The 57,311-nt window shown below is 74.9% G+C and carries 52 protein-coding genes (1 of these 52 running past the window's edge); 33 read left to right on the plus strand and 19 right to left on the minus strand.

Annotated features, from left to right (window positions below; all coding sequences use genetic code 11):
* Positions 1–281: 281 nt before the first annotated feature.
* The 9 genes from ACI79W_RS17370 to ACI79W_RS17410 all read left to right on the plus strand — a co-directional run bounded on the left by ACI79W_RS17370 (position 282) and on the right by ACI79W_RS17410 (position 8,589).
* Positions 282–2,723: a chemotaxis protein CheW gene (locus ACI79W_RS17370; RefSeq protein ID WP_456563341.1), complete on the plus strand. Its 2,442-nt coding sequence runs from the start codon at positions 282–284 to the stop codon at positions 2,721–2,723.
* Between the two features lies 1 nt (position 2,724).
* Positions 2,725–3,177, plus strand: coding sequence for a chemotaxis protein CheW (locus tag ACI79W_RS17375; protein WP_091935819.1), 453 nt, complete (start codon positions 2,725–2,727; stop codon positions 3,175–3,177).
* Between the two features lie 286 nt (positions 3,178–3,463).
* Positions 3,464–4,351 (plus strand): hypothetical protein, encoded by an 888-nt coding sequence (locus ACI79W_RS17380; protein ID WP_456563342.1) that lies wholly within the window; start codon positions 3,464–3,466, stop codon positions 4,349–4,351.
* Between the two features lie 532 nt (positions 4,352–4,883).
* A complete protein-coding gene (locus ACI79W_RS17385) occupies positions 4,884–5,993 on the plus strand; it encodes a protein-glutamate methylesterase/protein-glutamine glutaminase (protein ID WP_456563343.1) in 1,110 nt (369 codons plus the stop codon).
* On the plus strand, positions 5,990–6,814 hold the full coding sequence (locus ACI79W_RS17390; protein WP_456563344.1) for a CheR family methyltransferase: 825 nt from the start codon (positions 5,990–5,992) through the stop codon (positions 6,812–6,814). The genes ACI79W_RS17385 and ACI79W_RS17390 overlap by 4 nt, the downstream gene beginning before the upstream one ends.
* Before the next feature lies 1 nt (position 6,815).
* Positions 6,816–7,199: a response regulator gene (locus tag ACI79W_RS17395; protein WP_456563345.1), complete on the plus strand. Its 384-nt coding sequence runs from the start codon at positions 6,816–6,818 to the stop codon at positions 7,197–7,199.
* Positions 7,196–7,735, plus strand: a complete 540-nt coding sequence (locus tag ACI79W_RS17400; RefSeq protein WP_456563346.1) for a chemotaxis protein CheX — start codon at positions 7,196–7,198, stop codon at positions 7,733–7,735. Before ACI79W_RS17395 ends, ACI79W_RS17400 begins: the two co-directional genes overlap by 4 nt.
* Positions 7,736–8,098, plus strand: coding sequence for a response regulator (locus ACI79W_RS17405; RefSeq protein WP_456563347.1), 363 nt, complete (start codon positions 7,736–7,738; stop codon positions 8,096–8,098).
* Positions 8,095–8,589, plus strand: a complete 495-nt coding sequence (locus ACI79W_RS17410; RefSeq protein WP_456563348.1) for a hypothetical protein — start codon at positions 8,095–8,097, stop codon at positions 8,587–8,589. The genes ACI79W_RS17405 and ACI79W_RS17410 overlap by 4 nt, the downstream gene beginning before the upstream one ends.
* A 70-nt stretch (positions 8,590–8,659) precedes the next feature.
* On the opposite strand, the gene ACI79W_RS17415 is transcribed toward ACI79W_RS17410, so the two are convergent.
* The gene (locus ACI79W_RS17415) at positions 8,660–9,115 is read right to left on the minus strand and encodes an ATP-binding protein (RefSeq protein WP_456563349.1); all 456 of its coding nucleotides are present in this window, start codon (positions 9,113–9,115) and stop codon (positions 8,660–8,662) included.
* 212 nt (positions 9,116–9,327) lie between these two features.
* Here ACI79W_RS17415 and ACI79W_RS17420 point away from each other — a divergent pair, with 212 nt between their 5' ends.
* A complete protein-coding gene (locus ACI79W_RS17420; RefSeq protein ID WP_456563350.1) occupies positions 9,328–11,091 on the plus strand; it encodes a SpoIIE family protein phosphatase in 1,764 nt (587 codons plus the stop codon).
* 302 nt (positions 11,092–11,393) lie between these two features.
* Here the strand turns inward: ACI79W_RS17420 and ACI79W_RS17425 are convergent, their stop codons facing one another.
* Positions 11,394–12,587 (minus strand): AAA family ATPase, encoded by a 1,194-nt coding sequence (locus ACI79W_RS17425; RefSeq protein ID WP_456563351.1) that lies wholly within the window; start codon positions 12,585–12,587, stop codon positions 11,394–11,396.
* 203 nt (positions 12,588–12,790) lie between these two features.
* Between ACI79W_RS17425 and ACI79W_RS17430 the strand changes: the two genes are divergently transcribed.
* The 4 genes from ACI79W_RS17430 to ACI79W_RS17445 all read left to right on the plus strand — a co-directional run bounded on the left by ACI79W_RS17430 (position 12,791) and on the right by ACI79W_RS17445 (position 21,669).
* The gene (locus ACI79W_RS17430; RefSeq protein ID WP_456563352.1) at positions 12,791–13,162 is read left to right on the plus strand and encodes a phage holin family protein; all 372 of its coding nucleotides are present in this window, start codon (positions 12,791–12,793) and stop codon (positions 13,160–13,162) included.
* A gap of 71 nt (positions 13,163–13,233) precedes the next feature.
* A complete protein-coding gene (locus ACI79W_RS17435) occupies positions 13,234–18,255 on the plus strand; it encodes an NAD-glutamate dehydrogenase (protein WP_456563353.1) in 5,022 nt (1,673 codons plus the stop codon).
* A 154-nt stretch (positions 18,256–18,409) separates the two neighbouring features.
* Complete coding sequence (locus ACI79W_RS17440) at positions 18,410–20,269, plus strand: glycoside hydrolase family 15 protein (protein WP_456563354.1); 1,860 nt, start codon at positions 18,410–18,412, stop codon at positions 20,267–20,269.
* Positions 20,266–21,669 carry a glucose-6-phosphate dehydrogenase gene (locus tag ACI79W_RS17445; protein WP_456563355.1) on the plus strand — a complete coding sequence of 468 codons (1,404 nt, stop codon included), beginning with the start codon at positions 20,266–20,268 and terminating at the stop codon, positions 21,667–21,669. The genes ACI79W_RS17440 and ACI79W_RS17445 overlap by 4 nt, the downstream gene beginning before the upstream one ends.
* 6 nt (positions 21,670–21,675) lie before the next feature.
* Here the strand turns inward: ACI79W_RS17445 and ACI79W_RS17450 are convergent, their stop codons facing one another.
* Entirely contained in the window at positions 21,676–23,094 is a 1,419-nt protein-coding gene (locus ACI79W_RS17450; protein WP_456563356.1) for an amidase, read from the minus strand.
* A 63-nt stretch (positions 23,095–23,157) separates the two neighbouring features.
* Here ACI79W_RS17450 and ACI79W_RS17455 point away from each other — a divergent pair, with 63 nt between their 5' ends.
* Complete coding sequence (locus ACI79W_RS17455; protein WP_456563357.1) at positions 23,158–24,870, plus strand: DEAD/DEAH box helicase; 1,713 nt, start codon at positions 23,158–23,160, stop codon at positions 24,868–24,870.
* Between the two features lie 11 nt (positions 24,871–24,881).
* On the opposite strand, the gene ACI79W_RS17460 is transcribed toward ACI79W_RS17455, so the two are convergent.
* The 3 genes from ACI79W_RS17460 to ACI79W_RS17470 all read right to left on the minus strand — a co-directional run bounded on the left by ACI79W_RS17460 (position 24,882) and on the right by ACI79W_RS17470 (position 29,189).
* Positions 24,882–27,479, minus strand: coding sequence for a SpoIIE family protein phosphatase (locus ACI79W_RS17460; protein ID WP_456563358.1), 2,598 nt, complete (start codon positions 27,477–27,479; stop codon positions 24,882–24,884).
* Positions 27,480–27,620: 141 nt separating this feature from the next.
* Positions 27,621–28,367 carry a peroxide stress protein YaaA gene (gene yaaA, locus ACI79W_RS17465; protein WP_456563359.1) on the minus strand — a complete coding sequence of 249 codons (747 nt, stop codon included), beginning with the start codon at positions 28,365–28,367 and terminating at the stop codon, positions 27,621–27,623.
* A gap of 30 nt (positions 28,368–28,397) precedes the next feature.
* Positions 28,398–29,189 (minus strand): exodeoxyribonuclease III, encoded by a 792-nt coding sequence (locus tag ACI79W_RS17470; RefSeq protein WP_456563360.1) that lies wholly within the window; start codon positions 29,187–29,189, stop codon positions 28,398–28,400.
* A 158-nt stretch (positions 29,190–29,347) separates the two neighbouring features.
* On the opposite strand from ACI79W_RS17470, the gene ACI79W_RS17475 reads away from it, so the two are divergent.
* Together ACI79W_RS17475 and ACI79W_RS17480 are read left to right on the plus strand one after the other, a co-directional pair.
* Positions 29,348–30,895, plus strand: coding sequence for an LCP family protein (locus ACI79W_RS17475; protein WP_456563361.1), 1,548 nt, complete (start codon positions 29,348–29,350; stop codon positions 30,893–30,895).
* A 44-nt stretch (positions 30,896–30,939) separates the two neighbouring features.
* The gene (locus ACI79W_RS17480) at positions 30,940–31,458 is read left to right on the plus strand and encodes an N-acetyltransferase family protein (protein ID WP_456563362.1); all 519 of its coding nucleotides are present in this window, start codon (positions 30,940–30,942) and stop codon (positions 31,456–31,458) included.
* Positions 31,459–31,464: 6 nt separating this feature from the next.
* On the opposite strand, the gene ACI79W_RS17485 is transcribed toward ACI79W_RS17480, so the two are convergent.
* Positions 31,465–32,415 carry an acyl-ACP desaturase gene (locus tag ACI79W_RS17485; RefSeq protein ID WP_456563363.1) on the minus strand — a complete coding sequence of 317 codons (951 nt, stop codon included), beginning with the start codon at positions 32,413–32,415 and terminating at the stop codon, positions 31,465–31,467.
* Positions 32,416–32,536: 121 nt separating this feature from the next.
* On the opposite strand from ACI79W_RS17485, the gene ACI79W_RS17490 reads away from it, so the two are divergent.
* The gene (locus tag ACI79W_RS17490) at positions 32,537–32,752 is read left to right on the plus strand and encodes a hypothetical protein (RefSeq protein ID WP_456563364.1); all 216 of its coding nucleotides are present in this window, start codon (positions 32,537–32,539) and stop codon (positions 32,750–32,752) included.
* A gap of 72 nt (positions 32,753–32,824) precedes the next feature.
* Entirely contained in the window at positions 32,825–33,025 is a 201-nt protein-coding gene (locus ACI79W_RS17495; protein WP_456563365.1) for a hypothetical protein, read from the plus strand.
* 46 nt (positions 33,026–33,071) lie between these two features.
* Here the strand turns inward: ACI79W_RS17495 and ACI79W_RS17500 are convergent, their stop codons facing one another.
* The 5 genes from ACI79W_RS17500 to ACI79W_RS17520 form a co-directional block, all read right to left on the minus strand.
* The gene (locus tag ACI79W_RS17500; RefSeq protein WP_456563366.1) at positions 33,072–34,283 is read right to left on the minus strand and encodes an acyl-CoA dehydrogenase family protein; all 1,212 of its coding nucleotides are present in this window, start codon (positions 34,281–34,283) and stop codon (positions 33,072–33,074) included.
* A 166-nt stretch (positions 34,284–34,449) separates the two neighbouring features.
* Positions 34,450–34,854, minus strand: coding sequence for a DUF4383 domain-containing protein (locus ACI79W_RS17505; protein WP_456563367.1), 405 nt, complete (start codon positions 34,852–34,854; stop codon positions 34,450–34,452).
* A 184-nt stretch (positions 34,855–35,038) separates the two neighbouring features.
* Positions 35,039–36,694, minus strand: a complete 1,656-nt coding sequence (locus ACI79W_RS17510; RefSeq protein WP_456563368.1) for a carbamoyltransferase family protein — start codon at positions 36,692–36,694, stop codon at positions 35,039–35,041.
* 114 nt (positions 36,695–36,808) lie between these two features.
* Positions 36,809–38,521: a RecQ family ATP-dependent DNA helicase gene (locus ACI79W_RS17515; RefSeq protein ID WP_456563369.1), complete on the minus strand. Its 1,713-nt coding sequence runs from the start codon at positions 38,519–38,521 to the stop codon at positions 36,809–36,811.
* A gap of 102 nt (positions 38,522–38,623) precedes the next feature.
* Positions 38,624–39,850 (minus strand): DUF2786 domain-containing protein, encoded by a 1,227-nt coding sequence (locus ACI79W_RS17520; protein ID WP_456563370.1) that lies wholly within the window; start codon positions 39,848–39,850, stop codon positions 38,624–38,626.
* 88 nt (positions 39,851–39,938) lie between these two features.
* Between ACI79W_RS17520 and ACI79W_RS17525 the strand changes: the two genes are divergently transcribed.
* The 6 genes from ACI79W_RS17525 to ACI79W_RS17550 all read left to right on the plus strand — a co-directional run bounded on the left by ACI79W_RS17525 (position 39,939) and on the right by ACI79W_RS17550 (position 44,047).
* The gene (locus tag ACI79W_RS17525; protein WP_456563371.1) at positions 39,939–40,331 is read left to right on the plus strand and encodes a TOBE domain-containing protein; all 393 of its coding nucleotides are present in this window, start codon (positions 39,939–39,941) and stop codon (positions 40,329–40,331) included.
* 94 nt (positions 40,332–40,425) lie between these two features.
* The gene (gene modA / locus ACI79W_RS17530; protein WP_456563372.1) at positions 40,426–41,202 is read left to right on the plus strand and encodes a molybdate ABC transporter substrate-binding protein; all 777 of its coding nucleotides are present in this window, start codon (positions 40,426–40,428) and stop codon (positions 41,200–41,202) included.
* 23 nt (positions 41,203–41,225) lie between these two features.
* Positions 41,226–42,005, plus strand: a complete 780-nt coding sequence (locus tag ACI79W_RS17535; RefSeq protein ID WP_456563373.1) for an ABC transporter permease — start codon at positions 41,226–41,228, stop codon at positions 42,003–42,005.
* Positions 42,002–43,048 (plus strand): ABC transporter ATP-binding protein, encoded by a 1,047-nt coding sequence (locus ACI79W_RS17540; protein ID WP_456563374.1) that lies wholly within the window; start codon positions 42,002–42,004, stop codon positions 43,046–43,048. Before ACI79W_RS17535 ends, ACI79W_RS17540 begins: the two co-directional genes overlap by 4 nt.
* 13 nt (positions 43,049–43,061) lie before the next feature.
* Positions 43,062–43,640: a nucleotidyltransferase family protein gene (locus ACI79W_RS17545; RefSeq protein WP_456563375.1), complete on the plus strand. Its 579-nt coding sequence runs from the start codon at positions 43,062–43,064 to the stop codon at positions 43,638–43,640.
* A complete protein-coding gene (locus ACI79W_RS17550; protein WP_456563376.1) occupies positions 43,637–44,047 on the plus strand; it encodes a molybdenum cofactor biosynthesis protein MoaE in 411 nt (136 codons plus the stop codon). The genes ACI79W_RS17545 and ACI79W_RS17550 overlap by 4 nt, the downstream gene beginning before the upstream one ends.
* Positions 44,048–44,056: 9 nt before the next feature.
* Here the strand turns inward: ACI79W_RS17550 and ACI79W_RS17555 are convergent, their stop codons facing one another.
* The 5 genes from ACI79W_RS17555 to moaA are packed head-to-tail and all read right to left on the minus strand — an operon-like array spanning position 44,057 to position 47,028.
* Positions 44,057–44,896, minus strand: coding sequence for an SMP-30/gluconolactonase/LRE family protein (locus ACI79W_RS17555; RefSeq protein WP_456563377.1), 840 nt, complete (start codon positions 44,894–44,896; stop codon positions 44,057–44,059).
* Between the two features lie 4 nt (positions 44,897–44,900).
* Positions 44,901–45,410, minus strand: coding sequence for a GAF domain-containing protein (locus ACI79W_RS17560; RefSeq protein WP_456563378.1), 510 nt, complete (start codon positions 45,408–45,410; stop codon positions 44,901–44,903).
* 50 nt (positions 45,411–45,460) lie between these two features.
* Positions 45,461–45,655: a hypothetical protein gene (locus tag ACI79W_RS17565; protein ID WP_456563379.1), complete on the minus strand. Its 195-nt coding sequence runs from the start codon at positions 45,653–45,655 to the stop codon at positions 45,461–45,463.
* A gap of 43 nt (positions 45,656–45,698) precedes the next feature.
* Positions 45,699–45,971: a MoaD/ThiS family protein gene (locus ACI79W_RS17570; protein WP_456563380.1), complete on the minus strand. Its 273-nt coding sequence runs from the start codon at positions 45,969–45,971 to the stop codon at positions 45,699–45,701.
* Between the two features lies 1 nt (position 45,972).
* Positions 45,973–47,028 carry a GTP 3',8-cyclase MoaA gene (gene moaA, locus ACI79W_RS17575; protein ID WP_456563381.1) on the minus strand — a complete coding sequence of 352 codons (1,056 nt, stop codon included), beginning with the start codon at positions 47,026–47,028 and terminating at the stop codon, positions 45,973–45,975.
* 148 nt (positions 47,029–47,176) lie between these two features.
* Between moaA and ACI79W_RS17580 the strand changes: the two genes are divergently transcribed.
* Positions 47,177–48,415, plus strand: a complete 1,239-nt coding sequence (locus ACI79W_RS17580; protein ID WP_456563382.1) for an MFS transporter — start codon at positions 47,177–47,179, stop codon at positions 48,413–48,415.
* A gap of 73 nt (positions 48,416–48,488) precedes the next feature.
* Complete coding sequence (locus ACI79W_RS17585) at positions 48,489–49,343, plus strand: aldo/keto reductase (protein WP_456563383.1); 855 nt, start codon at positions 48,489–48,491, stop codon at positions 49,341–49,343.
* Positions 49,344–49,453: 110 nt separating this feature from the next.
* Here ACI79W_RS17585 and ACI79W_RS17590 read toward each other — a convergent pair whose 3' ends face one another.
* A complete protein-coding gene (locus tag ACI79W_RS17590; RefSeq protein ID WP_456563384.1) occupies positions 49,454–50,263 on the minus strand; it encodes a DUF3097 domain-containing protein in 810 nt (269 codons plus the stop codon).
* Positions 50,264–50,610: 347 nt separating this feature from the next.
* On the opposite strand from ACI79W_RS17590, the gene ACI79W_RS17595 reads away from it, so the two are divergent.
* Positions 50,611–51,480: a DUF2382 domain-containing protein gene (locus tag ACI79W_RS17595; RefSeq protein WP_456563385.1), complete on the plus strand. Its 870-nt coding sequence runs from the start codon at positions 50,611–50,613 to the stop codon at positions 51,478–51,480.
* Positions 51,481–51,569: 89 nt separating this feature from the next.
* Here the strand turns inward: ACI79W_RS17595 and ACI79W_RS17600 are convergent, their stop codons facing one another.
* Complete coding sequence (locus ACI79W_RS17600; RefSeq protein ID WP_456563386.1) at positions 51,570–52,856, minus strand: M18 family aminopeptidase; 1,287 nt, start codon at positions 52,854–52,856, stop codon at positions 51,570–51,572.
* 72 nt (positions 52,857–52,928) lie between these two features.
* On the opposite strand from ACI79W_RS17600, the gene ACI79W_RS17605 reads away from it, so the two are divergent.
* The 5 genes from ACI79W_RS17605 to ACI79W_RS17625 form a co-directional block, all read left to right on the plus strand.
* Positions 52,929–53,816, plus strand: a complete 888-nt coding sequence (locus ACI79W_RS17605) for an AAA family ATPase (RefSeq protein WP_456563387.1) — start codon at positions 52,929–52,931, stop codon at positions 53,814–53,816.
* On the plus strand, positions 53,809–54,918 hold the full coding sequence (locus tag ACI79W_RS17610) for a vWA domain-containing protein (RefSeq protein WP_456563388.1): 1,110 nt from the start codon (positions 53,809–53,811) through the stop codon (positions 54,916–54,918). The genes ACI79W_RS17605 and ACI79W_RS17610 overlap by 8 nt, the downstream gene beginning before the upstream one ends.
* A complete protein-coding gene (locus ACI79W_RS17615; RefSeq protein WP_456563389.1) occupies positions 54,911–56,032 on the plus strand; it encodes an XdhC family protein in 1,122 nt (373 codons plus the stop codon). Before ACI79W_RS17610 ends, ACI79W_RS17615 begins: the two co-directional genes overlap by 8 nt.
* Positions 56,033–56,052: 20 nt before the next feature.
* A complete protein-coding gene (locus tag ACI79W_RS17620; protein ID WP_456563390.1) occupies positions 56,053–56,598 on the plus strand; it encodes an MOSC domain-containing protein in 546 nt (181 codons plus the stop codon).
* Positions 56,599–56,696: 98 nt separating this feature from the next.
* Positions 56,697–57,311 carry the 5' portion of a hypothetical protein gene (locus ACI79W_RS17625; protein ID WP_456563391.1) on the plus strand. It continues 105 nt past the right edge of the window, so only the first 615 of its 720 coding nucleotides appear in the window; the start codon lies at positions 56,697–56,699; the stop codon falls past the right edge of the window.

Consider the following 57,311-nt stretch of genomic DNA (forward strand, 5'->3'; position numbering starts at 1 on the left):
CCCCCCCCCCCCCCCCCCCCCCCCCCCCCCCCCCCCCCCCCCCCCCCCCCCCCCCCCCCCCCCCCCCCCCCCCCCCCCCCCCCCCCCCCCCCCCCCACGCCTCGGCCCCGTCCGGAGGCCTCACCCGAGCGTGCGAGGGATGGGAGGGGGCGGGGTTCTCCCAGGACTGCCGATAACACGGCCGACGGGCGTCCGTGCGGATTCACCTTGACTCCGGCGACCACCCGCCGATGACCCAGCGGGGCCACCTGTGCCCCGTCGCGATGAGAGAGAAGGCAGCAGTGGACGGTCTGGACGACATCGTCGAGGAGTTCCTCGTGGAGAGCCACGAGAACCTCGACCAGCTCGACACCGACCTGGTCGCGCTCGAGCAGGAGCCCAACTCCCGCGAGCGGCTGTCCAGCATCTTCCGGACCATCCACACCATCAAGGGCACCAGCGGCTTCCTGGCGTTCAACCGCCTGGAGGAGGTCACGCACGTCGGCGAGAACATGCTGTCCCGCCTGCGCGACGGTGAGCTCGCCCTGACGCCGCACCGCACCAGCGTGCTGCTGCGGATGGTCGACACGGTCCGCTCGCTGCTCGCCTCGATCGAGGCCTCCGGCGGCGAGGGGTCGGTCGACGTCTCCGCCGTCGTCGCAGCGATCAGCGCCGCGATGGAGGACGGGGCGGCCCCCGTCGCCGAGGCTCCCGCGGCCCAAGGTTCCGCTGCCGAGGAGACCACCGCGGCGGCGCCCGTGGCGGAGGCGCCCGCGGAGAAGGCCCCCGCGAAGAAGGCCACGGCGAAGCGGGCTCCCGCCAAGCGGGCGCCCCGCGCACGGGCCGTCCCCGCTCCCGCCGTGGAGGGGCTGCCCGAGACCCCGCAGGACGACCTGCGGGCCGACCTGCCCGAGGAGCCGGCCGCGCCGGCCCCCGTCGCCGAGGAGCACCCGGTGCCCGAGCCCGCTGCCGACCACCCCGAGGGGGAGGTCGCCCCCGCCGCCGACGCCGCCGGCGGCCAGGCCCGCCGCGCCGTCGCCGACAGCACGATCCGCGTGGACGTCGACCTGCTCGACGAGCTGATGCTCCTGGTCGGCGAGCTGGTCCTCACCCGCAACCAGATCGTGCAGAACGTCGCCCGCCAGACCGACACGGACCTCATCCGCGCCTCGCAGCGGCTGAACCTGATCGCCAGCGAGCTGCAGGAGGGCGTCATGAAGACGCGCATGCAGCCGATCGACCACATCTGGTCCAAGCTGCCGCGCGTCGTCCGCGACCTCGGCCTGCAGCTCAAGAAGTCGATCCGCCTCGACATGGAGGGTCGCGACACCGAGCTGGACAAGACCCTGCTCGAGGCGGTCAAGGACCCGCTGACCCACCTGGTCCGCAACTCCGTCGACCACGGCATCGAGGCTCCCGAGGCCCGCAGGAAGGCCGGCAAGCCGGCCGAGGGCGTCCTGACCCTCCGCGCCCGCCACGAGAGCGGGCAGGTCGTGGTCGAGGTCGCCGACGACGGCGCCGGGATCGATCCGGCGAAGCTCGGCGCCAAGGCGGTCCAGCGCGGACTGCTCACGCAGGAGGCGCTGAACCGGATGAGCCCGGCGGACGTCCTGCAACTGATCTTCCTGCCCGGCTTCTCCACCGCCGCCGCCGTCACCAACGTCTCCGGTCGGGGCGTCGGCATGGACGTGGTCAAGACCAACATCGAGTCGATCGGCGGCACCATCGAGGTCGAGTCCGACCCCGGTGTGGGCACCGTCTGCCGGCTCCGCATCCCGCTGACCCTGGCGATCGTGCCGGCCCTGACCGTCGAGTGCGCCTCCGACCGGTACGCGATCCCGCAGATCAGCCTGCAGGAGCTGGTCAGCCTCGACGCCGAGAAGGCGGTGAACGCGGTCGAGGAGGTCGGCGGGGCGCAGGTCTACCGACTCCGCGGCGAGCTGCTCCCGCTGGTCCGGCTCACCGACGTCCTGGGCCTCACCTCCGAGCGGCACGACGGCCACGTCGTCATCGCCGTCCTGCGGTCGGAGGGCCGGCGCTTCGGCCTGGTGGTCGACCGGGTGATCAACACCGAGGAGATCGTCGTCAAGGCGGTCGGCGGCCAGTTGAAGGCGATCGGCCTCTACTCGGGGGCCACCGTCCTGGGCGACGGCACCGTCGCGCTCATCCTCGACGTGCAGGCGCTCGCCCGCCGGGCCCTGCGCACCGAGACGACCGACCGCCAGGAGGCCCGCGCCGGCTCGCTGCAGACCGTGGCCGTCGAGACCGACCGGCAGCGCATGCTGCTGGCTGCCATCGGCGGTGGCCGCCGGGTCGCCATCCCGTTGGACACCGTCACCCGGCTCGAGCAGGTGCGCACCGAGGCGGTCGAGAAGGTCGGCAACCGGGAGGTCGTGCAGTACCGCGGCGCGATCCTGCCGATGGTCCGGCTCGACCGGCACCTGGGCGCCTACGGCGAGAGCGAGCGCGAGGTGCTGGAGGTCATCGTCTACAGCGACCACGGCCGCAGCGTCGCCATCGTGGTCGAGGAGATCCTGGACATCGTCGACGGCGAGGCCGCCGTGCGCAGCGACATCGACGACATGGGCCTGCTCGGCTCCGCCGTCCTCGGCGACAAGGTGACCGAGCTGCTCGACGTCCGGGCCGCGATCCTCGCCGCCGACCCGCAGTTCTACTCGGGCCACCCCACCGCCCTCTCCTCCTCGACGCCGTCCGGCATCCCCGACTCCCTGCTGGAGGTCTGACGTGACCGCTCCGACCCGCACGCTCGCCCCCGCGACCAGCGGCCAGCTGGCCACCTTCCGCCTGGACGGTGACCTGTACGGCATCGAGGTCGAGCACGTGCAGGAGGTGCTGCGCAGCCAGCAGCTCACCCGCGTGCCGCTCGCCCCGACGGCCGTCGCCGGGCTGATCAACCTCCGCGGTCAGGTGGTCACCGCCATCGAGCTGCGCGAGCGGCTCGGCCGGCCGGCCCGCCCCGAGGGCACCGACCCCGTCGTCATCGTCGTCCGGCTGCACGGCGAGGCCGTGAGCATGCTCGTCGACTCCATCGCCGACGTGGTCGACGTCGACGCCGGCGACTTCGAGGCCCCGCCGGACACCCTGGAGGGCCAGGCCCGCGACCTCATCCGCGGCGCCTACAAGCTGGACGGGAAGTTGCTCCTGGCCCTCGACGTCCAGAAGGCCGTCAGCGCCTAGCACTCCGGGGTCCTCGGGGCCCACCCGCTCGGCGCGACCGGGGCGAGCACAGACCGGGGGCGGCGGGGAGGACCACCTCCCCGCCGCTCTGGCGTTCGCACCCGCGGTAGCGAACGGTGACGCTCAGTGACCTATCGCTGACCGCGCACCACGCGACACGCGCTGTAGAGGTACAGCCGCTCCTGCGATGGGGTGACGAGCGCATGGTGCTGCCCCGCACGGGCAGCCAGCATGGGTTCGTCCCGATATCCCGGAGCCCTGGAGGCGCGCCGTGCCCTACTCCCTCGTGAGTGCCGCCACCCTCGGCTTCGACCTGGTCCGCCTGCCCGCCGGCCGGCAGGTCGCCGAGGTGCTGCTCGCCGGCCTGGGGGCCGACGAGCCGGCGTTCACCCGCCTCGCCGGCGTCCACCCCGCCCGCGGGCTGGACCGCGAGCAGCGCGGGGTGCGGGCCGTCCGGAACCGCCGGGCGCGGGAGATGGCGGCCGCCGTGCCGCACGTGCGGACCGCGGCCGGCGCCGCCGAGGGCGCCGGTGACCGCACCGCCCTGCTCGTGCGCCAACTGGAGCTCGGCACCATCGGCGACGCCCCGACGCTGGAGCGGCTGCTGCGGGAGGACGTCCTGGGACACGAGCACGCGCTCGCCGGGCGGCTGCACGCCGACGCGTGGGAGCAGGCCGCCGATGTGCTCGCCGACGCGGCCGTCGGCTTCTGGGCCGCGGGCGTGCTGCCGCCGCTGGTGCGCCGCGAGCTGACCGCGGCCTTCGACCGCGCCCTGGACCCCGGCCCGCTGGCCGGGCCCGCCGGCTGGGGGCTGGAGCACGACGAGGAGCTGGCCGGCTTCCTCGCCGCCGTGCGCGACCTGGACGACGCCGGCCGGTCGCGCTGGCGCCTCGCCGTCGACGAGGGCCGCGCCGCCCAACGCCCCTGGGCCACCGCGATGCACGAGGCCTCCTGGGGGGCGCACGTCTCCGGGCGCACCCGCGCGCTGGCCGCGGCGCAGCTGCTGGCCGTCCAAGCCTTCCTCGACGGCGGCTTCGACCTGCACGACGGTGCGGCCGGCGTCTGGAACGCCGTGGCCGGCTGCGTCCAGGCGATCGTGCTGGACGACCTGCTCGGCACCGAGAGCGCTGCGGTGCTGCGCGCACCGGGGCGGCGGGTCGCCGCTCTCTCCTGAGCGGCCCGCGCCCGTCCGCGGCACAGGGGGGCCTCCCGCCCCGGTCGGTGATCATTCCGGACCGCGGCCGGTGATCATTCCCGACCGCGGTCGGTCACCGTTTCCGGGGCATTTGTCGACAATGGTCGCCGAGGCCGTCGCCGCCTCCTTTGCCGACCCGTATCGACGGCGGGCATCGCGTCACGCATTTCGCGTGTCGGCTCAACCCGGCCCCCTCCGCGGCCGAGAATGCCAGGCAGCACCAGCCTCCCCCGCCGTGATCCCGCGCGCCCGGGCGTCGCTGGGGCGTCCTGGTGAGCGCAGCACGTCCGCACCCGAGATCGCCTCCGACCATTCTGCGACATGCAGGTCGTGGCCTCCGGGTGGGTGTCGCCGTGCCCTTCCGGCGCCGTGCCGCGGAATTCCGTCGTCGACCACCCCGGTGATTCCGGGGACGTCGGGTCCGCACCGCCGAACGGCTCAAGCCGGACGCGGAGATGCCGATACAGACAACGAGCCCGCCGGTCGGCGCGGGCAGGGGCCAGGAGGACGTGTGAACCCGATCCGGGTGATGGTGGTCGACGACTCGGTCGTCGTCCGCAAGATCGTCACCGACGTGCTCTCGGCCGACCCGGGGATCGAGGTCGTCGGTACGGCCGTCAACGGCAAGGTGGCCCTCGGCAAGCTGTCCCAGCTCAAGCCCGACCTGGTGACGATGGACATCGAGATGCCGGAGATGAACGGCATCGAGGCGGTCCGGGCGATCCGTGGGACGCGCAACCGCGTGCCGATCATCATGTTCAGCACGCTCACCGAGCGCGGCGCCACCGCGACCCTCGACGCCCTGTCGGCGGGGGCGAACGACTACGTCACCAAGCCGGCCAACGTCGGCAGCGTGGCGCAGTCGATGGAGAGCGTGCGCGAGCAGTTGATCCCCAAGATCAAGGCGCTCACCGGCCGCCCGGTCAGCCCGGTGCGCGCTGCAGCGCCGGTGGCCCCGCCGCCGCGCCCGGCGGCGCCCCGCACCGCCCCCGGCAAGAAGCCCGCCGTGCTGGTCATCGGCTCCTCCACCGGTGGGCCGGAGGCGCTGGCCCGTGTGCTGCCCGCCCTCCCGGCGAACCTCCCGGTCCCGGTCCTGCTGGTCCAGCACATGCCCCCGGTCTTCACCCGCCAGTTCGCCCAGCGGCTCGACCGGCTCTCCCCGTTGCGCGTCGTCGAGGCGGTCGACGGCACGCCGCTGGTCCCCGGCACCGTGCACCTGGCGCCCGGCGACCACCACCTGGTCGTCCGCGCGAACGGCCGCGCCGCCTTCTCCACGGCGCTGGACCAGAACCCGCCCGAGAACTTCTGCCGGCCCGCCGTCGACCCGCTCTTCCGCTCGGCGGTCGCCGCCTACGACGGCGCCGTGCTCGGTGTCGTGCTGACCGGCATGGGCGCCGACGGGCGGAACGGCTGCGGCGAGATCCGCGACGCCGGCGGCACCGTCGTCGTGCAGGACCAGGCGACCTCGGTCGTCTGGGGGATGCCCGGCGCCGTCGCCCAGGCCGGCTACGCCGACGAGGTCCTGCCGCTCGACCGGATCGCCGAGGCGATCCAGCGCCACCTCGCCGGTGCCGCGCTCCTGAACACCGGAACACCTATGGCCGTGGGAGGTCGTCGATGAGTCTGACCGCGACCAGTTTCGACTGGGTCCGTGACCTCGTCCGCAAGGAGAGCGCCATCGTGCTCCAGCCGGGCAAGGAGTACCTGGTGGAGGCCCGCCTCCTGCCGATCGCCCGGCAGATGGGGCTGACCGACGTCACCCGGCTGGTCGAGAGCGTGCGCGTCCGGCCGGACGCCGACCGCACACGGCGGATCGTCGAGGCGCTCACGACGAACGAGACCTCGTGGTTCCGCGACGGCGACCCGTTCACCGCGCTGACCTCGACGGTGCTGCCGTCGCTGCTCGCGGCCCGCGGCGCCAACGAGCGGTTGCAGATCTGGTCGGCGGCCTGCTCCAGCGGGCAGGAGCCGTACACGATCGCCATGCTCCTGGACGACGCCCTGCCCAACGCCGCTTCCCGGGTGTCGATCACCGCGACCGACCTCTCCCGCGAGATGGTGCAGCGGACCCGCGCCGGCCGGTTCAGCCAGCTCGAGGTCAACCGCGGGCTGCCGGCCCCCATGCTCGTCCGGCACTTCACCCGTGCGGGCAACGAGTGGGAGGTCTCGCCCAACCTGCGCCGCATGGTGAACGCCAGCGAGTGCAACCTGGCGGCGCCGCTGCCGCGGATGGGCCCGTTCGACGTCGTCTACCTGCGCAACGTGCTCATCTACTTCGACCTGCCGACGAAGCAGTCGATCCTCCGCCGTGTGCGGGACCTGATGCGGCCCGACGGGTGGCTGTTCCTCGGCGCCGCCGAGACCACCCTCGGCGTCGACGACTCCTGGGAGCGGGTCGTCATCGGCCGCAGCTCCGCCTACCGCCCGCTGAAGGGGGCATGACATGCGTGCACTGGTGATCGACGACTCCCGCGCCATGCGCCGGATCGTCACCGGCATCCTCGCCGGCTTCGGTTACGAGATCCGGGACGCCGAGCACGGCCGGGCCGCGCTCGACGTGCTCGACGAGGGCTGGCTCCCCGACCTGGCCACCATCGACTGGAACATGCCCGTGATGGACGGGCTGCAGTTCGTCTCCGCCGTCCGCGCCAACCCGGCGTGGCGCTCGATGACCATGATGATGGTGACCTCGGAGAGCGAGCACACCCAGATCGTCCGAGCCCTCGCCGCCGGCGCCCACGAGTACGTGATCAAGCCGTTCACCGCCGACGCGATCCGCGACAAGCTCGCGCTCCTCGGCCTGCTCCCGGAGGAGGTCTCCCTGTGACGACGACGGACGCCGGGGCGCGGCGTCGCGCCAGCGACATGCGCCCGGTCATCACCGACCTGATCGACGCGGCGACCGTCGAGTCCATCGCCGCCGAGGCGTGGGTGGCCCTCGTCGGCGAGGACGAGGTCCTGGTCCCGCTGCCCGGCGAGCTGCCGGTCGACATCGTGTCCAGCTGGGTCGACGTCGTCGGCCCCTGGACCGGCAGCGTCGTGCTGACCACCGCCCGCAGCACGGCCGAGGAGCTCTCCCGCGCCCTGCTGCGGGACACGTCCCCCGAGGTGCTCGACCACGAGGACGTCGCCGACGCCTTCGGCGAGATCGCCAACGTCGTCGGGGGCAACGTGAAGGCCGCGCTGCCGGGGCCCTCGGCGCTCAGCCTCCCGCAGGTCGGCAACGCGCCGCTGGTCCGCAACCCGGCGGACGTGTGCCGCCTCGATGTGCTGTGGCGCGGCGAGCCCGTCGCCATCTCGGTGCAGGGGGCGCTCCCGCCCCTGCCCGGCTCCACCCCTACCCGCGAGAACGAGGTGTCCTGAGTGAAGATCCTGATCGCCGACGACAGCCGCGTCATGCGGCAGATCGTCATCCGCACGCTGCGCCAGGCCGGATACGACGACCACGACATCGTCGAGGCCGAGGACGGCGCCGACGCGCTGGCCAAGGTGTCCGCCGAGCAGCCCGACCTGGTGCTCTCCGACTGGAACATGCCGACCATGACCGGCTTCGAGTGCCTGCAGGCGCTGCGCGCCTCGGGCTCGGCCGTCCCCTTCGGCTTCGTCACCTCCGAGGGCTCGGCGGAGATGCGGGAGAAGGCCGCCAACGCCGGCGCGCTGTTCCTCATCGCCAAGCCCTTCACCGAGGACACCTTCAAGGAGCACCTGGACGGGGTGATCGCATGACCGCCCCCACCACGGGTGTGCAGCTGCCCGCCGCCAAGGACATCCGCGACATGCTGACCGGCCTGGTCGGCAAGCCGGTGAACGTCTCCCCCGGAGCGCCGGTCACCCCGACGCCGGAGAAGCCGGTGGCGGTCGCCGTCTACGTCGACCCGCAGATGGCCGTGAACGCCCTCTGCCTGATGGACCTCGGCGCGGCGGCCTACACCGGCGGCGCGCTGGCGCTCCTGCCCCCGGGCGGGTGCCAGGACGCCGTGGAGGAGGACGGCGAGCTGACCTCCATGCAGGTCGAGGCGCTGCACGAGGTGGTGAACGTGCTCTCCGCGCTGTTCAACACCCCGGGTGCCCCCCACTCCAAGCTGCACAGGCTCTACGCCCCGGGCGAGGAGATCCCCGGCGACCTCGTCGGCATGCTGTCGGCGTTCAACCGGGTGGACCTCGCCATCGAGGTGCCCACCTACGGCAAGGGGGCGATCTCCTTCGTCGTGCCGTGACGGCGGGCAGGAGACCCCCGTCGCTCTTCGGAGCGACGGGGGTCTCCTGCGTGTTGCACGTGGAACCGGCTCAGGCCAGGGCGGTCGCGGGCTCGTCCGACGCGGTCGGCAGGCAGGCCCAGACGTGCTTGCGGTCCTCGTCGACGTACCAGCCGTGGGCGACCGACAGGCGGGCCACCAGTTGCAGCCCCATGCCGCCCTCCGCTGGATCGCGGTCCACCGCGGGTGCGGGCATGGCCCGGGGAGCCCGGTCGCTCACGTCGAGCAGCCAGCCACCGCTGCCGGCGATGACGGTGGCGACGACCGGGTGCTCGCCGTGGCGCAGGGCGTTGGACGCGAGCTCGTCGAAGGCCAGCACCAGCTGCTCGCCGGAGACCTCGTCCGCGGGCAGGTGCTCGACGTCGTGCACCAGCGACCGCAGGGCCGCCCGTGCCCTCGGGAGCTCCGCGAGGGACCCGAGCCGCCAGCGCCACACCTCGCCGCGCCCGTCCGGTAGCGGGCGGACCGGCCACGCGAGTCGCCCCATGCCTCCCCCTCGACTCGGGTCAACGACCATCCCGTGGTTCCCCGGCCCGGTGCGTGTCAACCCCCTTCCCGCTCCGCGGGCGGGGGTGTGCCCGGCATCACGTGCCCCTCCGGAGGGGTGGCGCGCCGCTCCGGCATTGATTTCCGCTCCCGGAAGGGTCAGGCTCTGCAGCCAGGCTGCCGACCGCGCGGCGGGACGGGGCACGGGCAGCCATGACTGTGGAAGGCGCTGCTCCGGCGCTGAGCGAGCTGCTCCTGCAGGCCGTCGAGGGCATGGAGCGCCCGATGTTCGTCCTCTCCGAGGACTGGCGCTTCCGGTACATCAACCCCGCGGGGGCGAGGGTGCTCGGCCGCACCGTCCCCGATCTCCTCGGCCGGGACATCTGGGTGGCGTTCCCCGAGGCCGTCGGGGGCCCGTTCGACCGCCTCTACCGCTCGGTCCGCGCCTCCCGCCGGGCCGGCAGCGTCGAGGCCTGGTACGAGCCGCTGGGCACCTGGTTCCGGGCCGACGCGTTCCTGACCGACGCCGGCCTCGTCGTCACCTACGACGACGTCACCCAGGCGCGTCACGCCGAGGAGGAGCGCGCGGCCGCGGTCCGCGCCCGCGAGGCGGCGGCCGCGGAGGCGTCGCAGGCCGCCCGGGTGGCCGAGGAAGCCGGCCGGTACCTCATGCTCCTCGGCGAGATCAGCCAGGAGATGACCTCGACCCTCGACACCGACGAGGCCGTGGCGCGGTTCGCCGCGCGGGTGGTGCCGGAGCTGGCCGACTGGTGCCTGGTCAGCGTCGTGGACCCCGACGGCACCCGGCGGGACGTCGGCCGTGCCCACCGCGACCCGGCCATGGTCGAGGCGATGCACCGCTACGCCGACGCGCGGGTCGCCTCCAACGACACGACCGCGCCGGTGCCGGTGGCCCTCCGCCACGCGCAGCCGGTCGTCATCGAGCACCTCACCGAGCAGCACTTCGAGACGATGATCCGGGACGACGCGAGCCGTGCGGCGCTGGCGCCGCTCGCCCCGTCCGCGGTGGCGACCTTCCCGCTGGTCGCCCGTGGCGAGGTCTTCGGCGCGTTCACCCTGGTCAACGGCGCCGACCGTGGGCCGCACACGCCGGCGGAGCTGCGGACGGCGGAGATCGCTTCCCGCCGCGCGGCACTGGCCCTGGACAACGCCCGCCTGGCCACCCTCAACAACCAGGTGGCCGAACGGCTGCAGCTGAGCCTGCTCTCCCCGCCGGTGCAACCCGACCGCCTGGAGCTCGCGGTGCGCTACCGCCCGGCGACGCGCGGGGTGTCCATCGGCGGGGACTGGTACGACGCCTTCCTGCAGCCCGACGGCGACACGGTGCTGGTCATCGGCGACGTCATGGGCCACGACATCGCGGCGGCAGCGGCGATGGGGCAGATCAAGACGCTGGTCCGCGCCATCGCCTTCGACCGGCTCGAGGAGCCGGCCGGGCTGCTGCACCGGGTGGACAACGCGCTGGTGGGGCTGGCGGTCCCGGCGATGGCCACCGCGTTGGTGTGCCGCATCGAGCAGGGGGAGGCCGAGCGGGTTGCCGGGGTCCGCCGCCTGCACTGGGCCGCGGCCGGCCACCCCGACCCGCTCCTGCTGCTCGCCGACGGCCAGGTGCACGACCTCGCCGTCCCGGTCGGGCCGCCGCTGGGCTCGGGCTGGGTCGACCAGCTCGCCGACGGCGTCACGCTGCTGCCCGACGGGAGCACGCTGCTCCTGTTCACCGACGGCCTGTTCGAGCGGCGCGGGGAGCTCCTGGACGAGGGCCGGGAGCGGCTGCGGGCCGTGCTCGCGAGCTCTTCCGGCCTCTCCCTCGACGCGCTCTGCGACCGGCTGCTCGAGGAGATGCTCGGCGAGGGCGTCGAGGACGACGTCGCCGTCCTGGCGGTGCGGGCGCACCCGCTCGATCGTTCCCGGCCGGCCGAAGCGGGGCCTGAGGTGCTGCCTGCCGCGATCGGCTGACCGGGCTCGGGCCCCGCGCGATCCATGGCGAAGGGCACGGAGAAGTCGAGAGCGGTGATGAGAACGCCAAGGCGCCCGCGATGACGGCCCGCGGCACGCGGACGGACCAGGCCACCAGCGCGCCGAGGACGAGCGCCCCGCCGCCCAGAAACGCCCACAGAACCGCTCCCACCCACGTGGGCACGGGTGACCCGTCGCCCCGGGCAGCCGTCAGTGGTTTCCGACCCGGCGGGCCGCTCGAGCGGCCTCCTCGCAGGGTCCCGCGCCGAGGGGAGCGAGGTGTGGGGCGAGGGAGTTCGTCTTCAGTCGGGGTGGCGCAGCAGGAACCGCCCGAAGTGCGGCACCGTGAACGCGATCTGGCCGCGCTCGGCGGAGTAGACGAGCCCCTTCTTGATCAGCGAGTCGCGGGCGGGGGAGAGGGACGCGGGCTTGCGGCCCAGCGAGACCGCCACCTCCGACGTCGCCACCGCCGCGCCGCCGGGGCCGCCCAGCTCGGCCATCGCGTGCATGTACTCCCGCTCGGCCGGGGTGGCCCGGTCGTAGCGGGAGCCGAAGAAGCCCACGGCGAGCTCGGCCTCGGCGACCGGCGCGGCCATGGCGACGTCCGCGGCGGTGATGGGGGAGGAGGCGGCGACGTCCCAGGTGACCTTGCCGTAGGCCTGCACGAAGTAGGGGTATCCGTCGGCCGCCGCGTAGAGCGCGTCCAGGGCGGCCGGCTCGAAGGTGACGTCCTCCCGCTCGGCCGGGGCGAGCAGCGCGCGGTCGGCGGCCGCCCTCTCCAGCCGGTCGATGCGCAGGTAGCGGAACAGCCGCTCGGAGTAGCTCTTGGACGCCGACAGGACGGCGGGCAGGTGGGGGAGCCCGGCGCCCACGACGATGAGCGGGGCACCCTGCTGGGAGAGCTCGTGGCACGCGGCGCAGATCGCCGAGACGTCGTCGGCCTGGACGTCCTGCATCTCGTCGATGAACAGGGCGATCCCGCTGCCGATGTCGGCGGCCACCCCGGCGGCGTCGCTGAGCAGCTCGACGAGGTCGATCTCCATGTCGCCGGAGTCGGCGCGCCCGGTGGCCGCGGGGACGTCGATGCCCGGCTGCCAGCGGTCGCGCACCTTGGCCTCGGCCGCGTTCACCCGCTGGGCGAAGGCCTTGACCACCCCCAGCACCTCGGCGACGGACTCCTGGTCGCCGTGCCGCGGGCCCAGCTCGCGCAGCGCCATGTGCAGCGCGGAGGAGATCGGCCGGCGCAGCGACTGATCGGGCCGCGCCTCGATCTTGCCGGTGCCCCAGCCCCGCGAGATGGCGGCCGACCGCAGCTGGTTGAGCAGCACCGTCTTGCCGACGCCGCGCAGGCCGGTGAGCACCAGGGACCGCTCGGGGCGGCCGCGGGCGATGCGCTCGAGAACCACGTCGAACGCCTGCAGCTCGTCGTCGCGGCCGGCCAGCTCCGGCGGGCGCTGGCCGGCGCCGGGGGCGTAGGGGTTCCGCACGGGATCCATGCCTCGCACCGTATGAGCATCTCTAGCGCCCGCCGTAGACATACGTAGAACCACCCATGGCGTGTCGCGCGGGACGGGAGTGGCGGGCGGGTCGGCCGACGCGGTCGCGAGCTCCGTATCGGGGTCTCTACCACCGGCGCTAGACATCGCCAGACGCCCTGAGATCCCACGGTGCGGCGGGCTCCGGCGCTAGCGTGGCCGCCGTGATCAAGTTCCTGCTCAAGGTCGTCGTCTTCGCGGCGGCCTTCTACGGGCTGACCTACTTCGACGTGCTCCCGGGCCTGGAGGTGCTGCCGAACCCCGACGGCCCGCTGGGCGAGTACGGCAGCTACCTGTGGATCGGGCTCATCTTCGGCGTCGTCAACGCCCTCGTGGGGCCGGTCCTGCGGCTGCTGTCCCTGCCCTTCGTGCTGCTCACCCTCGGGCTCTTCCTGCTGGTGATCAACGCGGCGCTCCTCGGGCTCACGGCGGCGATCACCGACCGGCTCACCGTCGACGGGTTCGGCACCGCGGTGATCGGCGGGCTCATCCTCGCCGTCGTCGGCTGGGTCGCCGACCAGCTCCTCGACCGCTGACCCCACCGCACGGCGGCGCCCTCACCGCGTCGCCGTGACGGCGGTCTCAGGGGGCAGTAGCGTGGCCGGACATGGCCAGTGACACCGGCGTCGCCCCGGGGACCCCGGTGCGCGACCGGGACGGCGGCCCCCCGAGCGGCTCTCTCACCGAGCTCGCCGCCCTCGAGGCCGGCCGCGACGAGAAGGAGCAGCTGCTGCGGAAGGCGGCCGCGCTGGCCGCCACCGAGGCCGAGCGCGGCGCGGCGGCGCTCCCCCGGGGGTGCACCGCCGACGACGTCCCGGCGTTCTTCCGGCGCTACTACTGGAGCGAGCCCGCCGAGGAGGTCCTCGGCACCGACCCCGCCGATCTCGCCGCCCTGGCCCTGGGGCACCTGGCGCTGGCGGAGGTCCGCCCACCCGGCGCCGCGACGGTCGACGTGCAGGGCGTCCCGGGCGGCCGGGGGGCCGGGCGCACCGTGATCCGGCTGGTCACCGACGACATGCCCTACCTCGTCGACTCGGTGACAGCGGAGGTCACGCGGCAGGGGTTCGCCCTCGAGCACGTCGTGCACCCGGTGATCGTGCTCCGCCGCGACGTCCGTGGACGGGTGCTCGCCTTCTGCGACAGCGGGGACGCCGCGTCCTGCGGCGCCGACGCGCTCGCCGAGTCGTGGATGGCGATCGTGCTCGACGGCCCCCTCGACGCCGAGGCGGCCGGTGACCTGGTGGCCGGGCTCCGCACGGTCCTCGACGACGTCCGGGCGGTGCACGAGGACGGCGGCCGGATGCGGGCCCGCCTGCGGGAGCTCGCCGCTCAGCTGGAGGAGCGTGCCGGCGCCCCGGTCGCCGTCGAGGACGCCGCGGACGACCCGGTCGAGGCCGCCGCGCTGCTCCGCTGGCTGGCCGACGACAACTTCGTGCTCCTGGGTGCCCGCGAGGTGACCCTCTCCGAGGAAGCGGGCCACCCGGCGGTCCAGCCGGTGGCCGGCACCGGGCTGGGGGTGCTCCGCAGCGACACCGGCATGGGAGGGACCTCCGGCAGCACCCCCGAGACCGCCAGCGCGGCGGTCGACCACCTGCTCACCGTCACGAAGGCCGACAGCCGCTCGACGGTGCACCGGCGCGCCTGGCTGGACCTGGTGAGCGTCACCCTGCCCGACGGCCGGGACGGGCTCCGGCGGCAGTGCCGTTTCGTGGGCCTGTTCCCGACGTCGGCCTACACGACCAGCGTGCTCGACGTCCCGCTGGTGCGGCGCCGGGTCGCGGAGGTCGTCGCCCGCTCCGGCGTGCCGGCGGACAGCCACACCGGCAAGGAGCTGCTCGACGTCCTGGAGACCTACCCCCGCGACGAGCTCATGCAGGTCGGCGCCGACGAGCTGCTGCCGGTCGCGATGTCGGTGCTGCACCTGCAGGAACGGCGGCAGACCCGCCTGTTCCTGCGCCGGGACCCCACCGGCCGGTTCTGGTCGGCGCTCGTCTACCTCCCGCGCGACCGCTACACCACCGAGGTACGGGTGGCGATGCAGCAGCTGCTGCTGGAGCGGCTGGGCGGCACCAGCATCGAGTTCACGGCCCGCTCCACCGAGTCGGTGCTGGCCCGGCTGCACTTCGTCGTCCGGCCCCCGGTGGGGCGCCAGGGTGCCCAGCAGCGTGTCGACGTCGACGTCGAGGCCCTGCAGGCGGAGCTGGCCGCCGCGGCGCGCAGCTGGACCGACGAGCTCTCCGACGAGCTCGCCGCCCGGTTCGGCGCCGACGCCGAGAAGGTGTTCGCACGGGTCGCCGACGCCTTCCCCGCCGCCTACCAGGAGGACTTCCCCGCCCAGCGCGCCGTCGAGGACCTGGTGCGCCTGGACGCGCTGGCCCCGGGGGACCTGGCGCTGCGGCTGTGGACGCCCGCCCGGGCGGTTCAGGGGGAGCGGCGGCTCACCGTCTACCGGGTCGGCGAGCGGCTGCTGCTCTCGCGGATCCTGCCGATGCTGCAGAACATGGGCGTCGACGTCGTCGACGAGCGCCCGTACGAGATCGACCGCATCGGGTCGCCGCCCACCTGGATCTACGACTTCGGGGTCGCCGTCCCGCCGGTCGAGCTGCCGCTGCTGCGCTCGCTGCCGGAGCGCTTCACGGAGGCCGTGGGCGCCGTCTGGCGCGGTGAGGCCGAGGACGACGGCCTGGGCGCGCTGGTCGTGCTCGCCGGCCTGAACTGGCGGCAGGTGACCGTCGTCCGGGCCTACGTCCAGTGGCTGCGCCAGGCCGGGCTGCCGTTCAGCCAGGCCTACGTCGAGCAGACCCTGGCCGCCCACCCCGGCGTGGTCGCCCGGCTGGTGGCGCTGTTCGAGACCCGCTTCTCACCGGGACGGGTCACCGGCCGGGACGCCCGGCAGGCGGACCTCGTCGCGGCGCTGGAGCGCTCGATCGGCGAGGTGGCCTCCCTCGACGCCGACCGGGTCCTCAGCTCCCTGCTGGCCGCGGTGACCGCGACGCAGCGGACGACCTACTACGCGTCGACGGCGGACCGGCCCACCCCGCTGGCGCTCAAGCTCGCAACGGCCGAGGTCCCCGACCTGCCCGAGCCGCGCCCCGCGCACGAGGTCTGGGTCAGCTCGCCCCGGGTCATGGGCGTGCACCTGCGGTTCGGCAAGGTGGCCCGCGGCGGGCTCCGCTGGTCCGACCGGCGGGAGGACCTGCGCACCGAGGTGCTCGGCCTGGTCAAGGCGCAGATGGTCAAGAACACCGTCATCGTCCCCACCGGCGCCAAGGGCGGCTTCGTCGTCAAGCGCCCGCCGGCGGACTCCCCCACCCACCCCGCCTCCCGCGAGGAGGTGCTCGCCGAGGGCCAGGCCTGCTACCGGCTGTTCGTCGGCGCGCTGCTGTCGCTCACCGACAACCTGGTGGACGGCGAGGTCGTCCCGCCGGACAAGGTGGTGCGGCACGACGGCGAGGACAGCTACCTCGTCGTCGCCGCCGACAAGGGGACGGCGACCTTCTCCGACCTGGCCAACGAGGTGGCGCTGGAGCGCGGCTACTGGCTGGGCGACGCCTTCGCCTCGGGCGGCTCGGTCGGCTACGACCACAAGGCGATGGGCATCACCGCCCGCGGCGCCTGGGAGTCGGTGACCCGCTACTTCCGCGAGCTCGACGTCGACGTGCAGCGGGAGGACTTCACCGTCGCCGGCATCGGCGACATGTCCGGCGACGTCTTCGGCAACGGCATGCTGCTGAGCGAGCACATCCGCCTGGTGGCCGCGTTCGACCACCGGCACGTGTTCGTCGACCCCACCCCGGACGCGGCGACGTCGTTCGCCGAGCGCCGGCGCCTGTTCGAGCTGCCCCGCTCCTCGTGGGCCGACTACGACGCGTCGCTGATCAGCGAGGGCGGCGGCGTCTGGCCGCGGACGGCGAAGACCGTGCCGGTGTCGGAGCAGCTGCGGGTCGCCCTCGGGCTGCCCGGGGGCGTGACGGCGCTGAGCCCGGTGGAGCTGATCCGCGCGGTGCTCCTCGCGCCGGTCGACCTGCTGTTCAACGGCGGCATCGGCACCTACGTCAAGGCATCCGGCGAGAGCCACCTGGAGGTCGGGGACAAGGCCAACGACGCCGTGCGTGTCGACGGCCGGCAGCTGCGGGCACGGGTCGTGGGGGAGGGCGGCAACCTCGGGCTGACCCAGCGGGGCCGGGTCGAGTACGCGTTGGCCGGCGGCCGGGTGAACACCGACGCCATCGACAACTCGGCGGGCGTGGACACCTCCGACCACGAGGTCAACATCAAGATCGCGTTGAACCGGGTGGTCGACGAGGGGCGGATCGACGCCGAGGGGCGGGCGGCGCTCCTGGGTGAGATGGCCGACGACGTCGCCGCCGCCGTCCTCACGCACAACCACGCGCAGAACGCGACGCTCGCCGGCGAGGTCGCGGCCGCGCGCAGCCTGATGGACTCCCACGAGCGGTTCATCCGGTCGCTGGAGCGCTCGGGTCGGCTCAACCGCGCGGTCGAGGCGCTGCCCGACGACCGCGCGCTGGCCGAGCGCCGCCGCGACGGGCACGCGCTGACCAGCCCGGAGCTCTCGGTGCTGCTGGCCTACGCGAAGCTGCAGACCGGCGACGCGGTGCTGGCCTCCCCGCTGCCGGACGACCCGGCCCTGGAGGGGCTGCTCGTCGACTACTTCCCGGGCCCGCTCCGCAGCCGGTTCCCCGCAGCGGTCACCAGCCACCCGCTGCGCCGGGAGATCATCGGGACGGTGCTGACCAACCGCGCGGTGGACATCGCCGGCGTCACCGGGCTGTTCCGGCTGGCGGAGGAGACCGGGGTGCCGCTGCCGGTCGTCGTCCGGGCGCACGCGGTGGCCCGCGCGGTGTTCGGCGTCGACGGGATGTGGGACGCCGTCCGCCCGCTGGACAACCACGTGTCGGCCGCCGCGCAGGTGGAGGCGCGCACGGAGGCCACCCGGCTGGCCGAGCGGGCGGCGCGCTGGCTGCTGCGCCAGCCGGACCTCACCGCCGAGGACCCGCCCCCGCTGGCGGAGGTGGTCGACCGGTTCGCCCCCGCGGTCACCGCGGTGGAGGCGGGGCTCCCCGGCTGGCTGCTCGGCGGAGAGGCGGAGGCCTACGCCTCGCGGGCCGCCCGGCTGCAGGAGGCCGGCCTGCCCGCGGAGCTCGCCGCCCGTGTCGCGTCGGCGCCGCTGCTGCCGGCCGCGCTGGACCTGGCGGTGGTCGCCGAGCGGACCGGGGCCCCGGTCACCCTGGCCGGCCAGGTCATGCAGGGGCTCGCCGAGCGCCTGGGGCTCGTCGTCCTGCGCGAGCAGGTGATCGCCCTTCCCCGCGACCGGCGCTGGCCCTCGATGGCCCGCGCGTCGCTGCGGGACGACCTCGCGATGGAGCAGTCCTCGCTGACGGAGGACGTGCTGAGCCTGCGCAGCGGCGACGCCGAGGACGCCGATGCGCTCGTCGGCCGGTGGGCCGAGGGCTGGGACGCCGCGCAGCGGCGTGCGGCCGCCCAGCTGGCGGACATCACCGCCGGGGAGCGCCACGAGCTCGCCGAGCTGCTGGTCGCCGTCCGGACCCTCCGCGGGCTGCGCAAGCGCCGCCGGGCCCGGCGCCTGCCGCGGCCGGAGGGGACGTGACCGGAGGTGCTCTGCGCGCATCTGCGGCGGTCTTGCGCAGGACGTAGAGAGGTGTAGAAAGAGCGATTCACAGGACCGTCATGCGCGGCGGGGTTGCCGGGCCCCTGCGCGGGCAGGGTGCGAGGGACCGCTGCCCCCGACGCGAGGACCGCCCGTGCCGCTCCGCCCGCTCAGCCGCACCGACGGCTACCTGCCGATCGAGGACCACGGGCTCGTCGGGGACGGCGTCACCTGCGCGCTGGTCGCCCGGGACGGCTCGATCCCGTGGCTGTGCCTGCCGACGTTCGACGGCGAGCCGTTCGTGGCGGGGCTGCTGGACGCCCGGCGGGGCGGGACCTTCGCCGTCACCCCGGTCGGGCTCCGGGAGGCGGCGCAGCGCTACCTGCCCGACACCGGGGTGCTCGTCACCGAGCTGCACACCGCCGACGGCGTCCTCGAGCTCACCGACTGCCTGCCGCTGCGGTCGGGTGCGGACCTCGCCGAGCCGGTGCCGGCGGGACGCGGTGAGATCCTGCGGACCGCCCGGGTGCTGTCTGGCTCGGTGGAGGTGGACGTCCGGCTCGCGCCCAAGGACGGCGTGCAGGTGCGCTCGGAGCTCGAGGCCTGGCGGATCCGCTGGCCGGCCCGCCCCGACCTGGACCTGCTGCTGTGGTGCTCGCACCCGCTGACGCTCAGCGGTGACGGTGCGATCGCCGGCCGGGCACGGCTCGCGGCCGGTGAGCGGCTCACCGTCATCCTCCAGTGGTCGGGGCAGACCCACACCCGGGCACGACGGGACCCGCAGCGGCTCGTCGACCAGACCGTCGCCTCGTGGCGCGACTGGGCCGGCCGGCTGACCTACTCCGGCCCGCAGCCCGATCTGGTGCGGCGCTCCGCGCTGACGCTGAAGCTGCTCGACCACGTGCCCACCGGGGCGGTGATGGCCGCGGCCACCTCCTCGCTGCCCGAGGGGATCGGCGGCGAGCGCAACTGGGACTACCGCTACACCTGGGTGCGCGACGCCGCCTTCACCGGCTACGCGCTCAACCGCATCGGCATGGGCGAGGAGTCGCACGCCTTCCTGGCCTGGACGCTGCGCAACGTCGAGCGGCGGGGTGGCGTCGACATCATGTACGCCCTCGACGGGGAGCCCCCGGCGACGGAGTGGCTGGACGCCACGTTGGAGGGCTACCGCGGGTCCTCGCCGGTCCGCTGGGGGAACGGCGCGGCCCGGCAGGTGCAGAACGACGTCTACGGCGAACTGCTCGACGTCGCCTACCAGTGGGTGCGCGGGGGTGGCGAGGTGAGCGAGCCGCTGTGGATCTCGCTGCGGACGCTCGCCGAGCAGGCCATCGCGCAGTGGGGGACGCCGGACAACGGCATCTGGGAGATCCGCGACGCCGGGCGGCCGTTCACCTACTCGGTCGCGATGTGCCACGTCGCCGTCGACCGGGCGCTGCGGATCGCCGACCTGCTGGGGCTCCCGCACCCCCGGGAGCGCTGGCGGGCCGAGGCCGACCGGATCCACCGCACCCTGCTGGAGCAGGCGTGGGACCCCGACCGCGGCACCTTCACCGAGCACCTCACGCCGCCGGGTGGGGGTGACCGCGGCGGGCTGGACGGGTCGCTCCTGAGCCTGCCGCTGCGCCGGATCCTCCCCGCCGACGACCCCCGCATGGTGGCGACCACCGAGGCGGTGCGCTCCCACCTCGACGCCGGGGACGGGTTGCTCTACCGCTACCTGCACGAGGAGTCGCCCGACGGGCTGCAGGGCACCGAGGGCGCGTTCCTGCTCTGCAGCTTCTGGCTGGTCGACAACCTGGCCGGGCAGGGCCGCCTCGAGGAGGCGCACGAGCTGTACGACTCGCTGTGCGGCCGGGCCACCGGGCTCGGCCTGCTGGCCGAGGAGGTCGACCCGTCGACCGGGGCCTTCCTCGGCAACTTCCCGCAGGCGTTCAGCCACGTGGGCGTGATCACCAGCGGCTGGAACCTGGCCCGGGCCTCGGCCGCCGCGGACGGAGGTGCGCGGAGATGACCCGCTCGTTCGTGATCCTCGGCGGGACCGGGGACCTCACCGGCCGGCTGCTGCTGCCCGGGCTCGCCGAGCTCGTCGCCGCCGGCGTGCTCACCGACCCGGCCGGGCTGGTGGCGGTCAGCCGCGAGGGCTGGACCGACGAGGAGTACCGCGGCTGGGCTCGCAACCGGCTGGCCGAGCACGCGGCGCACGTGCCGGAGGAGGCCCGTGAGCGGCTCGTCGGCGGGCTGGGGTACCGGCAGGGCGACGTCACCGTCCCCGCCGACCTGCGAGCCGGCCTGGAGCGCGCGGGTGGCGTGCCGGTCGTCTACCTGGCGCTGCCGAACACCGTCTTCCTGCCCACGCTGGAGGCGCTGACCGAGGTGGAGCTGCCCGAGGGCGCGGTCGTCGCCGTCGAGAAGCCCTTCGGCCGCAACCTGGCGGACGCCCGGAAGCTCAACGAGGTGCTGCACCGGCTGGTGCCGGAGGAGCAGGTGTTCCGCACCGACCACTTCCTGGCCCTGCAGACGGTGCTGAACATCCTGGGGCTGCGGTTCGCGAACCGGGTGTTCGAGCCGGTCTGGAACGCCCAGCACGTCGAGCAGGTGGAGATCGTCTTCGACGAGACCCTCGGGCTGGAGGGGCGGGCGGGCTACTACGACACCGCGGGCGCGCTGCGGGACATGCTGCAGAACCACCTGCTGCAGGTGCTGGCCGTGGTGGCCATGGAGCCGCCGGCCGCCCTGGACGCGCGCAGCCTCGCCGCCCGCAAGGCCGACGTGCTGCGCGCCGTCCGCTCGCCGGATGACCCGCGCCGGGAGACCGTCCGCGCCCGCTACACCGCGGGCCGGGTGGGGGAGCGGGAGCTACCCGACTACACCTCGGAACCGGGCGTGCACGCCGACCGCGGCACCGAGACCTACGCCGCGTACACGGTGCAGGTCGACAACTGGCGGTGGGCGGGCGTGCCCTTCCGGCTCCGCTCGGGCAAGGCACTGGGCGCCGACCGGCACGAGATCGTGCTCCGCTTCCGGCCGGTGCCGCACCTGGCGTTCGGGCGGGACGAGGGGGAGGGGCAGCCCGAGCCGGACCTGCTGCGGCTGCGGCTGGACCCCGACGCGATCAGCCTCGAGGTGAACCTCAACGGCGCGGGCGACCCGTTCGACCTGAAGCGCCGGACGCTGGCCGCGGAGCTGCCGCCGCCGGCCCTGTCGGCCTACGGGCTGCTGCTGAAGGGCCTGCTCGCCGGCGAGTCGGCGCTGGGGATCAGCGACGTCGAGGCCGAGGAGTCGTGGCGGATCGTCGAGCCGGTCCTCGCGGCGTGGGCCGCGGACGAGGTGCCGCTGCAGGAGTACCCCGCCGGCTCCGCCGGCCCCGAGCCCCGTCTGCGGGGATCTAGCGGTGACGCTAGAGAGCGGTAGACCGGTTCAGAGAGGCGGACGGCGGTCGCCGAAGCGGGTGGCCTGCTCGAAGGCGTGGCCCACCTCGAGGACCAGCCGGTCGGCCCGCGGCGCACCGATGACCTGCAGCCCCACCGGCAGCCCGTCCCCGGTGAAGCCGCCCGGTACCGACAGCGCGGGGCAGCCGGTCGCCGAGATGACCGTGCACGAGCGCATCCACTCCAGGTAGTTCGCCTGGTGGACGCCGGCGATCTCGGTCGGGTACTCGATGTCCACCGGGAAGGGGAGCACCTGCGTGGTGGGCGCGAGCAGCACGTCGTACCGCTCGAAGAAGGCGACCACCCGCTCGTACAGCCGGGTGTGCAGCTGCTCGGCGCGGGCCAGGTCGGCGCCGGTGAGCTTCGCGCCGAGCTCCGCGTTCCAGCGGATCGACGCCTTCACCTGGTCGGGGTGCCGACGGGCCAGCTCGCTGAACGCCGCGTCGAACAGCCACGCCCGCAGCGTCCCGAACACCTCGTCCGCGCCGGACAGGTCGGGGCAGGCCTCCTCCACCGACGCGCCCAGCGACTCGAGCACGGCGACCGACGGGGCGAGGACGGCGGTGACCGCCGGGTCGACGGTCACCTGCCCGCCGAGGTCGGGCGCCCAGGCCACGCGGAGACCGTCGAGGCGTTCGGGCAGGGGAGCGGCGAAGGCGGAGGGGTCGTCCGAGAGCGAGATCGGCACGCGCGCGTCCGGCCCGGCGATCACGGACAGCTGCAGCGCCACGTCCGCGACCGTGCGCCCCATCGGGCCCTGCACCGACAGCTGCGACCACGCCATCGGCGCGGGCCACGTGGGCACCCGGCCGGGCGTGGGCCGCAACCCGACGACGTTGCAGAAGGCGGCCGGGTTCCGCAGCGACCCGCCCATGTCGCTGCCCTCGGCGATCGGCACGAACCCCGCCGCGAGCGCGGCCGCCGCCCCACCGCTGGACCCGCCCGCGGAGAGCCCGTGCCGGTAGGGGTTGTGGGTCGCGCCGAACACCGGGTTGAAGGTGTGCGAGCCGGCCGCGAACTCCGGCACGTTCGTCTTGCCCACGCGGATCGCCCCGGCGCCGACCAGCCGCGCCACCACGAGCTCGTCGGCGTCCGGGACGGTGCCGGCGTGCAGTGGCGAGCCCCAGGTCGTGCGCATGCCGCCCGTGGCGTGGGTGTCCTTGTGCGCGACCGGGAGCCCGTGCAGGGGACCGAGCGGCCGGCCGGCGGCCTGCGCGGCGTCGGCGGCGTCCGCAGCCGCCCGGGCGCCCTCGGCGTCCAGGGTGACGACGGCGTTGACCTGCGGGTCCAGCCGCTCGATGCGGCGCAGGTGCGCCTCCAGCAGCTCGCGCGCGGACACCTCGCGGCCGCGGACCAGCGCGGCGAGCTCGGTCGCGGGGCGGGTGCAGAGGTCGTCGTCGGCGGTCACCCGGGCAGCCTGCCAGAAACCCGGCCGCGCGTCGTCGCCGACCGGGGGGAACGATGGGCGGCGATGACCGAGGAACACGCACCCGCCGGCGACCCCACCTCCGAGGGCTCCACCTTCGACGAGCTGGGCCTGCGCCCGGAGCTGCTGCGGGCGCTGGCCGCCCTCGGCTACGAGGAGCCCACCCCCATCCAGCAGGAGGCGATCCCGCCGCTGGCCGAGGGGCGTGACCTGCTCGGGCAGGCCGCCACCGGTACCGGCAAGACCGCCGCCTTCTCGCTGCCCGTGCTCCAGCGGATGCCGGCCCACCGCGACGGCCGCGCCCCGGTCGCGCTGGTCCTCGTGCCCACCCGCGAGCTCGCCGTCCAGGTGTCGGAGGCGCTGCACCGCTACGGCCGCGACCTCGGTGCACGAGTGCTGCCGGTCTACGGCGGCGCCCCGATCGTGCGGCAGCTCCGCTCGCTGGAGTCGGGCGTGGACGTCGTCGTCGCCACCCCCGGCCGCGCCCTCGACCTGCTCAACCGCGGTGCGCTGCGCCTCGACGAGGTCGCCACCGTGGTGCTCGACGAGGCCGACGAGATGCTCGACATGGGCTTCGCCGAGGACCTGGAGGCGCTCCTCGAGGCGACGCCCGAGGAGCGGCAGACGGTGCTGTTCTCGGCGACCATGCCGCGCCGGCTCGACGCGCTGGCGCGACGCCACCTCTCGGACCCGGTGCGGATCACCATCGCCCGCGAGCGGGCGGCGCCCGGCACCGCCCCCCGCATCCGGCAGACCGCCTACGTGGTGCCCCGGGGCGCCAAATCGGCCGCGCTGGGCCGGATCCTCGACGTCGAGGCGCCGGCCGCGGCGATCGTCTTCTGCCGCACCCGCGAGGAGGTCGACTCGCTCACCGAGACCCTCAACGGTCGCGGCTACCGCGCCGAAGCCCTGCACGGCGGCATGAGCCAGGAGCAGCGCGACCGGGTGATGGGGCGGCTCCGCGGGGGGACGGCGGAGCTGCTGGTGGCCACCGACGTCGCGGCGCGGGGGCTGGACGTCGAGCAGCTCACCCACGTCGTCAACTACGACGTCCCGTCGGCGCCGGAGTCCTACGTGCACCGCATCGGCCGGGTGGGCCGGGCCGGCCGCGAGGGGGTGGCGATCACCCTCGCCGAGCCGCGGGAGCACCGGATGCTCAAGACCATCGAGCGGGTCGCGGGGGCGCCGATCGCGGTGGAGAAGGTGCCCACGGTCGCCGACCTCCGGGCCCGCCGGCTCGACCTCACGCGGGCCGCGCTGCGGGAGAGCCTGCTCACCGACGACCTGGACCGCTTCCGCGTCGTCGTCGAGACCCTCACCGACGAGTTCGACCTCGTCGAGGTCGCGCTCGCGGCGGTGAAGCTCGCGCACGAGGCGACCGGCCCCGTGGACGACGACGAGGAGATCCCGCAGGTCTCCTTCCGCCCCGAGCGCGACGGCGGGCGGGCCGGCGGCGGGCGCGACGGCGGGCGGCGCGACGACCGTCCCGGCCGGCCCGCGGGCCGCCCCGGCGGCGGTCCGGCCGCTCGGCTGTTCGTGGGGGTGGGCCGGGACGCCGGCATCCGCCCGGGCGACCTGGTCGGCGCCATCACGGGTGAGACGGGGCTGACCGGGCGCGACGTGGGCTCGATCGAGATCCACCAGCGGTTCGCGCTCGTCGAGGTGCCCGAGGCCGCCGCCGACGAGGTGGTGCAGGCGCTGCGGGCCACGATGATCAAGGGGCGCAAGGCCCAGGTGCGGCGCGACCGCGGTCGCTGACCGGCCGCGGCTCAGCGCTGCGCGGGGTCCCTCGGCACGGTCGGGGGCACGCGGGTCGGCCCGGCCTCGGCCGGGCGCGGCCGGTCCTGCGGGTGCAACCGGACGGCGACCAGCGCGACGTCGTCCTCGGGCCGGCCGTGCACCAGCCGGTCGAGCAGCTCGTCGAGCAGGCCCTCCAGCGGCAGGTCGGCGAGCTCCTCGACCGCCGAGCGCAGCCGCTGGATGCCCTCGTCGAGGTCGGAGTCGCGGCGCTCGACCAGGCCGTCGGTGTAGAGGAGGACCGTCGAGCCGCGCTTCAGCGTGGCCACCGACTCGCGCCGCTGCGTGCCGGGGTCGACCCCCAGCAGCAGGTCGCCTCTCCACTCGCCCAGCTCCGCCACCTGCCCGTCCTCGGTGAGGATGAGCGGCGGCAGGTGGCCGGCGTTCGCCCAGCGCAGCCGCGTGACGCCCTGCTGCACCTCGTCCGGCGTCTGCTCCAGCCGGGCCACCGCGGCGGTGGCCATGGTCGTGATCTGCAGCGTCGTCATCGAGGCGTCCAGCCCGCGGAGCACCTCGCCCGGGCCCGCGTCGCTGTAGGTGGCGACCCCGCGCAGCAGCCCCCGCAGCTGCCCCATCGCGGCCGCGGCCTCGGTGTCGTGCCCCACGACGTCGCCGATGACCAGCATCGTCGCGCCGCCGGGCTGCAGGAAGGCGTCGTACCAGTCGCCCCCGACCCGCGCCGCCTCCGCGGCGGGGAGGTAGCGCACCGCGATCTCCGCGTGGTCGGGCTCGGGCGGCTCGGTGAGGAGGCTGCGCTGCAGGCCCTCGGCGAGCTGCTGCTGGGCGTTGTAGAGGCGGCTGTTGTCCAGGGCCAGGCCGGCCCGGTCGGCGACCTCCTGCGCGGTGACGAGGTCCTCGTCCCGGGTCGGGGTCGCCCGGGAGTGGTAGACGGTCAGCAGGCCCAGCGTGCGGTTGCGCCCGCGCATCGGCAGCACGACGGCCTCCCGCGGGTCGAGGCGGGCCAGCAGGTCGCGGGACTCCCCCGGCGGCAGCAGGTCCAGCACCGCGGAGCCCAGGCTGCGCCGCTGCTCCCCGGTGCGCAGCGCCACGGCGGCGGGGGAGTCCGGCGGCATGGTGTCCAGGCGCACCTGGGTGTAGCGCTCCAGCACCGGGCGCAGGTCCGGGTCGGCGTGCCAGGAGCCGATGTCGCGGGCGCGCCCGTCGCTGTCGACGACCGTGACGATGCAGAAGTCGGCGAGCGCAGGGACGACGAGCTGCGGGAGGTGCTGCAGGGCGCGGTCCTGGTCGAGCGGGCCGGCGAGGTCGGCGCTGACGCCGGCCAGCAGCGCCAGCCGCTGCGCCACCCGCCGGGCCTCCTCCTGCACCCGGCGCCGCTCCGTCACCTCGAGGAAGTACACCGACAGGCCGTCGGGGCTCGGCCAGGCCCGCAGCTCGTACCAGCCGTCCAGCGGTGCCGGGTAGTAGGCGTCGAAGGCGACCGGTTCGCCGGTGCGCACCGCCTCCCGGTAGCTGTGCTCGAAGACGCTGTTCACCGCGTCCGGGAAGGCCTCCCAGAGCTCCCGGCCGAGCAGCTCGTCGCGCGGGGTCTGCAGCAGCTTCTCGGCCACGGCGTTGACGTAGGTGAAGCACCAGTCGCGGTCGAGGCTGTAGAAGCCGGCGGGCATGGCCTCGAGCACGCGGGTGACCAGGCTGGCCTCCTCGCGCTCGCCGGTCACGTCGTAGGCGGTGCCGAGGACCCGGGTGGTGCGCCCGTCGTCGCCGACCAGCGCCCGGCCGCGGGCGTGGATCCAGCGGGTCTCGCCGTCCGGGCGGACGATGCGGTAGGTGGCGTCGTACTCGCCGCCGGTGTCGACCGCCTGCTGCAGCGCGTCGCGGACCCACCCGGCGTCCTCCGGGTGCAGGCGGGCGTTGAAGGCATCGATCGTGCGCCCGAAGTCCGCGCCGTACCCGAACATCGCGATGAGCTGCTCGTCCCAGGTCAGCTCACCGGTCGACTGGTCCCAGTCCCAGGTGCCGACGCCGCCGGCCTCGGTGGCGAGCTCCCACCGGATGCGGTCGTCCTCCGAGCGGCGCAGCAGCGCCGCCAGCTGCAGCTCGGTCATCACCGATCCGGCGAGCTGGCGCAGCGTCGCGATCTCCGAGTCGGCCCACGGCCGTGGCTCGGGGTCGAAGACGCAGAGCGCCCCGACGGGGGCGCCGGCCGAGTCGGTGAGCGCCGTGCCGAGGTAGGAGCCGACGACGCCGGCCCGCACGGGCGGCAGGTCGCGCACGCGCTCGTCGGCCCGGGCGTCCGGGACGACGAACGCCTCTCCGGCCGGTAGCGCCGCCGTGACGGTGCAGAGCGACTCCTCCAGTGGCCCGGTGCCGCCGACGGCGACAGCGCCGGTCCCGGCGGCGACGTGCTGCACGTCGGCCAGCAGCGAGACCTGGCTGCCGCTCGTCCCCAGCAGCCGGGCGGCGAGCTCCGCGAGACGGTCGAGGCCGGCATGGTCCCCCGTCGGCAGGATCCGGCGGGCGGACTCGGCGCGGGTGGGGTCCAGGCGCAGCTCGGCCGCGGAACGGTCGCCGAGGCTCGCTCCCGGGTCGACCGTGGGGTCCGTTCCGTCCACCGAAGCCTTCCTGCCCGGCGGTCGCCGGATGCGAGATCCCGTGCGCCGCGTGTCTCGAGCGCGCCGGGTCCCCGCAGTTATGTCACGGTTGGCCGGTTGCGCGCAACCAACCGCCGGGGCGAAGCCGGGGAGAGATCGGCCTCAGGGGGAGGGCACGACCAGCGTCAACGCCGTTCCGCCGTCGTGTTCCACCTGCAACCCCGCCCGTCTCAGCAGGCTCCTGAGCCGCACGACGTCCCCCGGCTCGGCCGTGGTGGTGGCGAGCAGCCGGGCCAGCCGGCCCTTGTGCGCCTTGTTGAAGTGGCTGATCACCGTGCGGGTGCCGTCGGGTCGTTCGCTGAGCACGGTCACGGTGACCGCGCCGGGCGCCGGCGCGAGCGCGGCGTAGGAGCCGCTGCGCAGGTCGACGACGAGGCCCTCGGCGCCGGCCAGCACCGGCCCGAGCGCCGGCTTCCACAGGGCGCGCAGGGTGGGCAGTCCGGGCAGCGCGGAGCCGGCCGAGAGGCGGTACGCCGGGATGCGGTCCCCGGCCGCGACCAGGCCGAAGAGGGCCGACCCCACGGCCAGCCGGCGGTCGGCGCGGGCCCGCTGGGCGCGGGTGAGCGACCGCACGGCGAGCGCGTCGTAGAGGACGCCGGTGTAGCGCTCGAGGGCCGGGAGCGTGCCCGCGGTGAACAGCGCGGCGTTGCGGGCGATCTCGTCGTCCTGCTTCGGCGACAGGCCCAGGGCGGCGCGGGACGCCGGGACGTCCCCGGCGAGCTCCACCAGCGCCCCGGCGAGCCCGGTGCGCACCGGCGTGAGCTCCGGGGCGGTGAGCGCGCCCAGGTCGAGCGGCGGGCCGTCGCCCCCTGGGGCCTTGGTCTCCGACGGGGGCAGCAGCACGAGCACGGGGAGCCAGCTTAGGGAGCCGGCGGCCGGTCACCCCGCGAGGTCGACGACGACCGGGGCGTGGTCGCTGGCGCCCTTGCCCTTGCGCTCCTCGCGGTCGATGAACGCGCCGTCGACCCGGCCCGCCAGGGCGGGGGAGCCCAGCACGAAGTCGATCCGCATGCCCTCGCGGCGCGGGAACCGCAGCTGGGTGTAGTCCCAGTAGGTGTAGACGCCCGGGCCCGGGGTGTGGGGGCGCACCACGTCGGCGTAGCCGGCGTGGACCACCGCCTGGAACGCCGCCCGCTCCGGCGCGGAGACGTGCGTGGACCGGCTGAACACCGACATGTCCCAGACGTCGTCGTCCTGCGGGGCGATGTTCCAGTCACCGACGAGGGCCACCTGGGCGGCCGGGTCGTCGGCCAGCCAGCCCGCGGCGGTGCTCCGGAGGGCGGCCAGCCACTCGAGCTTGTAGGTGTAGTGCGGGTCGGCCAGCGTCCGGCCGTTGGGCACGTAGAGGCTCCACACCCGCACCCCGGCGCAGGTGGCCGCCAGCGCCCGCGCCTCGCAGGTGGTGTCCTCGCCCCAGCACGGCTGGCCGGGGAAGCCGACGGTGACGTCCTCCAGCCCCACGCGGGACAGGATCGACACCCCGTTCCACTGCGAGTAGCCGACGTGCGCGACCTCGTAGCCCAGCGCGGTGAACCGGGCCTCCGGGAACTGGTCGTCCCGGCACTTGGTCTCCTGCATGGCCAGGACGTCGACGTCGTGCCGCTCCAGGAAGGCGGCGACGCGGTCGGCGCGGGTGCGGATCGAGTTCACGTTCCAGGTCGCCAGTCGCACGCAGCGGAGCTTACGGAGGCCCTCCGACGCGACCGGCCCACCGCCGGAGCCCCGCCGTCGCCGGATCGGGCGGTCCCGCCCCGGGTGGGCCGTCGTCAGCGCCCCTACCTGGCCGAAGGGTGGGAGCATGGCCCGGTGAGCTGGTGCGGGGACGCGGGATGACGGGCGGGACGACACCCCTCTCCTCGCGACCGGGCGCCCACCACCCGGGCCCGCGGGAGCGGCGCGGCTTCGGTGCAGCCCTGGGCTGGACCGTCCTCGGGGCGCTGGTGCCCGGGACGGGCTTCCTGGCGGCCGGCCGGCGGCGGCTCGGGGTGGCGGTGCTCGCCGTCTTCCTGCTGCTCGTGGGCGGCGGCGCGTGGCTGGCCACCGCCGGGCAGCGGTTCGCCGCGCGCACCCTCGTCGACACCGACGCGCTGCTCTGGGCGACGGTGGGCGTGGGCGGGCTGGCCCTGCTGTGGATCGCCGTCGTCGTCGCCGGTTACCGGATGCTGGTGCCAGCGGGCACCTCGCGCGGGCGGCACGTCGTGGGCGGCCTGGTCGTGGCGGTGCTCGTGGCCGCGATCGCCGTCCCGGCGGTCTTCGCCGGCCACCTGGCCACGACGTCGCGCGACCTCATCGCCGGGGTCTTCGACGACCAGCGGGAGTCGGCCACCGTCGACGAGGACGACGAGGACGACGAGGACACCGCCAAGCTCTTCGGCGGCCGGGAGCGGGTGAACGTGCTGCTGCTCGGTGGGGACGGCGGTGAGGGGCGCGAGGGTGTGCGCACCGACACCGTCGTCGTCGCCAGCACCGACGTCGAGACCGGTGACACCGTCCTGTTCAGCCTGCCCCGCAACCTCCAGGACCTGCCCTTCCCCGAGGGCAGCCCGCTCGGTGAGGTCTACCCCGACGGTTTCGACGCCGGGAGCGAGAGCGAGAGCCTGCTCAACGCCGTCTACCGCAACGGCCCGGCCTGGTACCCCGACGTCCTGGGCCCGACCGACGACCCGGGCGCCGACTTCCTCAAGCTCGGGGTCGGTGAGGCCCTCGGCCTGCGCATCGACTACTTCGTGCTGGTCAACCTCGAGGGCTTCAGCCGCCTGGTCGACGCGCTCGGCGGCATCACGGTGAACGTGAACTACTACGTGCCGATCAACGGCGACCCGGGTACCGGCGAGCTGCCCGACGACTACATCCCGCCCGGCCGGGACGTCCGCATGGACGGCTTCACCGCGCTCCAGTTCGCGCGGGGCCGGTTGGGCCTCACCGACTACGACCGCATGGACCGGCAGCGCTGCACGATCTCCGCGATCGTGGACGCCGCGGACCCGGTCACCCTCCTGCAGCGCTACCAGCAGCTGGCCGCGACCACCGAGGACATCGTCAGCACCGACATCCCCCGCTCGCGGCTGGACGACTTCGTCGACCTCGCGTTCCGCGTGAAGGACGCCGAGATCCGCAGCGTGGTCCTCGACGACTCGGTCATCGACCCCGCCTACCCCGACTACGACCGGATCCGGCAGCTGGTCGACGAGGCGGTCGACCCGCGCACACCCGTTCCCGCGGCCGGGACCCAGCCGCCCGCGGACGGCACGGGGACGGTCGAGGCCCCCGGACCGGCGGAGGGCCCGGTCGCCGACGTCGTCGACGCCTGCGCCTACGACCCGGTGCGCGCGGCGGAGGCCCGCGCCGCCGGGGAGCCGCCGAGCAAGGCGGGGTGAGGCCCGCGTCGAGGGGACCGCGGGGCGGGGCGGAGAATGCCGGTGTGCCCGCCGCTGTCGTCCGCCCCGTCTCCACCGTCGACGACGGGCTCCGCGCCGAGCTGCTCCGCTGCTGGACCGACGTGACCAACGCCGGCGGCGCCGTCGGCTTCGTGCCGCCGGTCACCGAGGACGACGTCGTCCCGCTGCTGGACAAGCTGCTGGAGGGCGTCCACTCCGGCCGCGATGTGCTCGCCCTGCTCGAGGTGGACGGGGAGACGGCGGGGTTCGCCAGCGTCGTCGGTTCGCTGAGCCCCCTGCGCCGGCACTGGGGCACCGTGCTGCGGGTGCAGGTGCACCCCTCGCGCCAGGGGCAGGGCCTGGGCCGCGTGCTGATGGAGGGCGTGCACCGGATCGCCCGCGACCGCGGCTGGGAATTCCTGCACCTCACCGCGCGTGGCGGCACCGGCGTCGACGAGTTCTACAAGGGCCTGGGCTACGTCGAGGTGGGCCGGCTGCCCGGCGCGATCCGCGTCGCACCCGGCGACGACCGTGACGAGATCGTCATGGCCTGCCCGCTCTGAGCCCCGTCAGATCTGGACGGGGACCTCGCCCCGGGCGGCCATGCGGGCCCGCAGCCGCTCACGGCTCTCCACGAACCGGGTGGCCTCGGCGTCGAGCCCGGCGAGGAACGCGGCCAGCTCCTCGCGGGCCTGCTCGCCCTCGGGCCCGAGGTCGCTGCGCTCGAAGACCTTCCAGGTACGCAGGATCGGGCTGACCACCTCGTCGTGGTGCAGGCGCAGGTCGTAGATGCCGGCCTTCGCGATGATCGTCGAGTTCCGCCGGAAGTTCGCCATGTTCGCGCCCGGCATCTCGAAGGTCATGACCTCCTTGGCGACGGCCTTCATCATCTCGTCCGGGTCGATGTCGAACGCCGCCGTCACCAGGTTCCGGTAGAAGATCATGTGCAGGTTCTCGTCGGTGGCGATGCGGGCCAGCAGCTTGTCGGCGATCGGGTCGCCGGTGGCCCTCCCGGTGTTGCGGTGCGAGACCCGCGTGGCCAACTCCTGGAAGGAGACGTAGGCGACGGCCTCCAGGGGGGTCTTGTCGCCGGAGTCGTAGCCGGTGGTCATGTAGTCCATCCGGGCCCGTTCGAGCTCGACCGGGTCGACGCCGCGGGTGACGACGAGGTAGTCGCGCAGCGCGACGCCGTGCCGGCCCTCCTCCGCCGTCCACCGGCCCACCCACTGCCCCCAGGCGCCGTCCCGGCCGAACCGGGTGGCGATCTCGCGGTGGTAGCTGGGCAGGTTGTCCTCGGTCAGCAGGTTCACGAACATGGCGGCCTTGGCCGTCGCGTCGAGCCGGGACTGCTCCGGGGACCAGTCCTCCCCGCCGAGGAAGGCGAAGTTGCGCCCCTCGTCCCAGGGCACGTAGTCGTGCGGGTGCCACTCCTTGGCCATCCGGATGTGCCGGTCGAGGTTCTCGGCGACCACGGGCTCGAGCTCGGTCAGCACGGCTGCCTGCGGGGACGTCTTCGGCATGGGGACCTCCGGGTCGGCGTCGGCCTACGTCGTCGCAACCTACGCCGACGGGACCCCGGGTCGGGCCCGGACGGTGGGTTCCCCGTCCGGCGTGCCGCTACCCGTTTGGCAGGCTGCGAGCATGTCAGCGCCCGAGCCCGGCCGTCCCCCGTCGCCCACGTCCCGCCGGGAGCGGCTCGTCGGCCTCCTGGTGCTGGGTGTCGCGGCCGTGCTGCTGGTGTCGACGCCCACCTGGTTCGCCAGCGACCAGGGCGGTGTGGCGATCGCGCAGCTCGCCGTCGCCGTGGTGCTCGCTGCTGCGGGGGGCTACCTGCTCCGTCGGGCCCGCCGCGGCTGATCCGCTGCTGCCGTTGCGGCACGAGGTGATCCGCACCACACTCCGTGCCCAGGGGTGGCGAGGGAGGAACCGGTGGAGCTGGACAGGCAGGAGCTCGTGCGCGTGCTGCGCACCGAGGGGGACAACGACACGGCGGAGAAGGTGGAGCAGCGGTTCTCCGACCGGATCGACACCGACCGCGACGCCGACGCGCTGGCCGCGGTGGGCCTGGACCGCACGCAGCTGATGGCCAAGCTCGCCGGCGGCGGCTTCGGGACGACGCTGACGCCCTGAGCGGTCCGCTCCCCGCGCGGGACGAGGGGAGCGGACCGGGCGGAACTCAGCCGGTGTAGGGGCGCTGCCGGGCCAGCTCCTCCTTGGCCACGCCGCGGATGTGCACCGCGTCCGGGCCGTCGACGATGCGCAGCGTGCGGGCGCTGGCGTAGAAGCGGGCCAGCACGGTGTCGTTGCTGACGCCGGCGCCGCCGTGCACCTGGATCGCGCGGTCGATGACGTCGAGGGCGACCTTCGGGGCCGCGACCTTGATCGCCGAGATCTCGGTGCGCGCGCCCTTGGCCCCGTACTTGTCGATCAGGTCCGCCGTCTTCAGCACGTAGAGCCGGGCCTGGTCGATCTCGATGCGGGAGAGCGCGATCGCCTCGCGGACGGTGCCCTGGTCGGCCAGCGGGCGGCCGAAGGCGACCCGGTTCTTGCTCCGCTCGACCATCAGCGCGAGCGCCCGCTCGGCCATGCCGATGGCGCGCATGCAGTGGTGGATGCGGCCGGGGCCCAGGCGGGCCTGGGCGATCATGAAGCCGTCGCCCTCGCCGGAGAGGATGTTGCTCACCGGCACGCGGACGTCGGTGAACCGCAGCTCCGAGTGGCCGTGCTGGTCCTGGTACCCGAACACCGGCAGGTGCCGGATGATCTCCAGGCCCGGGGTGTCGCGGGGGACGAGCACCATCGACTGCTGGCGGTGCGGCGGGCCGTCCGGGTCGGTCTTGCCCATGACGATGAAGATCTGGCAGCGCGGGTCGGCGGCACCGGAGGTCCACCACTTGCGGCCGTTGATGACGTACTCGTCGCCGTCACGGACGATCGAGGTCTGGATGTTGCGCGCGTCGGAGCTGGCGACGTCGGGCTCGGTCATCGCGAAGCCGGAGCGGATCTCGCCCTCCAGCAGCGGGTTGAGCCAGCGCTCCTTGTGCTCCGGCGTGCCGAAGAGCATGAGCGTCTCCATGTTGCCGGTGTCCGGCGCACCGACGTTCATCGACTCGGGGGCGATCACCGGCGACCAGCCGGTGATCTCGGCGACGGAGGCGTACTCGAGGTTGGAGAGCCCGCCGACCTCGTGGTGGAACAGGTTCCAGAGGCCGCGCTTGCGCGCCTCGGCCTTCAGGTCCTCGAGGATCGGCGGGTGTTCGTGGTTGTCGTGGCCGCGCTCGGCGCGCCAGGCGTCGTAGACGGGTTCGGCGGGGAACACGTGCTCCCGCATGAAGTCCCACGCGCGGGCGCAGACGTCCTCGGCCTTGGCGGAGAGAGCGAAGTCCATGCCCGGCAACGTAGCGCCGGACGTGACGGCCGTCGCACCGGGGGTGCCGGGGTGCCCGGATGCCGGGTGCCGGGGATGCCGCGGAGCCGGGCCGCGCCGTCCCTGGGGACGACGAGACCCGGCTCCTGGGTGCGGCCCGCCCCGGCGTTCGGACGGGGGACTCTCCTCAGACGCGCGTGCGCCCGTCCACGGCGTTGCGCACGGGGCCCAGTGCGATGGCCAGGCCGGCCAGGGCGCTGACCAGGTGCAGCCAGTTGTCCGCCCAGTTGAGGCTCAGGAAGTCCCACTCGGCGTCGACGGCGAACAGACCGTAGATGAACGTGGCGCCGTAGCCGACGGCGAGCAGCCATCCGTACGTGCGGGCGCCGGACAGCGTGCGGAACAGGGCCAGGCCCGCCGCACCGACCAGGATGTGCACGACGTTGTGGAACGGGTTGATCTCGAACCCGACGATGGTCTCGTCGGTGTCGTGCGCGAAGAAGTTGTCGAACCCGGTGATGAAGAATCCGACGATCCCCACCAGCAGGTAGACGGCCCCGATCGCCAGGGCCAGCATCTGCGGCCAGGTCATGCCCCGGTCCGTGCCGGTGTTTCCGCGGGTTGCAGACATCATGTCCTCCCATAGGTCGCCCGACCTGCCAGGTTCTTGACAGGTGACTGCCAGCAGCCCGGTACCCGCGCGTGCGCACGCCTAACGACCGCCACCCGCTCGGGGGACCGGCGTTGCCGAACCGATACGCGGCCCGGCCGCCGGCTCACGCCTGCCCGGGGCGGGGCGTGGCCTTCGACCGGCGGACGACGAACGGGCCGATCGCCAGCAGGTCGACCGGGGCGGACCCGAAGCACTCGAGGGCGTCCCGCGGGTCGTCGACCATCGGGCGGCCCGCGGTGTTCAGGCTCGTGTTGACCACCACCGGGAGCCCGGTGCGCCGCTCGAACGCCGAGATCATGCGGTGCACCAGCGGTTCGGTCGCCGGGTCGATGGTCTGGATACGCGCCGTTCCGTCGACGTGCGTCACCGTGGGGATGCGGTCGCGCCACTCCTCGGCGACGTCGTGGACGAACAGCATGTACGGCGAGGGGATCGGCCCGCGGCTGAAGATCTCGGGTGCCCGCTCCAGCAGCACCATCGGGGCGACGGGGCGGAACTGCTCGCGGCCCTTGACGTCGTTCATCCGCTCCAGGTTGGCCTCGAAGCCCGGGTGCGCGAGCAACGAGCGGTGGCCCAGCGCGCGCGGGCCGTACTCGCTGCGGCCCTGGAACCAGGCGACGATGCCGTTGTCGGCGAGCACCTCGGCCACGGCCTCGGCGACGTCGTCGGGGCGCTCGTAGACGATCGCGGCCGTCTGCAGGACCTGCTCGATCTCGTCGTCGCTCCAGCCGCGGCCCAGGTCGGCCCCGGCCATCGGCTCGGTGCGCTCGCCGAGCTCGGCGGCGACGTGCAGGGCCGCGCCGAGCGCGGTGCCGGCGTCGCCGGCGGCGGGCTGGACCCACACCTGCTCGAACGGGCTCTCGGCCAGGACGCGGGTGTTGGCGACGCAGTTGAGGGCGGTGCCGCCGGCCATGGTGAGGGTCTTCTCGCCGGTCTGCTCGTGCACCCAGCGGGCGAGGTCGACCAGCACCTCCTCCAGGCGGGTCTGCACGCTGGCGGCGAGGTCGGCGTGCGCCTCGGTCCAGTCCTCGCCCTTGCGCAGGCGGGGCGCGAACTCGGCGAAGTCGATCTTCTCGGTGCGGAAGCCGCCGTCGTCGGTGGCGCGGATCAGCTCGGACAGCTCGCCGAGGAACCGCGGCTTGCCGTAGGAGGCCATCGCCATGACCTTGAACTCGTCCGAGCTGCGGAGGAAGCCGAGGTGGTCGGTGAGCTCCTCGTACATCAGGCCGAGCGAGTGGGGGAGCGCCTGCCCCGCGAGGACCTCGAGCTGCCCGTCGACATAGCGGCCGGCGAGGTGGCTGTGCGCCTCACCGCGGCCGTCGAGGACGAGCACCGCGTTGTCGCGCTGCGGGGCGCCCTTCCCGGCCGAGGCCGCGTGCGCGACGTGGTGCTTCACGAAGCGGACCTTCGCCGGGTCCAGGCCGGGCAGGGCGTGGGCGAGGAAGTCCGGCGCCATCTCGGCGTACTTCTTGCGCATGGTGTCGCCGTCGTCGAACAGCCCCGACTCCTCCGGCGTCCCCATGAGCGCGGGGTCGAAGGAGTAGGCGACGGCGTCGAGCTCCTCGGGCCGGATGCCGGCGTGCTGCAGGCACCAGGCGGCGGACAGCTCGGGGAGCTCCCAGGCGCTCCACGGCAGCGGGCGCTTGCCGTGCTTGCGTCGGCTGAACCGTTCCTCCTCCGCGGCGGCCACGATCCGGCCGTCGACGACCAGCGCCGCCGCGGGGTCGTGGTAGATCGCGTTGATGCCGAGGACCTTCACGCGTGCACTCCTTCTCCGGGGTCCGCCCGATCTGCTCCAGGCGCGTCGACCCGCTCTCCTGCTGATGATCATGGGTGCGATCGGCCGGTCCCGCAGGTCGAGGCGGGTGGCCGGTCAGCTCCGCGGGCGGAGCAGGTCGTGCTCGACGACGGCGGCCAGCCCGAGGGTCTTGTAGCCGACCTCGTCGAAGAGCACGGTGAGCCGGTCGTCCTCGACCCGCATGACGACGCCGGGCCCCCACTCGGTGTGCTCGACCGGCGTCTCGACCGGGAACGGGGTGTCCTCGGGTTCGGCGGCCACGTGCTCGTGGGCGGTGCCGGCGGAGCAGTTGTCGCAGTTGCCGCACGGCTCGTCGAGCTGCTCGCCGAAGTAGCCGAGCAGGAACTGGCGGCGGCACTCGGTGGTCTCGGCGTAGCCGCGCATCATCTCCACGCGCGACTGGTCGACCTTCTCGTGGTGCTCGGCGAGCTCACGGGCCTGCTCGGCCGCCTCGCCGGGCGGCGGGGCGCCGTCGGCCGGGTGGGCGGCGCCGTCCTCGTCCAGGACGACGGCCGACACCTGCTCCAGCAGGTTGAGGTCACGCACCAGGGGGGTCGCGGCCCGGCCGGTCTCCTCGCGGAGCGCCTTGACGTCGACGCCGTCGTCGATGCCCGCCGCGGCGGCGGCCTGCACGAGCCCGGCGACCTGCTGCAGCTCCTCCTCGGCCGGCGCGCCGGCTGCGAAGAACCGGCGCAGCCCGAGGTCCTCCTGCCGGTAGACCAGGACGGCGAGCGCCGGTTCGCCGTCGCGACCGGCCCGGCCGATCTCCTGGTAGTAGCTGTCCACCGAGTCGGCGGGCTCGGCGTGGACGACGAAGCGGGTGCCGGGCTTGTCGATGCCCATGCCGAAGGCGGTCGTCGCGACGACGACGTCCAGCTCGTCGTCCATCCAGGCGCGCTGGGTGTCCTCGCGGTCGGACTTCTTCAGCCCCGCGTGGTAGGCGTGGGTGCGCAGGCCGCGGTCGGCGAGCGCCGCAGCGATCTCCTCGCTGCCCCTGCGGGTCGCGCTGTAGACGATGCCGGGGCCGCGCCCCTCGCCGACCTCGGTGAGCACCCGCTCGAGGACGGCCTCCTGCTTGCCCCGGGCGTCGGCGTGCTGGTCGACCTCCAGCCGGATCTCCGGGCGGTCGAAGCCGGCGACGACGACCTCGGGCTGGCGCATGCCGAGCTGCTCGACGATCTCCGCACGTACGGGCGGCGCGGCCGTGGCGGTGAGCGCCAGCACCGTCGGGTGGCCCAGCTGCTCGATGACGCTGCCCAGGCGCAGGTAGTCGGGGCGGAAGTCGTGGCCCCAGGCGGAGACGCAGTGCGCCTCGTCGACCACGAAGAGGGCCGGCCGCGCTCCGGCGATGGCATCGACGACCTCGGGCTTGGCCAGCTGCTCCGGGGCGAGGAACAGGAAGCGGACCGTTCCGTCACCCAGTCCGTCGAGGGCCTGCTGCTGGTCGCCGGCCGAGAGGGCGGAGTTCAGCTGCGCGGCACGGCCGGCCTGGTCGGCCAGCTCGGTGAGCCGATCGACCTGGTCGCGCTGCAGGGCGATGAGCGGGGAGACGACGAGCACGGGCCCGTCGAGCAGCTGGCCGGCGACCTGGTAGATCGCGGTCTTCCCGGCGCCCGACGGCAGCACGGCGAGGGTGTCGCGGCCGCTGACCACGGCCTGCATGGCCTGCTCCTGACCCGGGCGGAAGTCCTCGTAGCCGAGGACGTCGCGGGCGAACTCGCGGATGCGGCGGGTGCGGACGGACGCGCTGGCGCCGGCGGGGTTGTCCCGCTCGGAGGAGGGAGGCACCGGCTGCCTCTCCCCGGCGCGGGTGCGCGGCAAACGGTGCGCTGGCCCACGCCGCGTTCCCGTGGGAACGTCGACCGGGAGTGCGGGGGGCCTACCGGGCCGTCAGCGGAGGGGTGCCCGGCGAGGGGCGACGTCGGCGCGCTCGGCGGCAGCCCTGCCCGCGTACCAGCCGCCCGCGTCCACCGAGGACCGGCTGCGGCGGGATCGCACGTCGGGGAAGAGCTCCGCCGTGCGCGCCTCCACGGCCGCCTGACGCGACCGCAGCACCGGGAGCAGGTCCGCGCCCCGCTCCGCCGCGGCCTCCTCCGCAGCCGCCTCGGTCGCCCGCCGGCGCGCCGCGGCCAGCCGCTCCCCGACGCGGTGTGCGTAGCCCAGCAGGAACGCGCGGCGGAACGTCCGCGAGGCCGGGTGCCGGCCCCTCTGCCGCTCCGCCGCGGCCAGCGCCTGGGCGACCTGGAGCAGCAGCGAGGTGAACAGCAGTTCCACGGCGTCCAGATCGGCCCGGACGCCGACCAGGGTGGCGATGCCCAGGCCCTGGTACCAGACCAGCCGCACGTCGTTGGCCTCCGCGACGGCGCCCAGCAGCTGCGTCTTGGCCCGCGCGTACGGGTCGGCGAGGTGCACCCGCCGGGTGTCCACGTCGACGCCGGACGGAGCGCCACCGTCCAGGAGCACCGCGTCCACCGCGTGCCGGGTCATGAGCTCCTGGGCCTTGGCGGTCAGCGCCTCGGCCTCCTCGGGGAAGCCGGTCGACTCCGCCTTGGTCAGCAGCGCGCGGATCCGGCGCAACGCCCGGTCGTCGTCCGCGACCGGCCGTTCGGTTCGAGCCCGGGCGGCGCCCCACCGCGACGGCGGCGGCACGAGGAGCTCGATCCGCGCGGTGGTGCGCAGCACCCCGGTCAGCTGCAGCGCGATGCGCCACGCCTCGGCCGGCGCCCGCCCTTCCGCCCGGTGCCACGCGGCGACCGTCGTGCCGGCACCCCGGGCCGCGTCCAGCGCCCCCAGATCGCGGAGCTGCGCCACCCAGCTCTCCGGGCCCCGCGAGGCGGCGTCGGTGCGCCGCGCGTCCTCGGCGACCAGCGCCACGAGCAGCGGCACCGATCCGGCCCCGGCCTGGCGGCGGGCGGCGTGCGCCACGTCGGCCGGTTGCCACCCCCGCTCCCACGTCTCCTCCAGCGCGGCGAGCAGCGCGCGCGTGAGCACCCCGCCGTGGTCCAGCGCGATCCCCCGCGCGCTGAGCATCCCCGCCAGCTCGGCGGCGACCCCGGCGTCGCTGAGCACCGGGGCCCGGTGCTGCAGCAGGTCCGCGAGCCAGGCGTCGTCGTCCACGCCCGGCATGCTGCCCGCCCGGACCGACGCCCCGTGGAGCGGCCTGTGGACGACGCCGGCCGTCCACAGGCGCGGCTAGGGTCTTGCCGTGGCCGCCACCTACCGCATCGCCGAGGCGGCCGCGCTGCTCGGCGTCAGCGACGACACGGTCCGGCGCTGGGTCGACGGCGGCCGTCTGCCTGCGCACCGGGACGGCGGGGGCCCGGCCGTCGTCGAGGGCGCCGACCTCGCCCGCCTGGCCACCCAGCTGCGCGACGCCCCCGAGCCGGGGACGACGCCGTCGTCGGCCCGCAACCGGCTGACCGGCATCGTGACCAACGTCGTCCGCGACGGCGTCATGGCGCAGGTCGAGATCCAGGCCGGGCCCTTCCGCGTCGTCTCGCTCATGTCCCGCGAGGCGGCCGACGAACTGGGGCTCGTGGTCGGCGTCCGGGCGGTCGCGACGGTGAAGGCCACCCAGGTCAGCGTCGACATCCCCTAGTCCGCAGGTGCGGACCGGCTCCCCGTCGCACTTGCGCACATGCGGAGCGATCTGGTGTGGTCTGCCGCAGGAGCGGTCGAACCCGGGAGGATCAGTGCGCACGCGTGCCCTGCTCGTGGTGACGGCGCTCGCCCTCGCCGGCTGCGGTGGCACCCCGGCGGGGGGCGGCGGCTCCTCGGCGACGGGGGACGGGCCCACCGGCACCCTCACCGTCTTCGCCGCTGCCTCGCTCACCGACGTCTTCACCGAGCTCGGCGAGCGGCTGGAGGACGAGCACCCCGGGCTGGAGGTGCGATTCAACTTCGCCGGCAGCTCGGCGCTCGCCACCCAGATCACCCAGGGCGCCCCGGCGGACGTGCTCGCCTCCGCCGCGCCGCCGCAGATGGCCGTGGTCGCCGACGCCGGCCTGGCCGCGGGCGACCCGGAGGTGTTCACCACCAACGTGCTGGAGATCGCGGTCCCGGCCGGCAACCCGGCCGGCGTCACGGGGCCGTCGGACCTCGCCCGCGAGGACCTCGCGGTCGCCCTGTGCGCGCCCGACGTGCCCTGCGGCGCGGCCTCGGAGCAGGTCCTCGCCGCGGCGGGGGTCACGGCGGCCCCCGACACCCTGGAGGAGGACGTGCGCGCGGCGCTGACCAAGGTCGAGCTCGGCGAGGTCGACGCCGCCCTGGTCTACGCGACCGACGTCGCCGCGGCAGGCGACGCCGTCGAGGGCATCGCCTTCCCGGAGGCCGACGACGCCGTCACCACCTACCCGATCGCAGCCCTCGCCGACGCCCCCAACCCGGAGGCCGCCGAGGCGTTCCTCGAGCTGGTCACCTCCGACGCCGGGCAGCAGGCGCTCGCGGACGCCGGGTTCCGCGCCCCGTGAACCGCGCCCGCGAGGGTGCGCGCGTGCCGGCGCCGCTGCTCGTCCCCGCCGCGCTCGGCGTCGCCTTCCTGGTGCTGCCGCTGCTCGGCCTGCTGGTCCGCACCCCCTGGTCGCAGCTGACCACCCGGCTCGCCGCGCCGGGGGTGGGGGAGGCGCTGCGGTTGTCGCTGCTGTCGGCCACGCTCGCCACCGCGCTCTCGCTCGTGCTCGGCATCCCGCTGGCGTGGGTGCTGGCCCGCTCGCGGGCCCGCGGCCGCTCGGTGCTCCGGGCGCTGGTCACGGTCCCGCTGGTGCTGCCGCCGGTCGTGGGCGGCGTCGCGCTGTTCCTCGTGCTGGGGCGGCAGGGGATCGTCGGCTCCTGGCTGGACGACGCCTTCGGGATCACGATCCCCTTCACCACCACCGCCGTCGTCATCGCCGAGACCTTCGTGGCGATGCCGTTCCTGGTGATCAGCGTCGAGGGCGCGCTGCGCGCGGCCGACGCCCGGTTCGAGGACGTCGCCGCCACCCTCGGCGCCGGCCGCTGGACGACGTTCCGCCGCGTCACGCTGCCCCTGGTGGCGCCGGGCGTCGCGGCCGGCGCGGTGCTGTGCTGGGCTCGTGCGCTGGGCGAGTTCGGCGCCACCATCACCTTCGCCGGCAACTTCCCCGGAACCACGCAGACGATGCCGCTGGCGGTGTACCTGGCCCTGCAGCGCGACCCGGACGCGGCGATCGTGCTCTCGGTGGTGCTGCTGGCGGTGTCGCTGGCCACCCTGCTGCTCCTCCGCGACCGCTGGCTCGGCCGGGCGGGGACCGCGTGAGCCTGACCGCATCCGTCGACACCCGCCGGGGGGACCTCCACCTGCGGCTCGACGTCGAGGTGGCCGACGGGGAGGTGCTGGCCCTCCTCGGCCCGAACGGGGCGGGCAAGTCCACCTTCGTGCGCGTGCTGGCCGGCCTGCTGCGCCCCGACCGCGGGCGGGTCGTCGTCGACGGCGAGGTCTGGGACGACGGGGGCACGTCCCGCCCCTCCCACCAGCGGGCTCTGGGCATGGTGTTCCAGGACGCGCTGCTCTTCCCGCACCTGAGCGTCGCCGACAACGTCGCCTTCGGCCTGCGCACGCGGGGCACCCGCCGCGCGGAGGCGCGGGCGGCCGCGGCGGTGTGGCTCACCCGGGTGGGGCTGGACGGTCTGGGTGGCCGGCGGCCGGCCGAGCTCTCCGGTGGGCAGGCGCAGCGGGCGGCGCTGGCCCGGGCGCTGGTCGGCGACCCGGCGCTGCTGCTGCTCGACGAGCCGCTGTCGGCCCTGGACGCGCGCACCCGGCTCACCGTCCGCGCCGAGCTGCGCCGCCACCTGGCCGGCTTCCGCGGCAGCACCGTGCTGGTCACGCACGACCCGGTGGACGCGATGGCGCTCGCCGACCGCGTCGTGGTCCTCGAGGAGGGGCGCGTCGTGCAGGCCGGCACCCCGGACGAGGTGGCCCGCCGGCCGCGGACCGACTACGTGGCCCGGCTGGTCGGCCTGTCGCTGCTGCCGGGCACCGGGGAGGGCCGCCGCGTGCGGCTCGACGGCGGTGCGGTGGTGGCGGTCGCCGAGGAGGCGGCCGGGCCGGTGTTCGCCGCGATCCGCCCCGAGTCGGTTGCGCTCTACGCCACGCGGCCGGACGGGAGCACGCGCAACCTCTGGCGGGAGCGGGTGGTGGGCGCCACCCCGCACGGGGCCACGGTGCGCTGCGAGCTCGACGGCGCGGTGCCGCTGGTCGCCGACGTCACCGCCACCTCGTTCGCGGAGATGGGGCTCGTGCCGGGCGCGGAGGTGTGGGCCGGCGTGAAGGCCTCCGAGGTCGCCGTCTACGCCCGCTGAGAGAGTGGGGCGCATGAGCACCGCTGCCGTCGTCCTGGCCGCCGGGGGCGGCCGCCGCTACGGGATGCCCAAGGCGCTGGTCGAGTACGAGGGCAGCCTGCTGGTCGAGCGGGCGGTGCGGACGGCGCGCGCGGCCTGCGACGTCGTCCTCGTCGTGCTGGGCGCCCGGGCGGTCGACGTCTGGCGCACGGCGGACCTCACGGGCGCGACGGTGCTGGCCAACGAGGACTGGGAGTCGGGGATGGCCTCCTCGCTGCGGAAGGGCCTGGACGGGCTGCGCGCCTTCCCCGGGACGGTGGACACCGCGCTGGTCACCCTGGTCGACATGCCCGGCCTGACCCCCGAGGCGCTGCGGGCCGTCGCCGCCCACGCCGCCCCGGACGTGCTAGCGACCGCCACCTACGACGGCGTGCGCGGCCACCCCGTGCTGCTGGGGCGCGACCACTGGGCCGGCGTCGCGGAGTCGGCGACCGGCGACGAGGGCGCCCGCCGCTACCTGGCCGCGCACGACGTCGTCGAGGTGGACTGCACCGGCCTGGCCGATCCGGTCGACCTCGACGTGCCGCCGCCGGGGGTAGCGTCGGCGCCGTGATCGCCAGGGTCGTGGACGCGCCGCTGTCCGTCGCCGAGCACGAGGAGGCCGTCTCCGTCGCCGCGGCGGGGGCGGTGGTGTCCTTCGCCGGCGTCGTCCGCGACCACGACGGAGGGCGCTCGGTGACCGAGCTCGAGTACGTCGGCCACCCCAGCGCGGCCGACGTCCTCGCGGAGCTGGCCGAGGAGTTCGCCGCCCGCCCCGAGGTGCACGCCATCGCGGTCAGCCACCGCATCGGCCTGCTCGGCATCGGCGACGTCGCGCTCGCCTGCGCGGTCAGCGCCTCGCACCGCGGCCAGGCCTTCACCGCCTGCGCCGAGCTCGTCGACGAGGTCAAGAAGCGGCTGCCCATCTGGAAGCGCCAGGTGTTCCGGGACGGCGAGGAGGAGTGGGTCGCCTGCCCCTAGGCGCCTCCCTCAGCCGGCGAACTCCCGCACCGGCAGCCCGCGCACGCCGGCGTCCACGGTGAACAGCGACCCGGCCAGGCCGTCGTCCAGCCCGCCCTCCGCGGACGTGGTGATGAACAGCCGGTCCATCCCGGGGCCGCCGAGGGTGCAGGCGGTCACCTGGGGCGTGGGCAGCTCCACCACGGCGTCCCGCCGGCCCCCGGCGTCGTAGCGGTGCACCTCGCCGCTGCCGTAGAGGGCGACCCAGACGCCGCCCTCGGCGTCGACGGTGAGCCCGTCCGGGTTGCCGTCGTCGGGGAAGGTCACGAACGGGCGGCGCCCGGTCAGCCCGGCGTCCCGGTCGTAGTCCAGGACGTCGATGCGGTGGGTCGCCGTGTCGGCGTAGTAGGCCAGCGACCCGTCGGGGCTCCACGCCAGCCCGTTGGAGACGGTGACACCGGTGAGCACCCGGTGCACGCTGCCGTCGGGGTCCAGCCGGTACAGCGCCGCGGCGCCCGGCGTCTGGTCGTAGGCCATCGAGCCGCACCAGAAGCGGCCGTCGGGGTCGCAGCCCCCCTCGTTCATGCGGACGCCGGGATCTGCCCACACCGGTTCCAGAGCGGTGAGCGCGCCGTCGGGGGCCTCCAGCGCGAAGCCGCGCTCGACGGCGATCACCGCGCCGCCCCCGCGGCGCGGGCGGACCGCCGCCGCGACCGCGCCGACGTGCCGGCGGGCGACCGCGCCGCCCTCGCCGACCGTGAGGACGTCACCGGCGAGCATGTCGACGCAGCGCAGCCCGCCCCACGCCGGCGACCACACCGGCCCCTCGCCGTGGTGGCAGACGGGACCGGTCAGCTGCTCGGCGCGCACCGGCTCAGCTCACCACCTCCTGGCCGGGCTCGCCCGGCAGGGGCGGCGGGTCCCAGCCGGCGGCCATCAGGGTGCTGAGCATGCGGGCGGCGGCCTCCACGACGGAGAGCTCCCGGGCGGCACTGCGCGGCTTCGCCCGGTAGGCGACCCCGCACAGGGTGCCGAACAGCTGCAGGTCGCGGGTGAGGAGCGGGATGCCGACGTAGGCGGCGATGTCCCGCAGCGGGCCAGTGGTGCGCGAGGCGTACTCGGGAACGGCGGCCGTCACCGTGGCCAGCCGGGGGGCGTTGCCCTCGATCATCTGGCGGCAGAAGCTGCGTTCCCAGGGCAGCTCCGTGCCGGGACGCACGGCGCGGTCGGGATGGGCCAGGAGGACGATCTGCCGGTCCTCCACCACCTGGGTGACCATCCAGACGTCCCAGCCGACGTGCTCGGCCAGGAAGGCGAGCGCGCCCTCCGCGGCCGCTCGCCAGTCCGGCCACGGGGCGACGTCTGCGATTCCTACCGGAACCATGTCGACCGGTATTCCCCGGACCGGTCCGGCCCAACCGCTCCGAACAGGGATCAGCGGGCTCCGGCGAGCCCGTCGTCGTCGGTCCGACCATCGCGCTCCAGCTGGGCTTCCTCCGCCTCGGCCTCCAGCCGGTGGGCCTCCCCGTCGACCTTCGCCGCGGCGTCGCCGTGGGACTCCCCGTACAGCTCCTCGGCGCGGCCGAAGAGCTCCTCGGCCTTCGCCTTCGCCTTGTCGAAGATGCTCATGGGTCCATCCTCGTGGGCGTGGTTCCCCGCGGCAAAGCGCGGTTCACCCCCCGGCGAAGGGTGGGAGCACGTCGACGACCGCGCCGGCGGGCAGCGGAGCGCTGCGGTCGCGCGGCTGGGCGCCGTCGACCAGGAACGAGCAGGCGGCGAGCACCCGCTCCAGCCGCTCGCCGTGCGCACCGGTGACCCGCACGACGAGCTCGTCCAGGGTGCCGGCCTCGCAGACTTCGGTGTCGACGCCCGCGGCGGCGCGGGCACCGGCGAAGTAGCGGACGGTGACGGTGGTTGCCCCCGGGGTGGTGGGGTGGGTGGGCAACTCAGCCCCCGATCGCCGACATGGGGCGGCTCGGCTGCAGGAAGCTCGGGTCGTCGATGCCGTGGCCGGGCAGCTTGCCCAGCGTGGCGATCCGCCAGCGGTCGGCCAGCTCGGCGTCGGTGGCGCCCTCGCGCAGCGCCGTCCGCAGGTCGGACTCCTCGCGGGCGAACAGGCAGTTGCGGACCTGCCCGTCGGCGGTGAGCCGGGTGCGGTCGCAGGCGCCGCAGAAGGACCGGGTGACCGAGGCGATGACGCCCACGGTGGCCGGCCCGCCGTCGACCAGCCAGCGCTCGGCCGGTGCGGACCCCCGCTCCTCGCTGTCCGGGGTGAGCGCGTGCGCCGCCGTCAGCCGCTCCAGGATGTCCTCGGCGGTGACCATGCGACCGCGGGTCCAGGCGTGGTGGGCGTCCAGCGGCATCTGCTCGATGAAGCGCAGTTCGTAGCCCTGCTCCAGGCAGAAGTCGAGCAGCGGGACGGCGTCGACGTCGTTGATCCCGTGGAGCAGCACGGCGTTGACCTTCACCGGCGTGAGCCCGGCGTCGCGCGCGGCGGCCAGCCCGGCGAGGACGTCGTCCAAGCGGTCGCGGTGGGTGAGCTGCCGGAAGCGCTCGCGGTCGAGGGTGTCCAGGCTGACGTTGATGCGGTCCAGCCCGGCCTCGGCGAGCGCGGGCGCCATGCGGGACAGCCCGATGGCGTTGGTGGTGAGGCTGACCTCGGGGCGCGGGCGGAGCGCCGTGGCGGCGGCGACGATCCCCACGAGGCCCGGCCGCAGCAGCGGCTCCCCCCCGGTGAAGCGCACCTCGCGGATGCCCAGGTGCTCCACCCCGATGCGCACGAGGCGGGTGACCTCCTCGTCGGTGAGCTGCTCGACCTTGGGCAGCCACTGCAGGCCCTCGGGCGGCATGCAGTACGTGCAGCGCAGGTTGCACCGGTCGGTCAGCGACACCCGCAGGTCGGTGGCGGTGCGGCCGTAGCGGTCGACGAGGCCGCCGGACCCGGCGGCCACCGCGCCCACGGCGCGGCGGACCGAGGGGTCGGGGAGGTCGGCGCCGGTCATGGGCCGAATGTAGCCGCGACGGGCGACACGTGGCTGCCCGGAAGTGCGCGGATGCCACCGGGGTGACGTTGCTACCGTGCCCTCGCCACCCGAGAGACCGGCGGAGGACGTCCCGCACTCGCCCGTGGCCAGGAAGCGCGAGAGAACCGTGTCGGCCCGCACCGTCTTCAGCCCCTACAGCCGCCTGTTCGCCGTGCCCGGTTCCGTGGCCTTCTCGCTGGCCGGGTGGGTGGGACGGCTCCCCGCACCCATGCTCGGCCTGGGTGCGGTGCTGCTGGTCTCGCGGGAGACCGGCAGCTACGGCCTCGCCGGCGCCGTCTCCGGCGCCCTCGCCCTCAGCTACGGCATCGCCGGACCGCAGTGGGCGCGGGCCATGGACCGCCGCGGCCAGGGGCCGGTGCTCCGCCTGGCGATGACCGTCTTCGTCCTCTCGGGTGCTGCGTTCGTCGCCGCCGTGGTGAGCGGGGCGCCCCGCTGGAGCTGGTTCCTGCTCGCGGCGGCGGTCGGGGGCAGCAGCCCCAACATCGGTTCGCTGGTGCGCGCGCGGTGGGCCGCGGCGCTCGACCCCGCCGGCCGGCAGACGGCCTTCGCCTTCGAGGCGGTCGTCGACGAGGTGGTCTTCGTCGTCGGCCCGCCGCTGGTGACCCTCCTGGCCACGCTCGTCGCCCCGCCCGTGGGCTTCCTCACCGGCGTCGTCCTGGGCGCGGTCGGCGGGCTCTGGCTGGCCGGGCTGCGCGGCACGGACCCGCCACCGCACCCCGTCGCCGGGTCGTCGGCCGCGCGCTGGTGGGCGGTGCTGACGCCGACCCTGCTGGTCGTCACCGCCACCTATCTGGCGTTGGGCACCGTGTTCGGCGCGATCGACGTCGTCGTGGTGGGCTTCGCCGAGGCCGAGGGGGCGCCGGCGCTCTCCGGGCTCGCGCTGGCCGTCTTCGCCGCGGGGAGCCTGGTGGCCGGCCTGGTCTACGGCCTCGCGCGCCTGCCGGGCACGCTGGCCACGCGGTTCGTGGCGACGGCGGTGGCCTTCGGGTTGGCCGCCCAGCTGCTCTGGGGCGTCGGATCGCTCGCCCTGCTCGTCGGCGGGGGCTTCCTCGCCGGGTTGACCATCGCGCCGGTGCTGGTCTCGGGCACCTCGCTGGTGGAGTCCCGCACGGCGCCCGGCCTGCTCACCGAGTCGCTGGCCTGGACCATCTCCGGCCTCACGCTCGGCGTCACCATCGGCTCGGCGGCGGCGGGTGCCGCGGTGGACGCCTGGGGTGCCGAGACGGCGTTCGCCGTGCCCGCGGTCGCCGCCGCCTTCGTCGCGCTCCTCGGGCTGGCCGGAGCCGCGCTGGTCGGCGACCGGCCGGCACGCGCCGACCCGGTTGAGGACCGCACCGCCGGGTAGGCGGGGGACGGGCCGATCGCGCACGACCGACCGTGCGGCTCGCGGCCCTCCCCCGAACCGGAAGGATCAGCCTGTGGCTCAGCCACCCACCCACGGAGTGCCGACCCTCGCACTGAACAACGGCGTCGAGATCCCGCAGCTGGGGTTCGGCGTCTACCAGGTGCCGCCCGAGGAGACCGCGGAGACCGTCGCGGCCGCCCTCGAGGTCGGCTACCGGCACATCGACACCGCCGAGATGTACGGCAACGAGAAGGGTGTCGGTGAGGCCGTCGCCCGCTCCGGCATCGACCGCGGCGAGATCTTCGTGACCAGCAAGCTGAACAACGGCTTCCACCGCCGGGACGACGCGCTGCGCGCCTTCGACCAGACGCTCGCCGACCTCGGCTTCGACCAGCTCGACCTGTTCCTCATCCACTGGCCGCTGCCGGGCATCGACGTCGACTACGTCGAGACCTGGAAGGCCATGGAGGAGATCTACCGCGACGGTCGCTGCCGGGCGATCGGCGTCTCCAACTTCAAGCCGCACCACCTGCGGCGGCTCTTCGACGAGACCGAGGTCGTCCCGGCCGTCAACCAGATCGAGGTCCACCCCTACCTGGCGCAGGACGACGTCCGCGCGTTCGACGCCGAGCACGAGATCGTGACCGAGGCGTGGTCGCCGATCGCCCAGGGGAAGGTGCTGGGCGACCCGGCCATCACCGCGATCGCCGAGCGCCTGGGCCGGACCCCGGCGCAGGTGGTGCTCCGCTGGCACGTGCAGCGCGGCGACGTCGTCTTCCCGAAGTCCTCCTCCCGGGAGCGCATGGCGGAGAACTTCGCGCTGTTCGACTTCGAGCTGGGTCGGGAGGACATGGCCACGCTGACCGGCCTGGACCGCGGCGAGCGGACCGGCCCCGACCCGGACACCTTCAACTACATCCCGGGCTGAGCCGGCCGGCCCGGCTCACCACATGGTCCTGGCTCAGCGCACGGGGTCCTGGCTCACCGTCGACCGTGAGCCAGGACCCCTGGTGATCAGTGCACCTGGTCGTGGCGAGGTCAGTCGGTGGTGACGAAGTCGATGAGCTCCTCGACCCGGCCGATGAGGGCGGGCTCCAGGTCGGTCCAGGTGCGCACGCGCGCGAGGATGCGCTGGGCCCACACGTAGCCGGTGTCGTCCTCCCAGCCCAGCCGGCGGCAGACGCCGGTCTTCCAGTCCTCGCCCTTCGGGACGGTCGGCCACGCCCTGATCCCGACGACGGAGGGCTTCACTGCCTGCCAGATGTCGATGAAGGGGTGGCCGACCACCAGCGCGTGGTCGCCGGTGATCCGCGCGGCGATGCGCGACTCCTTGGAGCCGCTCACGAGGTGGTCCACGAGGACGCCGAGCCGCCGGCCCGACGCCGGGCGGAAGTCGCGCACGATGCCCGGGAGGTCGTCGACGCCGTGCAGCGGCTCCACGACGACGCCCTCGATGCGCAGGTCGTGGCCCCAGACCTTCTCGACCAGCTCCGCGTCGTGCTTGCCCTCCACGTAGATGCGCCCCTCGCGGGCCACCCGGGCCCGGGCGTCGGCGACGTAGGTCGACCCCGAGGCGCTCCGGGCCGGGCCCGCCGGAGCGACCGGCTTCGGCCGGACCAGCACCACGGGGCGGCCGTCCACCCAGAACCCCGGCCCCAGGGGGTAGCCCCGCGTGCGGCCGAAGCGGTCCTCGAGGTGGACGACGTCCTTCTCGCACCGGACCACGGCGCCGACGAAGCCGGTGCTCGGGTCCTCCACCACGAGATCGCGCTCGGCCTCGACCTGCGGCACCGGCTTCTTGACCGTGCGGGGGTGGACCAGGTCGTCGTAGGGCGAACGCGGAGGCACGCGACGACGCTAGGCAGAACCGGCGCGGGGTCGTGGACGACGCGCCGAGCGGCTGTAGCGGACCGATCCTGCACGACACGCCCGGGCAGCCCCGGATGACGCTGGGTGACGGAAACTGGATCGGTTGACCGGTGTGCCCGTCCTTCCCGGCGCACACCGGCAGCACCCGGTGTGACCTGCGCCGATTGCCGATCCCCGGCGGCCCGACGTGCTCCGGCGGGTGCGGCCCCGGCGCGGGAACTGCCCGGCGCGCCTGTTGATCTCGATCGGGTCGTTTCGCGGCGAGCGTGCCGGTCACCCATCGGAGGGACGAACGTCCCCGAGCTCAGATAGGAGCGACAACGACGATGATCGGCACCGAGACCATCAGCCGAGTGATCGGCCAGGACGTCTACGACACCGAGGGTCAGAAGATCGGGTCGGCCTCCGAGGTCTACCTCGACGACGAGACCGGTCAGCCGGAGTGGGTGACCGTCCGCACGGGTCTGTTCGGGACCAAGGAGTCCTTCGTCCCCATCCGGGACGCCGACCTGACCGACGACGGCGTCCGCGTAGCGGTCACCAAGGACCGCGTCAAGGACGCGCCCAAGATCGACACCGACGGTCACCTCTCCCCGCAGGAGGAGGAGGAGCTGTACCGGTACTACGGCCTGGGCAGCGGGACGACCGGCCGCACCGAGACCGTGACGACGACCGAGACCACGGGCGTGGCCGGGACCGCCGGGACCGCCGGGATGGTCGGCACCGACCGCACCGACACCGACCGCACCGACACCGGGTACACCGGCACGGACGCCCGCGGCACCGTGGGCCACGACACCTCGGGCCCGACCACCGACGACGCCATGACCCGCTCCGAGGAGCGGCTGGACGTCGGCACCCGGTCCGAGGAGGTCGGCCGCGCCCGGCTGCGCAAGTACGTCGTGAGCGAGAACGTCAGCGAGACCGTCCCCGTGTCGCACGAGGAGGTCCGCGTCGAGCGCGAGCCGATCACGGACGCCAACGTCGGCAACGCCATGGACGGGCCGGCGATCAGCGAGGAGGAGCACGAGGTGACCCTCCGCGGCGAGAAGCCGGTCGTCGCCAAGGAGGCCGTGCCGGTCGAGCGCGTCCGCCTGGACAAGGAGACCGTCACCGACGAGGTGCGCGTCGACGAGACCCTCCGCAAGGAGGAGATCGAGGTCGACGGCGCGGACGACACCAACCGGCGCATGTGAGCGCTCCCGGCCACCGGCCGGGACCCTGACGCGCGGCGGCCGACCGAGACCAGACTCCGGTCGGCCGCCGCCGCCGCGCGCCGGGACGGTCAGTCGGCCAGGCAGGCCGTCAGGGCGCCGACCATCAACGGGACGTCGCGGGCCGAGGCCAGCTCGCGGCAGGAGTGCATGGCGAGCATCGGGGCGCCGACGTCCACCGTGGCGACGCCCAGCCGGGTCGCCGTCAGCGGCCCGATGGTGCTGCCGCACGGCAGGTCCGCCCGGGTGACGAAGGTCTGCACGGGCACCCCGGCCTCGTCGCAGCGCTCGGTGAACCAGCCGCCCGACGCCGCATCGGTGGCGTAGGCCTGGTTGGCGTTCACCTTCACCACCGGTCCGCCACCGAGCTCCGGCCGGTGCGCGGGCTCGTGCCGCTCGGCGCGGGTCGGGTGCACGGCGTGGGCCATGTCGGCCGACACCAGCACCGAGCGGGCCAGCGCCCGCTGCGCGGCCTGCGGGTCACCGGGATCGCTCGCGGCGGCCAGCCGGCGGACGACGTCCTCGAGGAAGCTGCCGCGGGCGCCGGACATCGAGCCGCTGCCCACCTCCTCGTGGTCGTTGCAGACCAGCACCTGCGTGCGCGCCCCGGCGGGTGCGCCCAGCAGCGCGAGCAACCCGGAGTGGCAGCAGGCGAGGTCGTCGAGCCGCGGTGCGGCCACCCATGTGCCGTCCGCGCCGGCGCGCGCCGAGGGTTGGGTGTCGGCCAGCACCAGGTCGGTGCCGACGACGTCGCGTACATCCACCCCCGCGGCGTCGGCCAGCGCCTCCGCCAGGCCCGGGCCCGTCCCGAGGTCGCGGTCCCACACCGGGACGAGGTGCTGCTGCGGGTCGAGGGTCAGCCCCTCCCGGACGCTGCGGTCGAGGTGGATGGCCAGCGAGGGCAGCCGCAGCGGGGCGCCCGGCAGCCGGACGAGGGTGGTGCGCCCGCCACGGAGCACCAGCCGGCCGGCCACGGTGAGCTCGCGGTCCAGCCAGGTGTGCCAGAGGCCGCCGCCGTAGGGCTCCACGCCGACGAGGCGGTAGCCGGACTGCCGCACCTCCCAGCGCGGGCGGACCTTGAACGTCGGCGAGTCGGTGTGCGCGCCGACCAGCCGCATCCCGGTCTCGGCGAGCGGGCCGCTGCCCAGGCGGAAGGCGATCACGCTGCCGTGCCGGACGACGAAGTGGCGGCCACCGGGGGACGGTGCCCAGGCGTCGCCCTCCGCGAGCTCGGTGAAGCCGGCGGCGCGGAGCCGGCGGACCAGCTCGGCGACCGCGTGGGCGGGGGACGGCGAGGCGTCGACGAAGGCGCGCAGGTCGTCGCCCAGGGCGAGCGGTTCGGGAGCGGCGTTCGGCATGCGGTCATCGTGCCCGACGCCTCGGGGCGGTGCGGGCGCGGTCGCCGGTGGCCAGGTGGGATGCTGCTGCGCGTGAGCGAGCGCACGGTGCCCGGGAGCCCCGACGATCTGGCGGCCGCGCTGGAGGCCACCGGCTACCTCGCCGACGAGGGGCTGGCCACCGCCGCCCACCTGGCGCTGGCCATGCACCGGCCGCTGTTCCTCGAGGGCGAGGCAGGCGTCGGGAAGACCGCGCTGGCGCAGGCCCTGGCGCAGATCACCGACCGGCCGCTCTACCGGCTGCAGTGCTACGAGGGGCTGGAGGCCAGCCAGGCTCTCTACGACTGGGACTTCGGGCGCCAGCTGCTGCACCTGCGCGCCGCCGAAGCCGCGCACGCCGCCGACGACCCCGCCCGGCTGGAGGCGTCCCTCTACGACCGCCGCTTCCTCCTCGCCCGCCCGCTGCTCCAGGCGCTCGAGGACGCGCCGAGCGTCCTGCTGGTCGACGAGGTGGACCGCGCGGACGACGAGTTCGAGGCGTTCCTGCTGGAGGTCCTCTCCGACTTCACGATCTCCATCCCCGAGCTCGGCACCGTGCGGGCCGAGGTCCCGCCGCTGGTCGTCCTCACCTCCAACCGCACCCGGGAGGTGCACGACGCCCTCAAGCGCCGCTGCCTCTACCACTGGCTCGCGCACCCCGACTTCGACCGGGAGGTGGCGATCCTGCGCCGCCGGCTGCCGCAGGTCACCGACCAGCTGGCCCGCCAGGTCGCCCGGGCGACGGCGACGCTGCGCACCCTCGACCTGCTCAAGCCGCCCGGGGTGGCCGAGGCCATGGACTGGGCGACCGCGCTGCACACCCTCGGCGCGCGCGACCTGGACCCCGACCTGGCGGCCCGGACCCTCGGCGCGGTGCTCAAGTACCGCGAGGACACCGAGCGGGTGCGTTCGCTGTCCCCGGAGGCGCTGCTCGGTGGCTGAGCGGGACGTCGTCGACACCGTGCTGGGTTTCGCCCGGACGCTGCGGCACGCGGGCGTGACCGCCTCCCCGGACCGGGTCCAGGCCATGCTCGCCGCCCTCGGCCACCTCGACGTCCTGCGGCCGTCGGCGGTCTACTGGGCCGGCCGGCTGACCCTCTGCGCCGGGCCCGACGACCTCGACCGCTACGACACCGCGTTCCTGGCCTGGTTCTCGGGCCGCCGCCCACGTCCCGCCCCCGCGGCGGCGCAGGTGCGGCCGCGGCTGGCCGCCAGCGCCCCGCTGGACGCCGGGACCGGTGAGGGCGACGAGGACCCCGACGCCCCCGACCTCGCGGCCCGGGCCAGCGCGGACGAGGTGCTGCGGCACCGCGACGTCGCCGGGCTGACCGACGCCGAGCGGGCCCACCTGCGGCGGCTGTTCGGGCTGCTGGTCCCGGCCGCGCCGATGCGCCCCGCCCGGCGGCGCCGGCCGGCCGCCCACGGCTCGGTGCACCCCGCCCGCACCGTGCGGCGGGCGCTGCGCGACGGCGGGGAGGTCAGCCGCCTGGTGCACCGACGGGCGCGGCCCCGCCCCCGGCGGGTGGTGCTGCTGGTCGACGTCTCGGGGTCGATGACCCCCTACGCCGACGCGCTGCTGCGGTTCGCGCACGCGGCGGTCCGGGCCCGGCCGGCGTCCACCGAGGTGTTCACCATCGGCACCCGGCTCACCCGGGTCACCCGTGAGCTGCGGCTCCGCGATCCCGACCGGGCGCTGGCCGCAGGGGGCGAGGCGATCCCCGACTGGTCGGGCGGCACGCGGCTGGGCGAGGTGCTCAAGGCGTTCCTCGACCGCTGGGGTCAGCGCGGCACCGCGCGCGGAGCGGTCGTGGTCCTCTGCAGCGACGGCTGGGAGCGGGGGGACACCGCGCTGCTGGCCGAGCAGATGGCGCGGCTCAAGCGGCTGGCGCACACCGTGGTGTGGGTCAACCCGCACAAGGGCCGTCTGGGGTACGAACCCCTCACCGGCGGGATGCAGGCCGCCCTGCCGTCGGTCGACCACTTCGTGGCCGGGCACAGCATGGCCGCGTTCGAGGAGCTGTCAGGAGTGATAGCCAATGCGTGATGTCCTCGACGACCTCGTCGGCTGGTGGCAGGCGGGGGAGACGGTCGGCGTGGGCACGGTGGTGGGCACCTGGCGCTCGGCGCCGCGGCCGGCCGGTGCCTCGATGCTGGTGGGGCCCGACGGCACGGCGGTCGGCAGCGTCTCGGGCGGCTGCGTCGAGGGCGCGGTGTACGAGGAGGCCAAGGACGCCGTCGAGACCGGCGAGCCGGTTCTGCGCCGCTACGGCGTCAGCGACGACGACGCCTTCGCCGTCGGGTTGACCTGCGGCGGCATCCTCGACGTCTTCGTCGAGCCCGTGTCCCGCGAGTCCTTCCCCGAGCTCGGCGAGGTCGCCGACTCGGTGGGCCGGCACGAGCCGGTCGCCGTCGTCACCGTGGTCGCGGGGCCGGACGACCGGCTGGGCCGCCGGCTGGTGCTCTGGCCGGACCGCGCCTCCGGCACGCTGGGCTCGCAGCGGCTCGACGACGCCGTCGCCGACGACGCCCGCGGCATGCTGGCCGCCGGCCGCACCGGCCTGCTGCACGTAGGCCACGACGGCGAGCGGCGCGGCGACGACCTGACCCTGTTCGTCAACTCCTTCGCCCCGGCGGCCCGGATGGTCGTCTTCGGGGCCATCGACTTCGCCGCCGCCGTCGCCCGGGTCGGGGCGTTCCTCGGCTACCGGGTGACCGTCTGCGACGCCCGGCCGGTGTTCGCGACGCCGAAGCGCTTCCCGGAGGCGCACGAGGTCGTCGTCGAGTGGCCGCACCGCTACCTGCAGGCGGAGGTGGACGCGGGGCGGATCGACGAGCGCACCGTGCTCTGCGTGCTCACCCACGACCCCAAGTTCGACGTGCCGCTGCTGGAGGTCGCGCTGCGCACCCCGGTCGCCTACGTCGGGGCCATGGGCTCGCGGCGGACGCACGACGAGCGCCTCGCCCGGCTGCGCGAGGCCGGGCTGACTGGCGACGAGCTCGCCCGGCTCGCGTCCCCGATCGGCCTGGACCTCGGTGCGCGGACCCCGGAGGAGACGGCGGTGTCGATCGCCGCGGAGATCATCCAGGGCCGGTGGGGCGGCACCGGCCGGCGGCTGGCGGAGGTCGAGGGACCCATCCACGAGACGGCGGACCGCTGAGGCACCGGTACGACGTCGAGGTGGTCGGGCTGCTCGCCTCGCCGGTGCACCGGTACGACGGCCGGCCGGGGACGGCGGTGCCCGGGCAGGCGGCCGACCGGCGGGAGCGGCTGGAGGTCCGGGGCGGCGTCGGCATCGTCGGCGACCGCTACGCCGGGAGGCCCGCCCACCGCGACGCGCAGGTGACCCTGCTGGCGGTGGAGTCGCTCGACGAGCTCGCCGCCGAGCTGGGCGCCGGGCCGTTCGACCCGCTGCTGGCGCGGCGGAACGTGGTGCTGCGCGGCGCGGAGGTCGAGGCGTTGAGGGGGCGGGAATTCACCCTCGACTGCGGCGAGGGGCCGGTGCTGCTGGGTGGCGGGCGGGCGGCCAACCCGTGCGCCTGGATGGACCTGGTGCTGGCGCCGGGCGCCCACCGCGGGCTGCGGGGTCGCGGGGGCGTGCGCTGCGCGGCGCTCTCCGACGGCGTGCTGAGGCCGGGTCCTGCCGTGCTGCGGAGCCCGGTGCCGCTGGACCCCGCGGCCGCGGGGCGGGCCCGGCCGCTGCTCCCCCGGCGGCGGGCGCCCTGAGCGGTGGGCGCGCCGGCCCCGGTGCGCGCCGCTGGGCCGCCGCCCTGCACGATGGCGCCCGGTGGGGCCGACCGGTGCCGCTGGACACGAGGGGGACCATGCGCATCCGACGTCTGGCCACGGTGGGCACCGCCCTCCTGCTGCTCGCGGGCTGCGGCGGCTCCGAGGACGCCGGCACCGCGGCGCCGGCCACCTCCACCGCCGCCGAGGGCCGGAGCTCGCTGGCCGACCAGGACGCCGCGGGAGTGGTCGACACCGCCTTCAGCGCCCTCGAGGCGGCCGGCGCCGCGCACGTCGTCGGCTCGATGCAGGAGAGCGGCTCGACCCAGGAGCTCGATCTGCAGCTCCAGGGTGAGGACGCCCAGGGCACCATCACGACGGACGGCACCCCCGTCGAGCTGGTCTACACCGCCGGGAGCGCCTACGTCCGGGCCCCGGCCGACTTCTGGGCCTCCTTCGGCATGCCCGCCGAGTTCGCCGGGCAGCTCGAGGGCCAGTGGGTGCTCATGCCGGAGGAGGCGGCGGGCTCGTTCAGCACGCTCACCCTCTCCGGGCTCCTGGAGGAGCTCCGTGCCTCCGGTGGGGGCGGGATCACCGGTGAGGTCACCACCGAGGAGCTGGACGGCGAGCCCGTCGTCGTCGTCACGCAGGACGACGGCAGCACGCTCACCGTCGCCGACGACGAGGACGCCCCGTACCCGCTGCTGATCGAG

This window comes from Blastococcus sp. SYSU DS0533 (assembly GCF_054050775.1).

Coding starts and splice junctions, on each gene's coding strand:
- ACI79W_RS17390 (WP_456563344.1), top strand. CDS start 5,990: ATGAGTCTGACCGCGACCAGTTTCGACTGGGTCCGTGACCTCGTCCGC.
- ACI79W_RS17395 (WP_456563345.1), top strand. CDS start 6,816: ATGCGTGCACTGGTGATCGACGACTCCCGCGCCATGCGCCGGATCGTC.
- ACI79W_RS17410 (WP_456563348.1), top strand. CDS start 8,095: ATGACCGCCCCCACCACGGGTGTGCAGCTGCCCGCCGCCAAGGACATC.
- ACI79W_RS17415 (WP_456563349.1), bottom strand. CDS start 9,115: ATGGGGCGACTCGCGTGGCCGGTCCGCCCGCTACCGGACGGGCGCGGC.
- ACI79W_RS17420 (WP_456563350.1), top strand. CDS start 9,328: ATGACTGTGGAAGGCGCTGCTCCGGCGCTGAGCGAGCTGCTCCTGCAG.
- ACI79W_RS17425 (WP_456563351.1), bottom strand. CDS start 12,587: ATGGATCCCGTGCGGAACCCCTACGCCCCCGGCGCCGGCCAGCGCCCG.
- ACI79W_RS17435 (WP_456563353.1), top strand. CDS start 13,234: ATGGCCAGTGACACCGGCGTCGCCCCGGGGACCCCGGTGCGCGACCGG.
- ACI79W_RS17445 (WP_456563355.1), top strand. CDS start 20,266: ATGACCCGCTCGTTCGTGATCCTCGGCGGGACCGGGGACCTCACCGGC.
- ACI79W_RS17455 (WP_456563357.1), top strand. CDS start 23,158: ATGACCGAGGAACACGCACCCGCCGGCGACCCCACCTCCGAGGGCTCC.
- ACI79W_RS17475 (WP_456563361.1), top strand. CDS start 29,348: ATGACGGGCGGGACGACACCCCTCTCCTCGCGACCGGGCGCCCACCAC.
- ACI79W_RS17485 (WP_456563363.1), bottom strand. CDS start 32,415: ATGCCGAAGACGTCCCCGCAGGCAGCCGTGCTGACCGAGCTCGAGCCC.
- ACI79W_RS17490 (WP_456563364.1), top strand. CDS start 32,537: ATGTCAGCGCCCGAGCCCGGCCGTCCCCCGTCGCCCACGTCCCGCCGG.
- ACI79W_RS17500 (WP_456563366.1), bottom strand. CDS start 34,283: ATGGACTTCGCTCTCTCCGCCAAGGCCGAGGACGTCTGCGCCCGCGCG.
- ACI79W_RS17505 (WP_456563367.1), bottom strand. CDS start 34,854: ATGACCTGGCCGCAGATGCTGGCCCTGGCGATCGGGGCCGTCTACCTG.
- ACI79W_RS17545 (WP_456563375.1), top strand. CDS start 43,062: ATGAGCACCGCTGCCGTCGTCCTGGCCGCCGGGGGCGGCCGCCGCTAC.
- ACI79W_RS17560 (WP_456563378.1), bottom strand. CDS start 45,410: ATGGTTCCGGTAGGAATCGCAGACGTCGCCCCGTGGCCGGACTGGCGA.
- ACI79W_RS17565 (WP_456563379.1), bottom strand. CDS start 45,655: ATGAGCATCTTCGACAAGGCGAAGGCGAAGGCCGAGGAGCTCTTCGGC.
- moaA (WP_456563381.1), bottom strand. CDS start 47,028: ATGACCGGCGCCGACCTCCCCGACCCCTCGGTCCGCCGCGCCGTGGGC.
- ACI79W_RS17595 (WP_456563385.1), top strand. CDS start 50,611: ATGATCGGCACCGAGACCATCAGCCGAGTGATCGGCCAGGACGTCTAC.
- ACI79W_RS17600 (WP_456563386.1), bottom strand. CDS start 52,856: ATGCCGAACGCCGCTCCCGAACCGCTCGCCCTGGGCGACGACCTGCGC.
- ACI79W_RS17615 (WP_456563389.1), top strand. CDS start 54,911: ATGCGTGATGTCCTCGACGACCTCGTCGGCTGGTGGCAGGCGGGGGAG.